This window comes from Halomonas sp. WWR20, assembly GCF_054602495.1.
In genome coordinates, this window is sequence record NZ_JBTRHR010000002.1 from 113,651 (window position 1) to 170,054 (window position 56,404).

Annotated in this window: 54 protein-coding genes (2 of these 54 cut by a window edge); 22 read left to right on the forward strand and 32 right to left on the reverse strand. The window is 62.5% G+C overall.

The window, feature by feature from the left end:
- On the forward strand, positions 1–240 hold the 3' portion of the coding sequence (locus ACW4DH_RS03840) for an extracellular catalytic domain type 2 short-chain-length polyhydroxyalkanoate depolymerase (protein WP_459635041.1). 834 nt of this gene lie to the left of the window's left edge; 240 of the gene's 1,074 nt are visible here — the last part of the coding sequence; the start codon falls outside the window, past its left edge; its stop codon occupies positions 238–240.
- 17 nt (positions 241–257) lie between these two features.
- On the opposite strand, the gene ACW4DH_RS03845 is transcribed toward ACW4DH_RS03840, so the two are convergent.
- Both ACW4DH_RS03845 and ACW4DH_RS03850 read right to left on the reverse strand, forming a co-directional pair.
- Complete coding sequence (locus ACW4DH_RS03845; RefSeq protein WP_459635042.1) at positions 258–854, reverse strand: SCO family protein; 597 nt, start codon at positions 852–854, stop codon at positions 258–260.
- A complete protein-coding gene (locus tag ACW4DH_RS03850; protein WP_459635521.1) occupies positions 851–1,366 on the reverse strand; it encodes a hypothetical protein in 516 nt (171 codons plus the stop codon). The genes ACW4DH_RS03845 and ACW4DH_RS03850 overlap by 4 nt, the downstream gene beginning before the upstream one ends.
- A gap of 167 nt (positions 1,367–1,533) precedes the next feature.
- Between ACW4DH_RS03850 and ACW4DH_RS03855 the strand changes: the two genes are divergently transcribed.
- Positions 1,534–2,448, forward strand: a complete 915-nt coding sequence (locus ACW4DH_RS03855) for an AEC family transporter (RefSeq protein WP_459635043.1) — start codon at positions 1,534–1,536, stop codon at positions 2,446–2,448.
- A gap of 4 nt (positions 2,449–2,452) precedes the next feature.
- On the opposite strand, the gene ACW4DH_RS03860 is transcribed toward ACW4DH_RS03855, so the two are convergent.
- The 3 genes from ACW4DH_RS03860 to ACW4DH_RS03870 all read right to left on the reverse strand — a co-directional run bounded on the left by ACW4DH_RS03860 (position 2,453) and on the right by ACW4DH_RS03870 (position 4,880).
- Complete coding sequence (locus ACW4DH_RS03860; RefSeq protein ID WP_459635044.1) at positions 2,453–3,457, reverse strand: 2-hydroxyacid dehydrogenase; 1,005 nt, start codon at positions 3,455–3,457, stop codon at positions 2,453–2,455.
- 305 nt (positions 3,458–3,762) lie between these two features.
- Positions 3,763–3,975 (reverse strand): hypothetical protein, encoded by a 213-nt coding sequence (locus ACW4DH_RS03865; protein WP_459635045.1) that lies wholly within the window; start codon positions 3,973–3,975, stop codon positions 3,763–3,765.
- On the reverse strand, positions 3,972–4,880 hold the full coding sequence (locus ACW4DH_RS03870; RefSeq protein WP_459635046.1) for a LysR family transcriptional regulator: 909 nt from the start codon (positions 4,878–4,880) through the stop codon (positions 3,972–3,974). The genes ACW4DH_RS03865 and ACW4DH_RS03870 overlap by 4 nt, the downstream gene beginning before the upstream one ends.
- A gap of 91 nt (positions 4,881–4,971) precedes the next feature.
- Here ACW4DH_RS03870 and ACW4DH_RS03875 point away from each other — a divergent pair, with 91 nt between their 5' ends.
- Positions 4,972–5,859: a DMT family transporter gene (locus ACW4DH_RS03875; RefSeq protein WP_459635047.1), complete on the forward strand. Its 888-nt coding sequence runs from the start codon at positions 4,972–4,974 to the stop codon at positions 5,857–5,859.
- A 45-nt stretch (positions 5,860–5,904) separates the two neighbouring features.
- Here the strand turns inward: ACW4DH_RS03875 and trmB are convergent, their stop codons facing one another.
- The 4 genes from trmB to ACW4DH_RS03895 form a co-directional block, all read right to left on the reverse strand.
- Complete coding sequence (gene trmB, locus ACW4DH_RS03880; RefSeq protein WP_459635048.1) at positions 5,905–6,654, reverse strand: tRNA (guanosine(46)-N7)-methyltransferase TrmB; 750 nt, start codon at positions 6,652–6,654, stop codon at positions 5,905–5,907.
- A gap of 29 nt (positions 6,655–6,683) precedes the next feature.
- The gene (locus ACW4DH_RS03885) at positions 6,684–7,484 is read right to left on the reverse strand and encodes a thiazole synthase (protein ID WP_459635049.1); all 801 of its coding nucleotides are present in this window, start codon (positions 7,482–7,484) and stop codon (positions 6,684–6,686) included.
- A 72-nt stretch (positions 7,485–7,556) separates the two neighbouring features.
- The gene (thiS, locus tag ACW4DH_RS03890) at positions 7,557–7,757 is read right to left on the reverse strand and encodes a sulfur carrier protein ThiS (RefSeq protein ID WP_459635050.1); all 201 of its coding nucleotides are present in this window, start codon (positions 7,755–7,757) and stop codon (positions 7,557–7,559) included.
- Positions 7,758–7,813: 56 nt separating this feature from the next.
- Positions 7,814–9,295: an alanine/glycine:cation symporter family protein gene (locus ACW4DH_RS03895; RefSeq protein ID WP_459635051.1), complete on the reverse strand. Its 1,482-nt coding sequence runs from the start codon at positions 9,293–9,295 to the stop codon at positions 7,814–7,816.
- 170 nt (positions 9,296–9,465) lie between these two features.
- Here ACW4DH_RS03895 and ACW4DH_RS03900 point away from each other — a divergent pair, with 170 nt between their 5' ends.
- Entirely contained in the window at positions 9,466–9,843 is a 378-nt protein-coding gene (locus ACW4DH_RS03900; RefSeq protein WP_459635052.1) for a DUF423 domain-containing protein, read from the forward strand.
- 30 nt (positions 9,844–9,873) lie between these two features.
- Here ACW4DH_RS03900 and ACW4DH_RS03905 read toward each other — a convergent pair whose 3' ends face one another.
- A complete protein-coding gene (locus ACW4DH_RS03905) occupies positions 9,874–10,293 on the reverse strand; it encodes a PaaI family thioesterase (protein WP_459635053.1) in 420 nt (139 codons plus the stop codon).
- Positions 10,294–10,553: 260 nt separating this feature from the next.
- The gene (locus ACW4DH_RS03910; RefSeq protein WP_459635054.1) at positions 10,554–12,758 is read right to left on the reverse strand and encodes a malate synthase G; all 2,205 of its coding nucleotides are present in this window, start codon (positions 12,756–12,758) and stop codon (positions 10,554–10,556) included.
- A 332-nt stretch (positions 12,759–13,090) separates the two neighbouring features.
- Here ACW4DH_RS03910 and ACW4DH_RS03915 point away from each other — a divergent pair, with 332 nt between their 5' ends.
- The 3 genes from ACW4DH_RS03915 to ACW4DH_RS03925 all read left to right on the forward strand — a co-directional run bounded on the left by ACW4DH_RS03915 (position 13,091) and on the right by ACW4DH_RS03925 (position 15,777).
- The gene (locus ACW4DH_RS03915; protein ID WP_459635055.1) at positions 13,091–14,062 is read left to right on the forward strand and encodes an alpha/beta hydrolase; all 972 of its coding nucleotides are present in this window, start codon (positions 13,091–13,093) and stop codon (positions 14,060–14,062) included.
- Positions 14,059–14,547, forward strand: coding sequence for a hypothetical protein (locus ACW4DH_RS03920; protein ID WP_459635056.1), 489 nt, complete (start codon positions 14,059–14,061; stop codon positions 14,545–14,547). The genes ACW4DH_RS03915 and ACW4DH_RS03920 overlap by 4 nt, the downstream gene beginning before the upstream one ends.
- 117 nt (positions 14,548–14,664) lie before the next feature.
- On the forward strand, positions 14,665–15,777 hold the full coding sequence (locus ACW4DH_RS03925) for an aminotransferase class I/II-fold pyridoxal phosphate-dependent enzyme (RefSeq protein ID WP_459635057.1): 1,113 nt from the start codon (positions 14,665–14,667) through the stop codon (positions 15,775–15,777).
- A 12-nt stretch (positions 15,778–15,789) separates the two neighbouring features.
- Here the strand turns inward: ACW4DH_RS03925 and ACW4DH_RS03930 are convergent, their stop codons facing one another.
- From ACW4DH_RS03930 to ACW4DH_RS03940, 3 genes are all read right to left on the reverse strand, one after another.
- Positions 15,790–16,836, reverse strand: coding sequence for a sodium:calcium antiporter (locus tag ACW4DH_RS03930; RefSeq protein WP_459635058.1), 1,047 nt, complete (start codon positions 16,834–16,836; stop codon positions 15,790–15,792).
- Between the two features lie 94 nt (positions 16,837–16,930).
- Positions 16,931–18,445 carry a YifB family Mg chelatase-like AAA ATPase gene (locus tag ACW4DH_RS03935; RefSeq protein WP_459635059.1) on the reverse strand — a complete coding sequence of 505 codons (1,515 nt, stop codon included), beginning with the start codon at positions 18,443–18,445 and terminating at the stop codon, positions 16,931–16,933.
- Between the two features lie 183 nt (positions 18,446–18,628).
- Positions 18,629–19,072, reverse strand: coding sequence for an accessory factor UbiK family protein (locus tag ACW4DH_RS03940; RefSeq protein WP_459635060.1), 444 nt, complete (start codon positions 19,070–19,072; stop codon positions 18,629–18,631).
- Positions 19,073–19,326: 254 nt separating this feature from the next.
- Between ACW4DH_RS03940 and ACW4DH_RS03945 the strand changes: the two genes are divergently transcribed.
- The 3 genes from ACW4DH_RS03945 to glnK all read left to right on the forward strand — a co-directional run bounded on the left by ACW4DH_RS03945 (position 19,327) and on the right by glnK (position 21,443).
- Entirely contained in the window at positions 19,327–19,665 is a 339-nt protein-coding gene (locus tag ACW4DH_RS03945; protein WP_459635061.1) for a P-II family nitrogen regulator, read from the forward strand.
- A gap of 27 nt (positions 19,666–19,692) precedes the next feature.
- Positions 19,693–20,952 carry an ammonium transporter gene (locus tag ACW4DH_RS03950; RefSeq protein ID WP_459635062.1) on the forward strand — a complete coding sequence of 420 codons (1,260 nt, stop codon included), beginning with the start codon at positions 19,693–19,695 and terminating at the stop codon, positions 20,950–20,952.
- A 152-nt stretch (positions 20,953–21,104) separates the two neighbouring features.
- Positions 21,105–21,443 (forward strand): P-II family nitrogen regulator, encoded by a 339-nt coding sequence (gene glnK, locus ACW4DH_RS03955; protein WP_459635063.1) that lies wholly within the window; start codon positions 21,105–21,107, stop codon positions 21,441–21,443.
- 103 nt (positions 21,444–21,546) lie between these two features.
- Here glnK and ACW4DH_RS03960 read toward each other — a convergent pair whose 3' ends face one another.
- The gene (locus tag ACW4DH_RS03960; RefSeq protein WP_459635522.1) at positions 21,547–22,314 is read right to left on the reverse strand and encodes a ferredoxin--NADP reductase; all 768 of its coding nucleotides are present in this window, start codon (positions 22,312–22,314) and stop codon (positions 21,547–21,549) included.
- 156 nt (positions 22,315–22,470) lie between these two features.
- Between ACW4DH_RS03960 and ACW4DH_RS03965 the strand changes: the two genes are divergently transcribed.
- Positions 22,471–23,397, forward strand: coding sequence for a LysR family transcriptional regulator (locus ACW4DH_RS03965; RefSeq protein ID WP_459635064.1), 927 nt, complete (start codon positions 22,471–22,473; stop codon positions 23,395–23,397).
- Between the two features lie 107 nt (positions 23,398–23,504).
- Here ACW4DH_RS03965 and ACW4DH_RS03970 read toward each other — a convergent pair whose 3' ends face one another.
- The 8 genes from ACW4DH_RS03970 to ACW4DH_RS04005 form a co-directional block, all read right to left on the reverse strand.
- Positions 23,505–25,361 carry a methyl-accepting chemotaxis protein gene (locus ACW4DH_RS03970; protein WP_459635065.1) on the reverse strand — a complete coding sequence of 619 codons (1,857 nt, stop codon included), beginning with the start codon at positions 25,359–25,361 and terminating at the stop codon, positions 23,505–23,507.
- A 230-nt stretch (positions 25,362–25,591) separates the two neighbouring features.
- On the reverse strand, positions 25,592–26,026 hold the full coding sequence (locus tag ACW4DH_RS03975; RefSeq protein ID WP_459635066.1) for a host attachment protein: 435 nt from the start codon (positions 26,024–26,026) through the stop codon (positions 25,592–25,594).
- A gap of 228 nt (positions 26,027–26,254) precedes the next feature.
- On the reverse strand, positions 26,255–26,737 hold the full coding sequence (locus tag ACW4DH_RS03980; RefSeq protein WP_459635067.1) for a helical membrane plugin domain-containing protein: 483 nt from the start codon (positions 26,735–26,737) through the stop codon (positions 26,255–26,257).
- Positions 26,737–29,715 (reverse strand): formate dehydrogenase subunit alpha, encoded by a 2,979-nt coding sequence (gene fdhF / locus ACW4DH_RS03985; RefSeq protein ID WP_459635068.1) that lies wholly within the window; start codon positions 29,713–29,715, stop codon positions 26,737–26,739. Before fdhF ends, ACW4DH_RS03980 begins: the two co-directional genes overlap by 1 nt.
- 484 nt (positions 29,716–30,199) lie before the next feature.
- Positions 30,200–31,981: a thiol reductant ABC exporter subunit CydC gene (gene cydC, locus ACW4DH_RS03990; protein WP_459635069.1), complete on the reverse strand. Its 1,782-nt coding sequence runs from the start codon at positions 31,979–31,981 to the stop codon at positions 30,200–30,202.
- Entirely contained in the window at positions 31,974–33,743 is a 1,770-nt protein-coding gene (gene cydD, locus ACW4DH_RS03995) for a thiol reductant ABC exporter subunit CydD (RefSeq protein WP_459635070.1), read from the reverse strand. Before cydD ends, cydC begins: the two co-directional genes overlap by 8 nt.
- Positions 33,744–33,819: 76 nt before the next feature.
- Complete coding sequence (gene cydB / locus ACW4DH_RS04000; protein WP_459635071.1) at positions 33,820–34,818, reverse strand: cytochrome d ubiquinol oxidase subunit II; 999 nt, start codon at positions 34,816–34,818, stop codon at positions 33,820–33,822.
- Entirely contained in the window at positions 34,811–36,229 is a 1,419-nt protein-coding gene (locus ACW4DH_RS04005; protein WP_459635072.1) for a cytochrome ubiquinol oxidase subunit I, read from the reverse strand. The genes cydB and ACW4DH_RS04005 overlap by 8 nt, the downstream gene beginning before the upstream one ends.
- Positions 36,230–36,534: 305 nt before the next feature.
- On the opposite strand from ACW4DH_RS04005, the gene ACW4DH_RS04010 reads away from it, so the two are divergent.
- Complete coding sequence (locus tag ACW4DH_RS04010; RefSeq protein WP_459635523.1) at positions 36,535–37,458, forward strand: bestrophin family protein; 924 nt, start codon at positions 36,535–36,537, stop codon at positions 37,456–37,458.
- Between the two features lie 68 nt (positions 37,459–37,526).
- On the opposite strand, the gene ACW4DH_RS04015 is transcribed toward ACW4DH_RS04010, so the two are convergent.
- Genes ACW4DH_RS04015 through hemE form a run of 4 tightly spaced genes read right to left on the reverse strand, consistent with a single transcriptional unit; the run spans position 37,527 to position 39,624 of the window.
- Complete coding sequence (locus tag ACW4DH_RS04015) at positions 37,527–37,688, reverse strand: hypothetical protein (RefSeq protein WP_459635536.1); 162 nt, start codon at positions 37,686–37,688, stop codon at positions 37,527–37,529.
- A gap of 34 nt (positions 37,689–37,722) precedes the next feature.
- Positions 37,723–38,076, reverse strand: coding sequence for a VanZ family protein (locus ACW4DH_RS04020; protein ID WP_459635073.1), 354 nt, complete (start codon positions 38,074–38,076; stop codon positions 37,723–37,725).
- Positions 38,061–38,591 carry a thiol-disulfide oxidoreductase DCC family protein gene (locus ACW4DH_RS04025; RefSeq protein ID WP_459635074.1) on the reverse strand — a complete coding sequence of 177 codons (531 nt, stop codon included), beginning with the start codon at positions 38,589–38,591 and terminating at the stop codon, positions 38,061–38,063. The genes ACW4DH_RS04020 and ACW4DH_RS04025 overlap by 16 nt, the downstream gene beginning before the upstream one ends.
- The gene (gene hemE, locus ACW4DH_RS04030; protein WP_459635075.1) at positions 38,560–39,624 is read right to left on the reverse strand and encodes a uroporphyrinogen decarboxylase; all 1,065 of its coding nucleotides are present in this window, start codon (positions 39,622–39,624) and stop codon (positions 38,560–38,562) included. Before hemE ends, ACW4DH_RS04025 begins: the two co-directional genes overlap by 32 nt.
- A 223-nt stretch (positions 39,625–39,847) precedes the next feature.
- Between hemE and ribA the strand changes: the two genes are divergently transcribed.
- The 4 genes from ribA (at position 39,848) to ACW4DH_RS04050 (ending at position 44,027) form a co-directional block, all read left to right on the forward strand.
- Positions 39,848–40,483, forward strand: coding sequence for a GTP cyclohydrolase II (ribA, locus tag ACW4DH_RS04035; protein WP_459635076.1), 636 nt, complete (start codon positions 39,848–39,850; stop codon positions 40,481–40,483).
- A gap of 107 nt (positions 40,484–40,590) precedes the next feature.
- Entirely contained in the window at positions 40,591–41,274 is a 684-nt protein-coding gene (gene trhA / locus ACW4DH_RS04040) for a PAQR family membrane homeostasis protein TrhA (RefSeq protein WP_459635077.1), read from the forward strand.
- A 571-nt stretch (positions 41,275–41,845) separates the two neighbouring features.
- Positions 41,846–43,111, forward strand: coding sequence for a NupC/NupG family nucleoside CNT transporter (locus tag ACW4DH_RS04045; protein ID WP_459635078.1), 1,266 nt, complete (start codon positions 41,846–41,848; stop codon positions 43,109–43,111).
- Positions 43,112–43,181: 70 nt separating this feature from the next.
- Complete coding sequence (locus tag ACW4DH_RS04050; RefSeq protein ID WP_459635079.1) at positions 43,182–44,027, forward strand: outer membrane protein OmpK; 846 nt, start codon at positions 43,182–43,184, stop codon at positions 44,025–44,027.
- A gap of 154 nt (positions 44,028–44,181) precedes the next feature.
- Here ACW4DH_RS04050 and djlA read toward each other — a convergent pair whose 3' ends face one another.
- The 4 genes from djlA to ACW4DH_RS04070 are packed head-to-tail and all read right to left on the reverse strand — an operon-like array spanning position 44,182 to position 48,186.
- On the reverse strand, positions 44,182–44,949 hold the full coding sequence (gene djlA / locus ACW4DH_RS04055) for a co-chaperone DjlA (RefSeq protein WP_459635080.1): 768 nt from the start codon (positions 44,947–44,949) through the stop codon (positions 44,182–44,184).
- A gap of 27 nt (positions 44,950–44,976) precedes the next feature.
- Complete coding sequence (locus ACW4DH_RS04060; RefSeq protein WP_459635081.1) at positions 44,977–46,977, reverse strand: 1-deoxy-D-xylulose-5-phosphate synthase; 2,001 nt, start codon at positions 46,975–46,977, stop codon at positions 44,977–44,979.
- Between the two features lie 20 nt (positions 46,978–46,997).
- Positions 46,998–47,903, reverse strand: a complete 906-nt coding sequence (ispA, locus tag ACW4DH_RS04065) for a (2E,6E)-farnesyl diphosphate synthase (RefSeq protein WP_459635082.1) — start codon at positions 47,901–47,903, stop codon at positions 46,998–47,000.
- Positions 47,878–48,186: an exodeoxyribonuclease VII small subunit gene (locus ACW4DH_RS04070; protein WP_459635083.1), complete on the reverse strand. Its 309-nt coding sequence runs from the start codon at positions 48,184–48,186 to the stop codon at positions 47,878–47,880. Before ACW4DH_RS04070 ends, ispA begins: the two co-directional genes overlap by 26 nt.
- Before the next feature lie 361 nt (positions 48,187–48,547).
- On the opposite strand from ACW4DH_RS04070, the gene serA reads away from it, so the two are divergent.
- From serA to ACW4DH_RS04100, 6 genes are all read left to right on the forward strand, one after another.
- A complete protein-coding gene (gene serA / locus ACW4DH_RS04075) occupies positions 48,548–49,798 on the forward strand; it encodes a phosphoglycerate dehydrogenase (RefSeq protein ID WP_459635084.1) in 1,251 nt (416 codons plus the stop codon).
- 156 nt (positions 49,799–49,954) lie between these two features.
- The gene (gene ligD / locus ACW4DH_RS04080; protein ID WP_459635085.1) at positions 49,955–52,528 is read left to right on the forward strand and encodes a DNA ligase D; all 2,574 of its coding nucleotides are present in this window, start codon (positions 49,955–49,957) and stop codon (positions 52,526–52,528) included.
- A 34-nt stretch (positions 52,529–52,562) separates the two neighbouring features.
- Entirely contained in the window at positions 52,563–52,775 is a 213-nt protein-coding gene (locus ACW4DH_RS04085; protein ID WP_459635086.1) for a hypothetical protein, read from the forward strand.
- Positions 52,772–53,554 (forward strand): non-homologous end joining protein Ku, encoded by a 783-nt coding sequence (gene ku, locus ACW4DH_RS04090; protein WP_459635087.1) that lies wholly within the window; start codon positions 52,772–52,774, stop codon positions 53,552–53,554. The genes ACW4DH_RS04085 and ku (ACW4DH_RS04090) overlap by 4 nt, the downstream gene beginning before the upstream one ends.
- Positions 53,547–54,713 (forward strand): non-homologous end joining protein Ku, encoded by a 1,167-nt coding sequence (ku, locus tag ACW4DH_RS04095; RefSeq protein ID WP_459635088.1) that lies wholly within the window; start codon positions 53,547–53,549, stop codon positions 54,711–54,713. Before ku (ACW4DH_RS04090) ends, ku (ACW4DH_RS04095) begins: the two co-directional genes overlap by 8 nt.
- A gap of 333 nt (positions 54,714–55,046) precedes the next feature.
- Positions 55,047–55,769 (forward strand): Crp/Fnr family transcriptional regulator, encoded by a 723-nt coding sequence (locus ACW4DH_RS04100; protein WP_459635089.1) that lies wholly within the window; start codon positions 55,047–55,049, stop codon positions 55,767–55,769.
- Between the two features lie 553 nt (positions 55,770–56,322).
- On the opposite strand, the gene ACW4DH_RS04105 is transcribed toward ACW4DH_RS04100, so the two are convergent.
- Positions 56,323–56,404, reverse strand: the end of a protein-coding gene (locus ACW4DH_RS04105) for a phospholipase D-like domain-containing protein (RefSeq protein ID WP_459635090.1). It continues 1,049 nt past the right edge of the window; the window shows 82 of its 1,131 coding nt (coding positions 1,050–1,131); the start codon falls outside the window, past its right edge — the gene reads right to left on this strand; the stop codon is at positions 56,323–56,325.

A 56,404-nucleotide genomic window follows, 5' to 3' on the forward strand; every position in this document is an offset into this window, starting at 1 on the left:
GAGGCGTTCGTACGCCATTCGGGGCTGAATCGCTGGGCGTCCCGCTACCGTCTGGTCGTCCTCTACCCTCAGGCCGACGTCAGCCTGCCTAACCCACAGGGCTGCTGGGACTGGTGGGGATATGATGAAAGTACCTGGCAGTTGAGTCCGTTGCATGACACGCGCGACGGGCGACAGGCCTCGGCACTCAAGGCAATGGTGGAGCACATAAGAGGTGAGTCGCCTGCTGGCGGAGCGTGACCCTCGGTCGCGCCGGCCTACAGCGCCAGGGCCCGCGCCAGCGCTTCCCGCAATGCATACGGCGCCGGCGAAAAGATCACCTGCTCAAGAATGTGTCCTTGCGGGTCGACGATGAATGTCGTCCCGGAGTGGTCCACGCTATAGCTTTCGGCGTCGCCCTGCGCAGGGACCCTGCGCCACACCACGCCGTAACGCTCGCCGATCTCCTCGAGAGCCTGCGGCGCCCCCGTGGCACCGACGAATGTAGGGCCAAAGTGCTCCACGTAGGCCTTGAGGCGCGCCAGGCTGTCGCGCTCGGGGTCCACGGAGATAAATACCGGCACTACCCGCCCGCGCGCCTCGGCGGGCAGTTGCGCCAGCGCCTGACGCATGTTGGCCAAGCTCATCGGACAGACATCGGGACAGGAGGTGTAACCGAAGAAGATGACCGCCACCTGATCCTCCTCAAGCGCCGATAGGCGGAACTCGCCTTGCGTGGACGGCAGCACCACCGGCCCGCCCATCCCTTCGCGGGCTTCGCCGTTCAGCGTACGGTAAACGAAATGCCCCAGGGCCAACCCGCCCAGCATCAGCCCCACAATCGCCAGGATGACCAGCGTACGCCGTGCCGTCATGAATCCTCCTGTGCAAGATCGAAATCGAACCAGCTGCCCTTGCGCCCTTCAGGCGTTTCGATGATGACCTGGGCACGCCAGGGCATGACATACTCCGAACACATGCCCAGTTGTCCTATGCCACGAAACACCCCGTTACCCTGCGGCTCGAGATGAAAACGGTTGAGGCCCATGTTCATGTTGCGGCCGATGAACTCTACAGCGACGGTCTGCGCCTCGATGCCCTCGAGCCGAACGTCAAGCATGAGTGGCTGCATCAGCTGCAATTCGCTGTCGATGGCAAACGTTAGCCGGGCATGTAAGCCCAGATCGGTCGTACAGGCTTGCTTGCCTAACTGACAAGAGGCATTGGGCGGATACCAGGTTACGTCGTCATGCGATCCTCGAATGTAATAATGAGCGAGATACCACAACGCCACCACGATGGTCATCAATGTGACCAGGATCAGCAGGTTGAGCAGCGGAGGGCGTGTCGTGTCATCCTCTTGGCGTTGCATGGCGGAACGTTGCATCACGGGCGGGACTCCGGGTAGATAATGCCAAGCTTACCAGCAAGGTTCGGCCCGGGCACTGTCAGTGCGAGGCTTCGCTACGCTAATATCGAGGTGCAGCGCATCATGAAGCATGCGGGTCGCTTCGAAACCCACACGCCGTCGGATCAGATCGCGATGGAGAGAGGATGCACGAGGTAGAAGACGCCTTGGGACCGCTGTTTCTGCTGATACTGCTGGGCGTGGGTCTCGGCTGGCGGCGCTTCCCCGGCAATGACTTCTGGCCGCTGCTGGAGCGGCTGATCTATAACCTGCTGTTTCCCGCGATGCTGGTTTCCACCCTGGCTCGTGCCGATGTCTCGCAGGTGCCGGTGACCCGCCTGGCTTTGGTGTTGCTCGGCGCCATGGGCCTGTTTGCCTTGATCCTCTGGCAACTGCGCCGCGCCATGGCGCTTGAGGCACCCGCCTTTACCTCGGTATTGCAGGGCGCACTGCGCTTCAATACCTATGTCGGCGTGGCCGGGGCCGCGGCGCTGCACGGGGCGGCCGGCACCACGACAGCGGCCGTCGCCGTGGCGCTGATGGTACCGGTGGTCAACGTCCTTTGTGTCGCGGGTTTCATTGCCGCCGGGACCCTGGGGCCCTCCAGCCTGGGTCGCAGTCTGATGGCACTGGTACGCAATCCGCTGATCCTCGCCTGCCTGGCCGGCATCGCTCTCAACCTCTCGGGTATCGGCCTGCCTGGCTGGAGTGGCAGAGCGGTGGAGCTGGTCGGCCGCGCCGCTCTACCGCTGGGATTGATCGCCGTAGGCGTGGCGCTGCGTCCCGGGACGCTGTTCGGCAGCGGGCGGGCCTTCTGGTATGCGAGTATCGTCAAGCTGGCCGCCATGCCGTTACTGGTGCTGGGGTTGGCGTGGCTAACCGGCCTCGACCCGGTCAGCCGCGACGTGGCGCTACTGTTCGCGGCGCTGCCCACCGCCACCTCCGCCTACATTCTGGCGCGTCAGTTGGGAGGCGATGCGGAGCTCATGGCCGCGCTGGTCACCGGACAGACGCTGCTGGCGATGCTGACGCTGCCCGCCTGGCTGGCCTGGGTCGGCTGAAGGCCTAGACCTGCGGCGGCAGGACCCGGTTGGCGCAGGCCTCACCGCGATCCAGACACGCCAGATTCCCCAGGGTCACCTCGGCGATTTCCGTCAGTGCCTCGCGGGTAAAGAAGCCTTGATGGCCGGTGATCAGTACGTTGGGAAAGGTGACCAGTCGCTGAAAGACATCATCGTCGATAATCTCGCTGGAGTGGTCGCGAAAGAACAGCGAGGTCTCCTGTTCATAGACATCGATCCCCAGCCCACCGAGTTGGCGCGACTTGAGCGCGGCGATCACCGCCTGGGTGTCGACCAACGCACCACGCGAGGTATTGATCAGGATGGCGCCGGTCTTGACACTCTTCAGTGTCTGGTCATTGATGAGATAGCGCGTCTCCTCGGTCAACGGGCAGTGCAGGGTGATGACATCACTCTCGCCCAGCAGGCGTTCCCGCGACACGTACTCTCCACCCAGGGCGGTGAATGCGGGCGCGGCAACGCGATCCTCGCCCAGCAGGCGACAGCCGAGGCCGTGAAAGATCCGCGCCGCGGCCAGACCGATGCGCCCGGTGCCGATGATGCCCACCGTCTTGCCATGCAGTGTCATTCCCAGCAGGCCTTCGAGCATGAAATTGCCTTCTCGCACCCGATTGAAGGCGCGATGGGTGCACCGATTGAGCGTCTGCAGCAGGGCCAAAGTATGCTCGGCCACAGCTTCCGGCGAATAGGCAGGCACGTGCACGACGGTCATGCCCAGTCGATCGGCCACCTGCAGATCCACGTTATTGACGCCGGCGCAACGTAACGCAATCCGGCTGATGCCCAGTTCTTGAAGCGAGGTGAGTACTTCAGCGTCGAGACAGTCATTGACGAAGGCGCACACGCTGTCGGCGCCATGCGCCAACAGCGCACTGTCGCGATTCAGGCCGGTTTCATGGAAAGTGATCTGGAAGCCGTAATGCGCATTGGCATCGCTGAAGAAGCGACGGTCATAGGGCTGGGCGCTGAACATGACGATATGGGACACACGATACCTCCGGGCTTGATGAAAAATATTATCGTTAAGCTTGACGCCTCAAATGAGAATGATTACCTTTACATCAGTGGCACTCGCCAAGTGCCACTGACCTAAGCAGCGAATGTCAGGTTCCTGCCCATGGTTATCTCCTCATCAAGCTAGTCACGGTCTTAGGCCATCCCAAGGGATGGCCTTTTTTATGCGCGCTTTTCGCCATTGGGCCAAGCTCCGTTCGTCGTATCCCGGGGACGGTCGACTATCCCCAACGCGATAAATAAATGATCCCTCCAGCTTGACGACACGAATGATAATTATTATCTTTTCATGGCGGTTGCTTGCCAGGCACCGCATGCCATCGGCAGGAAGTCAGGTTCCCGCCCATGGTTTCTCCTCATCAAGCTAGTCACGGTCTTAACGCCGCCCTCATGGGCGGCTTTTTTGGTGACAAAATTCTCGACGAATTTTTTCTCATCAGAGCGCTCTTGAGTGTCCTGCGGCAGCGTCGCCGTTATTCGCTGGCCGCTCAACGCAATGTTTCCGCTCGCCAGGGTCCGCGCTCGAAGAGCCTCTCGCGCAGCAGTACCGCCAGCGCCTCGACGGCGGGGCGCGATGTTCTTTCGATCTGAGTGGCGAAGTGCAATCGCGCCTCGCAGGGCCGAAGTGCCGGCAGCCCTTGTGCTTCACCCAGCTCACGCATCGACGGTGTCAGACGCTGGCGGTCGATCACACCGATAGCCAATCCCGCCTCGATGGCTTTCTCGACCGCATGGATACTGGTGCTGGTGAACACCGCATGCCAGGGCTTGCCGATGGCGTCCAGCGACTCCACCGCCAGGTCCCGATAAGGGCAATCGATAGGGTGCAACGCCAGCGGCATGCTGAAGCGCTCGGTGAGCTGCCCCAGGCGTGGGCCGGCCCATACCGGCGAGGTCTGCCACAAGGCCTCGCCGCCGGGCAGGCGCCGCGGTCGGTCGAGCAGTACCGCCAGGGCCAGGTTGGATTGGCTCAGCTGTCGGGCCAGTTCGCCACTGGTCGCGGTGACCGCCTCGAGCAGGACGTCAGGATGGCGCGCCATGAAATCGGGAAGTACATCGCCCAGCAATTCACGCGCGTAATCCTCCGGCAAACCGAACCGCACCCTGCCCCCCAGTCCGCGCCCGGTGAAGCGCGCCAACATCCCATCGTGCAGACGCAACAATTCGCGCGATTCGCGCAGCAGCGACTCGCCCGCAGGGGTCGGTGTGACACCGCGCGGGCCGCGCTCGAGCAGCTGAGTCCCCAGCACTTCCTCAAGTCGCTTGAGCTGCATGCTGATCGCACTGACGGTGCGGTGGCGCTGCTCAGCAGCTCCGGCCAACGATCCCAGATGTGCCGCTGCCTGGAAGGTGCGCAACAATTCGAGATCGAGTGTGGCGATAGAGACTTCACTCATATTGAACCCTGACTGCAATATTCTTCGATTTATTGAATCCTAGTCCTGCGCCACGCTCAAGCCCTAAATTCGAATACACTGGGGAAAGTTTATGGCGGCATCGCTAGTGTCTTTGCTGGTCGCGCTGGGCTTCGTGGTGTGCTGGAGCTCGGGATTCATCGGCGGCCGGCTGGCGGTCGAGGCCGCTCTGCCACCGATGGCGCTGTTTGCCTGGCGCTTTGCGTTGGCCACGCTATTGGCCGCGCTATGGTGGCAGGCGTTGGGGACACGCTCGGCATCACGCCGCGGACTACTCGTCGAGGCGGGAATCGGTAGCCTGACCATGGGCGGATACCTGCTCGGCGTGATGCTGGCGATCCAGGCCGGCGTCGGCACCAGTGTCACCGCCTTGATCACGGCACTGCAACCGCTGCTTGCGGCGGGCCTGGCCAGCCTGCTGCTGAGCGAACGTTCGGGAGGGCTGCGTTGGCTGGGCATGGCCATCGCCAGCGCGGGTGTCGTACTGTGCGTCGCCGACGATTTTGACGCCCAGGGCGGCGCCCCGCTGTGGACCTATGGACTGCCGCTACTGTCGGTCGTAGCGGTGACGCTGGGCAGCGTACTCGCCGCGCGCTACCCGACGGCCCTGGCCATGGACGCCACCCTGAGTGCCCAATTGGCGGCGGCGACCGGCGTGTTCGCGGTCGCCGCGCTGATCGAGAGCCACGGCCGGGTGCCGCTGCCGACGCTGGACTTGCCCACCCTGACGGCCATCGCCTGGCTGGTGTTCTTCTCCAGCCTCGGCGGTTACGGCTTCTTCGTCGCCTGCTTGCGCCGCTTCGGGGTCAACCTGACCTCGACACTGGTTTATCTGACCCCGCCGGTGACGATGGCCTGGGCGGCGATGATGTTCGGCGACATGCCGGGAGCGCCGGGGATACTCGGCATGCTGCTGGCCTCGGTCGGTGTCGGTGTGGCGTTGATGAGAACCAACGAGTAAGCATCAATCGCCGTCGCCAGCCGTACCGGCTAAGCCTCGCCCAGTTCAGTCGACGCGAGCGTAAATCAAATCCCATACGCCATGCCCCAGCTTCTCACCGCGCACCTCGAACTTGGTCAGTGGCCGGAAGTCGGGGCGCGGCACGAAGGGCCCGTCGGTTGCCGTGTTGCGATATCCCGGCGCCTCGCTCATGAATTCGGCCATATGCTCGGCATAGGGCTGCCAGTCGGTGGCCAGGTGAAAGGTCCCGCCGATTTTCAGCCGCGTGCGCACCAGCTCGATGAACGCAGGCTGGACGATGCGTCGCTTATGATGTTTTTTCTTCGGCCAGGGGTCGGGGAAAAATAACTGCAGCGTGTCGAGGCTAGCCTCCGGCAGGCAGTGCTGCAGGACTTCCAGAGCATCCTCGCGGTACACGCGCAGATTGGTCAGCCCACGCTTGTCCGCCTCGTCGAGCAGCTTGCCCACACCCGGTGCATGCACTTCGATACCGATAAAGTCGGTTTCCGGATGCCGCTCGGCCTGCTCGAGCAGGGACTTGCCCATCCCGAAGCCGATCTCCACGACACGCGGTGCCTGGCGGCCGAACAACGCCTCCAGCTCCTGCCGACCCTGCGCCAGCGTCAGCCCCAGACGCGGCCAGACTTCTTCCAGACCGCGGTTTTGCGCAGCGGTCATGCGTCCGGCGCGCAGCACATAACTCTTCACGCCGCGATGCGGACGCGCTTGCGGTTCGGCGTCGCGTTCGGCGGAGATGGCATCGGGCTGGGCCGGGGTCAAACGTTCATCATTCATGCGGATCTTCTGGTCCTGTCGGTGGGGCATCAGCCGTTGATACGGCCAGCGAGCGGCGAGGAGGCATTGGCATAAGCCTTGCGCGGCATGCGTTCGGCAAGATAGGCCTCGCGGCCGGCCTCGATGGCCTTGCGCATGGCGCTGGCCATCAGCACCGGTTGACGGGCATGGGCGATCGCCGAATTCATCAGCACGCCATCGCAGCCCATCTCCATCGCCAACGCCGCATCCGAAGCGGTACCGATGCCCGCATCGACGAGTACCGGCACTTCGGCATTCTCGAGAATGATGGCGAGGCTATGCGGGTTCAAGAGCCCATGTCCGGAGCCGATCAGCGAGCCCAGCGGCATGACCGCGCAGCAACCGAGCCGTTCGAGCTCCTTGGCGACGATGGGATCGTCGCTGGTGTAGACCATCACGTCGAAGCCGTCGTTGACCAGCTCCTCGGCGGCCTTGAGCGTCTCCATGACGTTGGGGTACAGCGTCTTGTCGTCGCCCAGCACCTCGAGCTTGACCAGTTTGTGACCGTCGAGCAGCTCGCGGGCCAGCTTGCAGGTACGTACCGCATCCCGCGCGGTATAGCAGCCGGCGGTATTGGGCAAGAAGGTGTAACGCGACGGCGAGACGGCATCCAGCAGGTTGGGTTCGTCGGGATTCTGGCCCATATTGGTGCGCCGCACCGCCACGGTGACGATTTCCGCGCCACTTGCCGCGATGGCCGCCGCGGTCTCGTCGAAATCGCGGTATTTTCCGGTTCCGACCAGCAGGCGTGAAGCAAAGGTGCGTCCGGCGATGGTCAATGGCGTATCGATGCGGGTGTCAGCGTTCATGGAACTCTCCTGAACAAGGTTGAGCTGGGCCGGCCCGAGAGCCGGCCTCGGCAAAGGCAGGTCTCGACGCGATCAGCCGCCGCCGATGGCATGCACGATTTCCACGCGATCGCCTTCTGCCAGATACGTCTCGGCGTGCTGGCTGCGCGGGACCACGTCTTCGTTGACCTCGACGGCCACCCGCCGTCCGCTCAATCCGAGCTGCTCGACCAGTTGCGCGACGCTCAGCGCGTCTTCGAGTTCCGTGGTATCCCCGTTGAGCTGAATCTGCATTGGCGGTCTCTCAGCGGAATGGTTGAGGGGCCGCCAGTTTAACGCCAAAGTCCGCCTCAGACATCCTTGGGCGGCCAGACATCGGCATTGACCTGTTCGGGCCGCTTGAGCACCTTGGGGTCGAAAACCGGCTCCGTTATGCCATTGCGCCGCTGCTGCTCATAGTCCTTGAGGACACGCAGCGCAATCGGCGACATGATCAGGATGGCGAACAGGTTGGTAGTGGCCATCAGACCCATGGCGAGATCGGCGAAATCCCAGACGAAATCGAGATTGGCCACGGCACCGATCATGGCCATGGCGAGGACCGCGAGGCGCAGGACATGCACCGCCCTGCGCGCATGGCGCCGGAACAGGTATTCGATGTTCACCGCCGAGAAGGAGAAGTTGGCCAGGATCGAGGTAAACGCGAACAGGAAGATGGCAATGGCGATGAATATCTCGCCGAACCCACCCAGATGATCGACCATGGCGTCCTGGGTCAGTTGGATGCCTTCGATCGATCCCCCCGGCGAGTCGGACAACAGCCGCTCATACACGCCCGAGAGCAGAATCACCACCGCTGTACAGCTGCAGACCACCAGCGTGTCGATGAAAACGCCGAAGGATTGCACCAATCCCTGCGCTGCCGGATGCTTCACGGTGGCCTGTGCCGCCGCGTTAGGCGTAGAGCCCATGCCGGCCTCGTTGGAAAACAGTCCGCGCTTGATGCCGTTCTCCATCGCCACCTTGATCGAATAGCCCGCAGCACCGCCCACTGCCGGGCCAAAACCGAAGGCGCTCTTGACGATCAATGCGAGCATGTCGGGAACGGCGGAGATATTGACGATCAATATCCATAACGCCACCAACAGATAGGCGATGGCCATGACCGGGACGATCTTCTCGGCGGCACGCGCCACGGATTTCAGGCCACCGTAGATCACCAGCCCGGCCAGGCAGACCACCACGATCCCGGTCACCCAGTTGGGAACACCGAAGGCACCGTTCATCCCCTGGGCGATGGTGTTGGATTGGGCGGCATTGAAAGCCAGGCCATAAGCGATCAGCAGGAATATGGCGAACAGCGACCCTAGCCAGCGCCAACCCAGGCAGCGTTCGATGTAATAGGCCGGCCCGCCACGAAACACGCCGTCTTCGTTGCTGTGTTTGTAGACCTGCGCCAGGGTCGACTCGACGAAGGCCGTGGCAAACCCCACCAGTGCGGTCATCCACATCCAGAAAATCGCCCCCGGTCCACCGATCCAGAGCGCCAGCGCGACCCCGGCCAGGTTGCCGGTGCCCACGCGTGCCGCCATCGAGGTGGCGAACGCCTGGAACCCGCTGACGCCCTCCCCCGCGCCGCGAGAGGTGAAGGTCACTTTCGCCATGTGCCCGAACAGCCGGATCTGCATCCCCCGTGTCAGCACGGTGAACAGCAGGCCGGCCCCCAGCAGCAGATACACCAGGATATAGCTCCAGATGAAGTCGCTGACCGGGGTCATTACCGCATAGATGGCATCGCGCAACGGCACGACAAGCGAGGCAAGGGATTCCATGGCATCATTCTCCTGGGTTCGTCATGCGCCTGCCCGAGACACCGCGCCTGATGTCATCGAGACGGACCGTTCAAGGCCGGCATGATAGCCGTGGCGTACGCTTGATGAAACGTCGGCGCACGTCACGCATCGTTCATTAACGCAGCATAGTCATCCAGGAGTTGCTTAACATGCCCTATCGTCTTGCCTGGGTCGCCACGGCGCTGAGCGGCTTCGTCATGGTCATGGCCGGCGCCTTCGGGGCACATGGCCTGGAAGGGAAGGTATCCGCGAATCTGCTCGAGGCCTTCGAGACGGGGGTGCGCTACCAGGCCTGGCATACGCTGGCGATACTCGCCGTATTGATCTGGCGCCAGCAGGTGCCGCTTCGCGGTCAGGGGTGGGTGCTCGCGCTGTGGGGGGCCGGTATCGTGCTGTTTTCGGGGTCCCTGTATGCCCTGGTCCTGCTCGGCACCCGGGGGCTGGGCCTGATCACGCCGTTCGGTGGACTGTTGCTGATGACCGGCTGGCTGGCGCTGGCGGTGACCACCTGGAAGGCTAACCAGTAACCCCGAGAGACTCCAGCGTACTTGGCAGGTCTAGTCGTCGTCGCGATCGGGCAATGCATAGGTGGCGGTGACGATGGCCACCGGCTCTTCGTCGCTGCCGGAAAACAGCTGCACTTCGCCCACCGCCAGGCGGCGTCCCAGCTTGATGATGTGGGCATTGGCGATCAGGTCGCGATCGCCGCGGGCACGGCGCAGGAAGTGGCAGTTGAGGTCGGTGGTCACCGCCATCGGCTCGGGACCGATCTGGGCCAGGATCGCCACATACAGGCACACGTCGGCCAAGCCCATCATCGTGGGTCCCGACACGCAGGCCCCGGGGCGCAGATGTTCGTCCTCGATCGCCAGGCTCATGGTGGCACGCATGTCGTCGACACCTTCGATAGTGCCCTGACGGTGGGGAAAGACCCCGTCGAGAAAGTCCTCGATGGCGGCGGCAGTCATCACGGGCATGGCAGGGTCTCCCGGCGGTAATGGCAAACGGTGGCAATGACGACGCCCGCAGAGCGCAGTGCGACGCTAAAGCGTTGCGGCAAAGATAGCGCAGCCCGCCCCCCTTTCGCATCTCTCGCGCAGAAAAACACAAACGGCCCCGAGGTTTTCACCTCAGGGCCGGGGTCACGCATCGAGCATTTCAGTGGCGACTCATACTCGTGGCGAGCGAACCTCAGGCGCCACCGATCACCGCGCGCAGCCGGTCATGGCTGGCTCGATCAGCCCTGACGCACCTTGGCCTTGTGTACCGCCCGCCAGTGATGCAGCAACGGCTCGGTGTAACCGGCCGGCTGTTCGCGCCCCTTGAAGATCAAGTCCGAGGCGGCCTGGAAGGCGCTGGAGTCATCGAAGTGCGAAGCCATCGGCGTGTAGTCGGGGTCGCCCGCATTCTGCTCGTCGACCACCTTGGCCATGCGCTCCAGCGTTTCCTTGACCTGCGTCTCGCTGACCACGCCGTGATACAGCCAGTTGGCGATGTGCTGACTGGAGATACGCAGCGTCGCGCGATCCTCCATCAGGCCTACTTCGTGAATATCGGGCACCTTGGAACAGCCCACACTATGCTCGACCCAGCGCACCACGTAACCCAGGATCCCCTGACAGTTGTTGTCGAGTTCCTGCTGGATCTCCTCGCTGGACCAGTTGGGATTGGCAGCGACCGGAACGGTGAGAAGGTCGTCGAGCAGGTCGGGCTCGCCCTGGGCTTCCAGCTCTTGCTGAAGGGCGGCGACGTCGACCTGATGATAATGCAGCGCATGCAGGACTGCGGCGGTGGGCGACGGCACCCAGGCGGTATTGGCGCCGGACTTGGGATGGCCGATCTTCTGCTCGAGCATGGCGGCCATCAGGTCGGGCATGGCCCACATGCCCTTGCCGATCTGGGCGCGCCCGCGCAGGCCGCAGGCCAGGCCGACCTGGACGTTGTTCTTTTCGTAGGCGGCGATCCACTTGGCGCCCTTCATGTCGCCCTTGCGGATCATCGGGCCGGCTTCCATGGCGGTGTGCATCTCATCGCCGGTACGGTCGAGGAATCCGGTGTTGATGAAGACCACGCGTGACGCGGCTTCGTTGATACACGCCTTGAGGTTGACGGTAGTGCGCCGCTCCTCATCCATGATGCCCATCTTGAGCGTGTCGCGGGGCAAGCCCAGCAGGTCCTCGACGCGGCCGAACAGGGTATTGGCGAATGCCACTTCCTTGGGGCCGTGCATCTTGGGCTTGACGATATACACCGAGCCTTGGCGGCTGTTGGTGATCGAGCCCGCATCGCTGCCGGTGCTGCCCTTCTTGTTGAGGTCGTGCATGGCGATCAGGCTGGTCATTACCGCATCGAGCACGCCCTCGGGAATCTCGGCACCGTTCTCGTCGAGAATCGCCGGCGTGGTCATCAGATGGCCGACGTTACGCACGAACATCAGCGAACGTCCCGGCAGGATGCGGGTCTGACCTTCAGCCGTGATGTATTCGCGGTCGGGATTGAGGCGTCGGGTGATAGTCTTGCCGTTCTTGGCCAACTGCTCTTCAAGGTCGCCTTTCATCAGGCCCAGCCAGTTGGCGTAGACCAGCACCTTGTCTTCGGCATCGACGGCGGCGACGGAGTCCTCGCAGTCCATGATGGTGGTGACGGCAGCTTCGACCAGCAGATCCTTGACGTGGGCCGGGTCGGTCTTGCCGATGGGATGCTCGGCATCGACCTGGATCTCGAGATGCAGACCATGGTGAGCGAGCAGGATCGCATGGGGAGCGGATGGCTCGCCCTGATATCCCGCCAACTGCGCCGGGTCCTTGAGTCCGGTCTCGCTGCCGTTCTGCAGGGTGACGACGAGCTTGCCGTCACGCAGCGCATAGCCGGTGGAGTCCTTGTGCGAGCCTTCGGCCAACGGCGCGGCCTGATCGAGCACGCCACGCGCATAGGCGATGACCTTTTCGCCACGCTTGGGATTGTAGCTCGTGCCCTTCTCGGCGCCATCGGCCTCGGAAATGGCGTCGGTGCCGTAGAGGGCATCGTAGAGGCTGCCCCAACGGGCATTGGCGGCGTTCAGCGCGTAGCGGGCGTTGCTCACCGGCACCACCAGCTGCGGACCGGCCTGTACGGCAATCTCGGCATCGACATTCTGGGTGGTGACCTGGACGGAGGCCGGGGCCTCGGTCAGATAGCCGACTTCCTGCAGGAAGGTGCGATAGGCGCTCATGTCGTTCACCGGACCGGGATGCTCACGGTGCCAGGTATCGAGTTCGCGCTGCAGACGGTCGCGCTCGGCGAGCAATTCGCGGTTGGTCGGCGCCAGGTCGTGAATCAGGGCATCGAGGCCGGCCCAGAAGGCGGCGGAATCGACGCCGGTGCCGGGCAGGGCACGGTCCTCGATGAAGCGATGCAGCTCGGTGGCCACCTGCAGGCGGTGAAGAGTGGTGCGGTCGGTCATGGGAAGCCTCCTATGCTCTGTCTGACAAGTGTTTGCACGCGCTGACAGGCCATTGCAAATGCCTCGGCAAGCTCATTTTTCCCTGCCTCCTGCGGCTTTTTCGGCCCTGGGTCAGCGTCGCTCGTCCGCTTTTCAGACGAGACCTAATGGTCTGGACCGCGCTCAGCACCGCCGGTCCAGGCAAATATGGAAAACGCTTCCACATATTAACCCAAGCTTGCCAAAGTGTCTTCCCACCTTTGGCGTAGAGCTGCTTCGGACATGCCGGGTACCCATCGCGGGTAGCTTCGCTGCGATAGGAGAACTAGCATGAAGAGGACTGGAGGGAATCGATGACTGACTTCGTACCGTTACAGGCGCTTGGCCCTCTGGCCCGGATCGAGTCGCCCCTGGCTTCGCCACTCGCCGGCTATCTTGCGCACTATCGCCTTGCCCCGTTGATTAGCGAGGACCTGTGTCTGCACGCCGGCTTCTTCGACGCTGGTGGTTTCCGGCTGTGGGCGCAAGTGTGGACTCCTCCTCAACCGCAAGGCACGGTCTTCGTCGTGCATGGCTATTTCGACCATCTGGGACTGTATTGCCATCTGCTGCGGCTGCTGCTGGCACGTGGCTGGCGGGTCGTGCTGTGGGATCTCCCCGGGCATGGCCTGTCGAGCGGTCCGCGCGCGACCATTGACGATTTCGGCGAATATGCCACCTGCCTGCAGATACTGCAGGAGGAAGTGGCGTCGCGGGGTCTGGCGCCGCGCCCCTGGGTGGGAATCGGCCAAAGCACCGGAGGCGCGATTCTCGCCACCGACGCCCTGAGCCGCGGCCCGCATTCGCCCTGGGCCGGTCTGGCCCTGCTGGCCCCGCTGGTCCGACCGTGGGGCTGGTCGCAGTCGAACTGGCTGCATCGCATCGTCAGTCCGTTCGTGAGTTCGATTCCTCGCAAGTACCGGGCCAACTCCAACGACGCCGATTTCGCCACGTTCCTGCGCAGTCAGGACCCGCTGCAGCCCGACCGGCTGGCACTGACATGGGTGAGCGCGATGCGCAACTGGATGCCGCTGTTGCTGTCACTGCCGTCCAGCGAAGTCCCGGTATTGATCCTGCAGGGGGAGCAGGACATGACCGTCGACTGGCCGTGGAACCTCGCCACGCTGCAGGGAAAATTCCCCAACGCACGCATCCATCGACATCCCCAGGCCCGCCATCATCTGGTCAACGAGGCCCAGACGATACGTGAGGCGCTTTTTCAGGAACTCGATGCGTTTCTCGACACCCTGCCCATGGCGCCAGCGATGAGCGTCGAGACATCATGAGCCAGCGCCTATTCGCCAGTCTTATCGTCATGCTGTGGCTGGTCGGTTGCGCCAGCGTGACAGACCGCCCCCAGACGGTGCGCCAGGCACTGCATGGCCTGAGCCAACGAGCTGCCGATGAGCTGCTCACGCATCCACCCTGGTCGTCGGCCGGTCAGGAGGTGGTACTGCTAGTGGTCGCTCCGGATGTCGACGAGGCGCTGGGCATTTCCACCGAGCGCTTTCGCGAGGCCCTGACACGCGCCCTGCTGGCCGCACCGGAGGGTCCCCAGGTGCTGGATGGGGCACCCGGCAGGGAACAGGGCACCACGCCCGATAATCAGTGGCTGTTGACCAGTCAGCTACACGCGTCAGGACCCGCCCTGGGCCTTTCGGACCGTACCTTGCAACCCTATCAGTTGGAGATGACCCTGCGACGCCTCGGAGAGCACGAACCCGGCTGGCAGCGCAGGCTGACAGGCGCCTTCGATACCAGCGCCTTGTGAGCATCGCATTGTGAGGCCTTCTGCAACGCTTGCGGCGACACATCGCCCGTAGACGGACTTTGTCAGCAGCCCCGGGCGACGTCACAATGTAAGGCCTTTGCCCCTTGAGGACTATCCATGTCGCGCTATGCCCGTCATCTCGACCGTGAAGGCCCCGACAATCCCTTTCCCGGACTGAAGGCGATGGAGCGCCGCCTGGGATATGCAATACCCCATCGCCTCGGCTCCAACGAAGGGCTCGACATGCCGCATGACGCCCTTTCGGCACGCTTTGGCAATGCCATCGCGGACTTGGCCCGAGGTTACGGTGATGCCGAGGCCATGGGCGTGCGTACACGCCTGGCCATACAACTGGGCACGCCGCTCGACGCATTGCTGGTCGATGCCGGGGCCGATAGCCTGATGGCCCTCACCTTGCGCGCTCTGTGCGACCCTGGCAGCCCAGTGGTCGCCAGTGCGGGAACCTATCCGACCTTTCGCTACTTCGCCGAAGGACAGGGCTGCCAGTCGATCGAAGTGCCCTACCGGGAACTTCACGCACGCAATGCCCTGCTGGCGCCCGACCTGCAAGGTCTGGCGGAAGCGGCCGACACGGAGAACGCTCGAGCCGTTTACCTGGCCAACCCCGACAATCCGGCCGGTCACCTGCATGACGACGCCGCCATTGCCGAGCTTCGTGCTCGACTCCCTGAGGAATGCACGTTGATCCTCGACGAGGCCTACCATGACTTTCGCGACGATAGCGAGGCACCGACAGCGGGCAAGGTCATGCCCGGCGTGATTCGCCTGCGGACGTTCTCCAAGGCACACGGTCTGGCCGGACTGCGTATCGGCTATGCCATCGCCGCGCCCGAGATGGTGACGATGATGCAGAAAGTCAGGATTCACTACGCGGTCTCCTCCCTCGCGCTGGCGGCGGCCGAAACGCTGCTCGACCATCCCCAGGAGACCCGCCGCCACATTCAGGAGGTCATCGCACGCCGTGAGCGCCTCGCCGAGCATCTACGCGGACTCGGCGCGGAGGTGCTGCCCAGCGCCACCAACTTCATCGCGGTGCGCATGGCCCACCCCGCGCTGGCTGCCGAAGTGCAACAGGCGCTGCTCGCCGAAGGCAGCCTAGTGCACCGTCCCGCGCATCCGGCACTGGGTCACATCCTGCGCATCAGTGCCGTCGAGGACGCGCTGGTACCGGGGCGCCTGGCCGCGCTGGAAAAGGCCCTGGCACGCTGACTTCGATGCCCACTAGCCTCCGATCTCGTTTCCCGTAAGGACCATGGCCACCCCGGCGAGATAGAGACCGATCAGGGTGACGCTCTCGAAGCCGATATGCCCGAGCCCATGTTTCTCGCGCCGCACCAGTCCCATGAGCAACACCCCGGTCATGAGCAGGGAAAGTGCCACCCACATGAGCACATCCTCGGACACGGCGTGGTAGATCGAACCCTCGCGGTAGGCAATGTCCGAGGCGGCGGCAAAGAGCGTGTCGAAGGCATTGCCGCCGATGATGCCGCCCACCGCCAGGGTCAAGGCGCCACGCCGCACGGCTGCCACCGAGGTCACCAACTCGGGCAGCGAGGTGACGATCGAGGTGAGCAACACCCCGATCGCCGCCTGGCTCAGCCCGGTTTCCTCGCCGATGACCGTCGCCGAACGCTGCAATAGCCACCCGGTAATGCCCAACATCAACGCCATCCCCCCAAAGGCCAACCATAGGGAGACCAGCGAACGCTGCATGGACGCCTCATCCGGCACATCCTCGCGCGTCTCGCGGGTGCGGGCCGGTTTCCACATGGCTTCACTCTGCCCGCGATCCACCACGCGCAAGCCATAGATGTACCCCAGCAGCAGCAAGGGAGTGACCGGGTGAACGCTCCACAGCGTCAATTCGGGAGAGAAGCTGCCCACCAGAATCAGCGACAGCATGCACAACAGCAGCGTGCCCTGCATGAGATTGCCGATGGAGGCCGCGGCATGCTCGAGGTTGACGCGACGCAGGAACAGATCCGCCACTGTGAGAAACAGCGTCTGCACGGCGATGCCGCCCAACGCGTTGCTCATCGCCAGTTCGGGCTGGTTTTCCAAGGCCGCGGTAACCGACAGCACGATGCCTGACAGCGAGGTTGCCATGCCCAGCAGCACTGCCCCCGCGATGGCTTCACCGAGGCCGGTGCGATCGGCAAGTTCGTCCACGATTCGTGTCAATCGCGTCCCCACTACGCCGATCACCACGGCACACGCCGTAAAGAGAATAAGACTTACGGACAGATCCATGTCCTGAAGATTGAGCAAGGCGAACTCCTGTCGGCCATTGTTGGAGAAACTATTCTAGTGTTCTGCCTATTGAGGGTAGTGCAGGTTGTGGCGAGGGGTTACTCGCTCCGGACTATCGGCCGCCACCCGCGCCAGTCAACCGGTCAAGCTGGCGGTAGCCGATCGCCTCCATCAATTGAGCCTGGCCCGGCCGTGTCTCACCGGCGAGGTCGGCCAGCGTCAGGGCGACGCGCAGCACGCGATGGTAGGCGCGGGCCGAGAGGTTGAGCCGATTGAGCACATCGGCCAGCCAGGTACGCTCCTGGTGCCCCAGGGCGCAACACTCCTCCAGGGTCCGCCCCGGCAGATGGGCATTGAGCGCGCCTCGTGCCTGTTGGCATTCACGGGCCGCCAGCACACGCTCTCGCACTGCTCGGGAACTCTCCGCCTGGCGCTGCTCGGTCAGTTGGGCGGCGGGTATCGCCGGGACTTCGACCTGCAGGTCGATACGATCGAGAAGCGGGCCCGACAGGCGCGACTGGTAGCGCTGGATCTGGGCCGGCGTACAGATACACGAGCGCCGGGGATCGCCAAGATGGCCACAAGGACACGGATTCATTGCCGCCACCAATTGAAAGCGTGCCGGAAAGCAGCGTTGATAACTGGCCCTGGCGATACGGATCTGACCCGATTCCAGCGGTTCACGAAGCACCTCCAGCACGTGGCGATCGAATTCGGGCATCTCATCTAAAAACAGCACGCCATGATGCGCCAGCGAGATCTCCCCGGGGCGTGGACGCGATCCTCCTCCCACCAATGCCACGGCACTCGCCGTGTGATGCGGTGCCCGGAAAGGGCGCTGTCCCCAGCGCTCGAGAATCGGCAAGCCGCATACCGAACGCACCGCCGCGACCTCAAGCGCCTCGTCATTCCCCAGCGGTGGCAGAATGCTGGGAAGGCGACTGGCCAGCATGGTCTTGCCGGTACCTGGCGGTCCGGAAAACAGCAGGTTATGTCCACCTGCCGCCGCCACCTCCAGCGCCCGCCGCGCTTGGTGCTGGCCGCGCACATCCTTGAGATCGGTCTCGGACAGTTGCGGCACGGGCGTTTCACCAATCTGGTGCACGGCGATGCGTTGCTGTTTCAGCAGGTGCGCTACCACCTGCAACAGATGGTTGGCCGGATAGACCGCCACGTCACCGGCCAATGCCGCCTCGTCGGCGTTCGCCTCGGGGAGCAGCAAGGCATGTCCGTCGCGCCTCGCCGCCAACGCGGCCGGCAACACCCCGGTCACCGGGCGCAGCCGGCCATCCAGCGCCAGCTCTCCCAGGCATTCCAGCCCCGCCACGGCGGTTTCGGGAATCTGGCCCGAGGCGACCAGAATGCCCAAGGCAATGGGCAGATCGAAACGTCCACCTTCCTTGGGCAGATCCGCCGGGGCCAGGTTGAGTGTGATGCGACGGGCGGGAAACTCGAAGCCGGCATTGATCAGCGCACTACGCACCCGCTCCCGGCTCTCCTTTACCGCGGCTTCCGGCAGCCCGACGATGGCCAACCCCGGCAAGCCATTGGTGAGATGCACCTCGACCAGCACTTCCGGCGCCTCAAGCCCCAGGCTAGCACGCGTGTTGATGATGGCGAGTGCCATGCCTTTCTCCTTGTCGCGCCGTTATTAGCGTAATCTCTGATATACGCTGAAATGCCGGCCAAGCCAACCCGCACGCTTACTTCGTGTTACATGAGTCCGGAAAAGTCCCCCGACTTCGACCAGTGGCCGCGGGCCCTCGATTGTCTGCCCTGGCCCGGCCTCCGTGAAGACGCCAAGGCGCTGTCAGGCCTTGGGCTTTTGGCGGCCGCGGGGAGAAATCGTCTCGCTCGTCTCTGCACCGCCGGCATCCTCCGCGGGCGTGCTCGGCGCGCCATCCACCGCGTCCTTTACGGCAGGCTCATTCGATGCGGCAGGTTTGGCTGGTGTCGCCGGCGCCGATGCGGAAGCTCCCCCAGGTGCGCCAGCAGAAGTGGCTGGCGCCTCTGCCGCCAGTGCCACTTCCAGCGCCTCGACCTGCTTTTCCAGCGCCTCGACCCGCTGGCGGGTGCGTTGCAGTACGTCCATGAGGATATCGAAGTCCTCACGGGAGACGAGTTCCAGGCGGTCGAAGGCGCCACGCATGACGCTCTGTACGTTGCGCTGAATGTCCTCCGGCGCATGCGAGGCATCCTGCAGCCGTTCGCCAATTTGCTGGGCAAGCCGCCCAAGCCTGTCATTGTTCAGCATGGAGCTGTTCCTCTTATCAAGAACGGTAACCTTCATAGCATACGCAAGACATGCCAACTCCGCATGCGCCGCCATGACGCACCAAAATAGATATCACGCACAACAATAGTGCATAGACACACGCTTACCTTCGAAAACTGCCAAGCAGCAAGATAAGGAAAATCGTTAATTAGCTGAAAAAAATGACTTTTTTTCCAGGTGGCATATCTCCTGCCTTTACTCAGTCAGGCGCAAGCCGACAACGGAGAACTGGGATGAAACTCATCACCGCCATTATCAAACCCTTCAAGCTCGACGATGTCCGGGAGGCGCTGGCCGACAATGGCGTCCAGGGGATCACGGTCACCGAGGTGAAGGGATTTGGCCGCCAGAAAGGCCACACGGAACTCTATCGCGGCGCTGAGTACGTCGTGGATTTCCTACCCAAGGTAAAGATCGAGATTGCGGTGGAAGATGCGCGCGTCGAGAGCGTGGTGGACGCCATCTGCAGCGCCGCCAACAGCGGCAAGATTGGTGACGGCAAACTCTTCGTCACGCCACTCGATGATGTCATTCGCATCCGTACGGGTGAACGCGGGGCCGACGCCGTATAAGGCGCTGGACTTAGGAGAAAACACATAATGAATGAACTGACTGGGCAACTGACGGAGCTGTCGTACGCTCTGGATACCTTCTACTTCCTTATCTCCGGCATACTGGTCATGTGGATGGCCGCCGGCTTCGCAATGCTGGAAGCCGGCCTGGTGCGCTCGAAGAACACCGCCGAGATTTTGACCAAGAACATCGTGCTGTTTGCCATCGCTTGCACCATGTATCTGCTGTTCGGCTACTACCTGATGTACTCGAGCGGCGAGGGCGGCATCCTGCCGAGCCTCGGCTTTCTGCTGGGCGGCGAGAACAGCGTGGGGGATGTCATGGCCAGCGGCGGTGACGTTTACTACTCCGCACGTGCCGACTTCTTTTTCCAGGTCGTGTTCGTGGCCACCGCCATGTCCATCGTCTCCGGAGCCGTGGCCGAGCGCATGAAACTCTGGGCCTTCCTGGCCTTCGCCGTGGTCATGACGGGCGTCATCTACCCCATTTCCGGCTACTGGACCTGGGGGGGTGGGTGGCTGTCGGCCATCGGTTACTCCGATTACGCGGGATCGGGTATCGTGCATCTTGCCGGTGCATCCGCCGCGCTGGCCGGCGTGCTGGTGCTCGGCCCACGCAAGGGCAAATACGGTAAGAACGGCGCCATCTTCGCCATTCCCGGCGCCAACATGCCCCTGGCCACACTAGGCACCTTTATCTTGTGGATGGGCTGGTTCGGCTTCAACGGCGGCTCCGAGTTGATGGTGTCCAACGTCGACTCCGCCAACAACATGGCGCAGGTACTGGTCAATACCAATGCCGCTGCCGCCGGCGGGGTGATCGCAGGGCTGATCCTGGCCAAGTTCTGGTTCCGCAAAGCGGATCTGACCATGGCTCTCAACGGTGCCATCGCGGGTCTGGTCGCCATCACCGCCGATCCGCTTTCACCCTCCGCACTGGGCGCCACCCTTATCGGCGCCATCGGCGGCCTGCTGGTTGTCGTCGCCATCGTCACGCTCGACAAGTTGAAGATCGACGATCCGGTCGGTGCCATCTCAGCCCATGGCGTTGCCGGTATCTGGGGCGTGATGGTAGTCCCGGTGAGCAATGCCGATGCGAGCTTCGTCGCTCAGTTGATCGGGGTTGTCGGTATCTTTGCCTGGGTCTTCATCGCCAGCCTGATCGTCTGGCTGATTCTCAAGGCTGTCATGGGCATTCGTGTCAGCGAAGAGGAAGAATACGAGGGTGTCGACCTGGTCGAGTGCGGCCTGGAAGCCTACCCCGAGTTTATCGTCAGCAAGAAATAAGCTGATGCAACGAGTGAGCTGGCGTGCTCCCCTGGCCCCCTTCGGGGGGTCTTTTTTAATCCCGCACCAAGCGGTGTATGCTTGAAACATTACCACTTGGCATATCGAGGGTGGTGCGCGCCACCCGCATACCCAATGCGAGGAGAATGACGATGAAACTGGTGACCGCCATCATCAAGCCGTTCAAGCTGGATGACGTTCGTGAATCACTCTCGGAAATCGGTGTACAGGGGATTACCGTCACCGAAGTCAAAGGCTTCGGTCGGCAAAAAGGCCATACCGAACTCTACCGCGGCGCCGAATACGTGGTCGACTTCCTGCCCAAGGTCAAGCTGGAAGTCGCGGTGGATGATGACATGACCGACAAGGTCATCGACGCCATCACCCAGGTCGCCAACACCGGCAAGATCGGGGACGGCAAGATCTTCGTTTCACCGCTGGAGCAGGTTATCCGTATCCGTACCGGTGAAACGGGCAAGGACGCCGTCTGATACAGCGTCGCACACAACTACGCCCCGCCACACACAGCTACGCCCCGCCAATTGGCGGGGCGTAGCTGTTCATACCTGGCGATTTCGACAACGCGAGGGCGGCTTACTTCTCGACGAAGGCCCGTTCGATCACGTAATCGCCGGGCTCGCCCATGCGCGGCGAGATCGTGAAGCCCAGCTCGTCGAGCAGCGCGCTGGTGTCCTCCAGCATGGACGGGCTACCGCAAATCATCGCCCGGTCCTGCTTGGGGTCCATCGCCGGCAGCCCGGTATCCTCGAAAAGCTTGCCGCTACGGATATGATCGGTCAGGCGGCCCATGGTATGGAACGCCTCGCGAGTCACCGTGGGGTAGTAAACCAGCTTCTCGCGCACGTCGTCGCCCAGGTACTCGTGGGCCGGCAGCTGCTGGCCGATGAAGTCGGCATAGGCCAATTCGCTGACGTTACGCACGCCGTGTATCAACACGACTTTCTCGAAGCGCTCGTAGACTTCCGGATCCTGAATCAAGCTCATGAAGGGTGCGAGACCGGTCCCGGTGGAGAGCATGTACAGGTTACGTCCCGGCAACAGGTCATCCACGACCAGGGTGCCGGTGGGCTTGCGGCTGACCATGATCTGATCGCCGACCTTGAGATGCTGCAAACGTGAGGTCAGCGGACCATCCGGTACCTTGATGCTGAAGAATTCGAGGTGATCCTCGTAATTGGGGCTGGCAATGGAATAGGCCCGCATCAACGGCTTGCCATTGACTTCCAGCCCGATCATCACGAACTGGCCATTCTTGAAGCGCAGGCTGCGTTCACGTGTGGTACGGAACGTAAACAGCGTGTCATTCCAGTGGTGAACACTGAGTACTTCTTCAAGCGCCATCTTACTCACGGGCCGAACTCCTCGCGTTATACCCAAAGCGAATAATCTCGCCGGTAAAATATTCAACTAATTCTAAGCGCTAGCCATCTATCTGTTAAATGGGTTATCTGGATAAGAGTTATCTATAATACAGATAAATAAGCTCGAGCTCTTCCTATGCGCTATACGCTGCGTCAGCTAGAAGTCTTTGTCGCCATTGCCCAGCATGAGAGCGTATCCCATGCCGCACGTGCACTGTCGTTGTCCCAGTCGGCGGCCAGCACGGCCCTGGCGGAACTCGAGCGCCAGTTCGATTGCCAACTGCTGGACCGTGTCGGCAAACGGCTCAAGCTCAATGCATTAGGCTTTCAGCTGCTGCCCAAGGCGGTAGCTCTGCTCGATCGCGCCGAAGAGATCGAGGAGATGTTACGCGGACAGCGCGGCCTCGGCTCGCTGGATGTCGGCGCCACCCTGACCATCGGCAATTACCTGGCAACGCTGCTGATCAGCGACTTCATGCATCGTCATCCCGATAGCCGGGTACGCTTGCATGTGCGCAACACGGCTTCAATTGTCGACCAAGTGGTGCACCACGACCTTGATCTGGGTTTGATTGAAGGCGATTGCCAGCATAACGACATCGTCATGCAGCCCTGGGTGGAAGACGAACTCACCGTATTCTGCGCGCCGGGCCACCCTCTGGCCCAGGCCGGACAGGCCGACTTGGAACTCCTGATGCGCGAAGCGTGGATCATGCGTGAAGAGGGTTCCGGCACCCGCCGCACATTGGAGCAGGCGATGCGCCACCGACGCAGCCGTTTCAATATCCTGCTGGAGCTGGAACATACCGAAGGAATCAAGCGTGCCGTCGAATCGGGCCTGGGCGTCGGCTGCATTTCACGCCTGGCCCTACGTGACGCCTTCCGCCGTGGGAGCTTGGTCGCCATCGAGACACCGGAACTCGATCTGCATCGTCAGTTCACCTTTATCTGGCACCGCCACAAGTATCTGACCACCGCGATGCGTGAGTTTCTGCGGCTATGCCGGGAAATGACCGCCGGTAGCCGGTGCAGCGACGATATAGAATTGCCTTATTTCGCCTAAGCGTTACCGGGCCGTTCGGCATGCACGATCCTCGTCGAGAGACCGCAAGACCCAATGGCAGGATGATGCATACCATTGGATCTTTCCGTTGGGGCAGGAAGGCGCCGCTACTGAAGCTGCAAGGCCGGAGCAGGAGAGCTTGCGTAGGACATACGCGTGCCGCTGTCGCTCAGCTTGAAGGTAGCCACCGTTTCGGCCAACCGCTGGGCCTGCTCGTTGAGCTGTTCGGCGGCGGAAGACGACTCCTCGACCAGCGCCGCATTCTGCTGCGTCATGCGGTCGAGCTCGGAAACCGCTACGTTGACCTGACCGATTCCCGCGCTCTGCTCGCGGCTGGCCGCGCTGATTTCGCCGATGACATCGCTAACCCGAGTGATGCTGTCGACGATCTCGCTGACGGTAGTGCCGGCATTCTTGACCAGCTCGGTCCCCGTGACCGTCTTGCTCACCGACGCGTCGATAAGGCTCTTTATCTCCTGAGCCGCCTGGGTGCTGCGACTGGCGAGGTTGCGGACCTCACCGGCGACCACGGCGAAACCGCGCCCCTGCTCCCCGGCGCGTGCCGCCTCGACCGATGCGTTAAGCGCCAGCAGGTTGGTCTGGAAGGCGATGCTGTCCATCACCGTGATGATCTCGGCAATCTGGCGCGACGAGGTATTGATATCCTCCATGGTGCTGACCACACTCCCCATCACCTCGCCTCCGCGCTTGGCCACCTGCGACGCGGTAACCGCCAGTTCACTGGCCTGACGCGCGGAATCCGCCGAGTGTTCCACCGTGCTGGTGATCTGCTCCATGGAAGCGGAGGTTTCCTGCAAGTTGGAGGCCGCCTGCTCCGTGCGCCCGGACAGGTCATGGCTGCCCAGCGAGATCTCGTGGGCCGCCACCTTGACCGAGTCGGTGGTGTCGCGGATGGTCAGCAGCACGCCTTCCATCTTGCCGACGAAACGATTGAAGGCATCGGCGATCTGCGCCACTTCGTCGTGGCCGGCGACGTGCAGCCGCTGGGTGAGGTCGCCACTGCCGCTGGCAATGTTCTCCAGGGCATCGCGGGCCCGGAGCAAGCCGGTAAAGGCGCGCTTGAGCCACAGGCCAAAGAGCATGGCAGCGATCAGACTGACCACCAGCAGGGTCATCAGCGACGACCGGATAATCGCCCGTAGCCCCGCCGTCGCCTCACGCTCATCGAGCGCCACGCCCAGCTCCCAGTCGGTGCCGGCGATGGGGCTGACGTCGAGGCGCATGTCGCGCTCCCCGATTTCCACTGCGCGCCAAGCCCCACTCTCGCTCAACTCCTTGAGGGTTGCTGGGGTCAGGCTTGCGGCGAGACGGGTCACTGGCGCTCCAGTCATCTCGACGTCAGGTTGCGCCAGCAGCGTCTCGCCCTTGTCGCTCAAGAAGGCAAAGCTGGAAGGGGTGGGTTTGATCGCCGCCACGTCGGCGATGAGCTCCTCGACCACGATGTTGCCCCCGATGACGGCAAACAATTGGCCGTCTCGTGTCACCGGTACCGAAAAGCTTACGACCTTCTGGCCGGTGTTGGCATCCAGAAAAGGGTTGGAGATGGCCACTCCGCCACGCTCGGCGGCAGCGGTATACCAGGGGCGCTCGCGCACGTTGTAACCCGCGGGAGGATCAAAGCCTTCGGACGTCGTCATCGCCCCGGTGGCATAACCGATGAATGCCACGCGAAACCCGCCCGACTGCGCCAACTGATAAAGCGTCGGCAGCGGATCCTGCTCGTTGATCCGATCGCGAGCCGCCTCGAGCATCGTCGCCCGTACACCGGCCCACTCCTCGATGGCTTCTGCGCTGCTCCTGGCCACGCTGGTCAGGTTCTTTTCGATGATGTCCTCATAATGGGACTTGACGGTGAAGTAGCTCACCCCGGCGACCAGCACCATCGCCAGCACGATGATCGCCACGCAGACGAACAGAATACGGTGTTTCAGGGAGGACAGCATATTTCGCTCTCAGTCGGGCCATGTATCGGGACATGCTTAGGCATTACCATTGCGCTACGTCCTGAGGCTATCCAAGGCGAAAGCGCGGATTACGATAGCTATCGACCTGGGTTAAGCAAACTTAAACCAGTAGCGTTGATATAGCGTTTGGCTGAGAGGTTAGTGTGCGCAAGGCGCAGCAGGGGGATATAGCGCTCGGAAAAGCCGCCGCCCGAGGCGGCGGCTCGACATCACATGGGGCGCTTGCCCAACTTCTCGGCGATTTCCGCTTCGGAGTCCTTGGAGAAGTCCTTGTCGAAGGTCTTCTCGATCATACCGCGCGTCGTGGTGTCCAGTTTGTCACGCAGCGCGCCCAGAAACTTGGGGGCCGCCGCCACCACGAAGCTGTCGGCCTTGTGCTCCGTGCGTGCACGGCGCATGTACTCCGCCACTTCCTTGGCAAACATGCCGGCGTGCTTCTCCATGGTGGTCACGGAATTATCGGATTGGCGAATCCCATGACCTACCGAGTCATCGACACCGCCACTGCCCCCGGTCCGCAGATCTCCTGTATGTTCGCGGCTTTCCGGATGCACCAGCGAGTCGATCTCGCGCACTTCGCCGACCTTTTCCTGCAGGAAGATCCGCGCACGGGCAGCATCCGCGGCGATGATATACGTTTTCATAGTGCCTCCTTTCATCTCTTTGCACGCACTCCGGCGTGAACGAATATGCCCGACGGGAAGCCTGGCTTCACCGCATTCGTCGTGGCGCCGGTGAGCGACCGGCGCCTCTTGAGGATGGGCGATGATGGCGCAGGACACAAATTCCTTCTCGCCCGCCCCCGCAACGACTCAACCCACGGTTGTCATGTGTTACGGCCGGCCCCGTTACGCAGCTTTTCTCGGTTCGAATCAGTCCTGGGTCTTTTTGCCGGTGAAATCGGAGATCGGCTTGTCGATGTCGCGGTCGAGGCGCTCGGCAAACACCTTGAGCCCTTCGATCACCGGCGTGATGGCCTGCCACAGCTGCTCGTCATGCAACAACTTGTAGGCCCCGGTAACGCCTGGCGCCTCGTTGTCATGCGCTTGTGGCTGATACTCGGCGACATGCCTGAAGCCGTCTTTCACGGCAAAGGCCACCTTGTAGAACTGATCGGGAGGAATGGTGGACAACATCATGCCCAACGCCGCCAGGTTCTGTACGGCATTGAGGGTCCCCGGCTTGCTGAGGCCGCTGACGAGTACCTTGGCCACCTCATTGTTGCTGGCAACGATGTCATTGGCGAAGCGCAGCACGCCATGCTCATGCAGCGTCTGCAGCAGGCGCTCCAGTTCCTCGTGCGCATCCGGTCCGATCTTGGGCGGCTTGACGGTGTAGTGAATACGTTCAGCCATTACATTTTCTCCGGATGTATCTGATGATGGGGTGGCAGGACATAGTCATCACGCGCCCACTTGACCGGCGCCTCGGGCCCCCTGTTGGGTGTGCGATGTCCACGGCGGAAGTTGTTGCGCGGCAGCGGCGAAGGCCCTTTCTTGCGCTCCAGCACCTTCATATTGACCGCAGTTTCCTTGTAGGCCGGTGTGTCGACGTCGGGATCGTGATGCTCGCCAGTGAGCCCGTTGACCCCCGGCTTGCCCTGGTGGATGGGCAGGAACAACGTGCGCCCGCGGACGCGGTCGGTAACCACCACCGGCACCTCGGTACTGCCACGCCGCGAGGTGATGCATACCCATGAGCCATCTTCGACACCACGCTCGGCGGCCAGCTCGGGACTGACCTCGACGAACCAGCTGGGCAGTTCTTCCTTGATGCGCGGCCCTTGTCCGGTCTGGTTCATCGCCTGGAAGTGCTCGAGCATGCGCCCGTTATCGAGTTCGAGATCGTACTCCTCGTCGGGGGCCTCTGCCGGCTCCTGCCACTCCAGCGGGTAGAGTACGGCCTTGCCGTCGTCGGTATGGAAGGTGCCGTCGGCATAAAGCAGCGGCGAGTCGGTGCCATCCGCTTTCACCGGCCACTGCAGGGACTTCCAGCCTTCAAGGCGCTCGTAGGTGACCCCGGCGAACATCGGCGCGATGCTGGCGCACTCCTCCATGATCTGGCCTGGGTGCGTGTAACCCCAGTCATGGCCCATGCGTGCGGCCAGGTCGGTGAGAATACGCCAGTCGGGACGGCTATCGCCCAGCGGCGGCATGACCTCGTAGAAGCGCTGGATACGCCGCTCGGTGTTGACGTAGGAGCCCTCCTTCTCGACGCTGGGCGCGCCCGGCAGCACCACGTCGGCGAACTCGGCGGTACGGCTCATGAAGATGTCCTGCACCACCAGGAAATCGAGATTGGTGAAGGCATCGTGAACGTTGTTCGAATCGGCATCGGAGAAAGCGGTCTCCTCGCCGACGATCATCATTGCCTTGAGCTTGTCCTGCTCGGCGGCCTGAACCATCAGGAAGTTGCCCTCCCCGACCTTGTCGGAGAGCTGCTCCTTGTCCACGCCCCAGCCCTTGGCCCAGCGCTCGCGCGCCTCGTCCTGGGAGACCTTCTCATAGCCTGGATACATGTTGCGCAGGCAGCCGAAATCACTGGCACCCTGGACGTTGTTGTGGCCGCGCATGGGATAGCCGCCGGTACCCGGCTTGCCATAGTTGCCGGTCACCAGCAGCAGGTTGGACAGCGCGGTGCTGGTATCCGAGCCATGGCTGTGCTGGGTGATGCCCATCGCCCACAGCAGTGAAACGCTCTTGGCCCGGCCGATCATCTCTGCGGCATCGATCAATTGTTGTTTGGGGATACCGGTCTTCTCTTCGGCGTACTCCAGCGTAAACGGCTCCAGCGACTTGCGGTACTCCTCGACCTGGTTGACCTTGTTGTCGAGGAACTCCATGTCGGCCAGGCCGTTGTCGAACATGTAGCGCGACAGGGCCGAGGCCCAGATCAGGTCGGTGCTCGCCTTGGGACGCATGAAGATATCGGCGCGCTCAGCCATCTCATGCTTGCGTGGATCGGCGACGATCAGCTTCTGGCCGTGCAGCTTGTGGGCGGCCTTGATCTTCGAGGCGATGACCGGGTGGTTCTCGGCGGTATTGCTGCCGACAATGACGATGAGCTCGGCCTTCTCGAGATCGCTGATACTGCCGGCATCGCCCCCGTAGCCGACGGTGCGGAACAGCCCTTTGGTGGCCGGGTTCTGGCAGTAGCGCGACGAGTTGTCGACATTGTTGGTGCCGATGATCAGCCGCGCGATCTTCTGCGTCAGGTAAGCTTCCTCGTTGCTGCCCTTGCTGGAACCGATGAAACCGATGCTGTCCGGCCCATAGGTGTCGCGGGTTTCCAGCAGACGTCGGGCGACCAGATCGAGTGCCTCGTCCCAGCTCGCCTCGCGGAAGCGGCCGTTCTCGCGGATCAACGGCGTGGTCAGGCGATTCTCGCTGTTGACGAAATCCCAGGCGAACTTGCCCTTGATGCAGGTCGAGATGCCGTTGGCCGGGGCATCGACTACCGGCTGCACCTTGAGAATATGCCGGTCGCGGGTCCACATCTCGAAGGAGCAGCCCACCCCGCAGTAGGTGCAGACCGTCTTGGTGCGCTTGATCTCCGGTTGGCGCCAGGCCACGTCCATCATCGAGACACCGTTGACCGGTGTCGCCCCGGTGGTGTTCTCCAGCGCCTTGACGAGATCGATCATCGGCCGCTTGAGCGACTCCGACATCGAGGTGAACGGCCCCGCATCCGGCTGCATGGTCTTCTCCAGCAGCGCGTTGCACGGACAGACCGTGACGCAGTGCCCGCAGTGCACGCAGCTCGACTCATCGATCGGGCTCCCGCCATCCCACAATACGCGGGGATTCTCGCTGGTGTAATCGATGGAGAGCGTCTCGTTGACTTCGACGTTCTGACAGGCTTCCACGCAACGCCCGCATAAAATGCACTGATCGGGGTCGTAGGTATAGAACGGGCTGGAGTGGTCCTTCTCGTAGGGCTTGCGCTTGAACTCGTAGCGCTGGATGGGGATATTCATGTCCGCCATCGTGTTGTGCAGGGTGCAGTCGCCGGTGTTGTGCTCGCATACCGTACAGTAGAGTTCGTGCTTGGAGAGCAGCCGATCCATGCCCTCCTCCCGCGCCGCCTCGGCATGCGGATTCTTGCTGGAGACCTCCAGGCCTTCGTCGGTACGGATCGTACAACCGCGCTTGAGTTCACCGTCGATCTCGACCCAGCAGGCATCGCAGGTTTCGATGGGGCCCAGGGCGCGGTGATAACAGACATGCGGCAAGTCGATATCATGCTCCGCTAGAAAATCGATCAACGGTGCGTCCGCCTGGCCCGTCAATCGCTCCCCATCGTAGATGATCGTGCAGTCAGTGGCCTTCGTCATCTGAAAAACCCTTTATCAAGGCCCGGCTGACATACGCGAAACCGCCACGACACCAGTCGGGCTTGTATTGAATATCCTTATTCTGCCGGAGCCGACCGCTATCGCCGGCGCCGGCCTGAGCCATCCGAGACGCTGACACGGTACCCGTCAGGATAGCCGGGGTCGGCTGGGTATCTCCCGCTCGTCAATTCGTCTCTGCTAAAACACTAGTCAACGCAACTACGACTGTCTAAGGCTCGCCACGCAAAAGACATAAACAGACTGCGGCTTATGCAAAAAATCACAAAGGGTTAAACCCCCTGGCGCCATTCGAACTGGTCAAAAGGCAGAACGGCCGGTCAAGGGTCAACGATGCCAAGGTGATCACGTCGGGCAAGCGGCCAGCAATGGTCTCCTTTTCGGCATCGACAAGATCATGATTCCACACTTTCAGCAGATGTCCTGACGTGATCACAATCTCCCTGACGCCGCGCAGCCGGCGTGGTTACAGGACGACCCGACGATTCAGGGCGGCATAACGGCTATCCTGGCACGCGAGCAATGCCTCGGGGGCACCGACTTCCAGCAGTTGGCCGTCATCAAGAATACCGATGCGGTCGAAGCGTTGCAGCCCCTGCAGGCGGTGGGTGATCAACAAGAGCGTACGCCCTTGGCAGCGGTGAGCGATTTCGTCGAGTACGTGCTTTTCGCTGGCCTCGTCCAACCCTTCGGTCGGCTCGTCGAGGAGCACCACCGAGGCCTCGGCGAGCAGGGCGCGGGCGACGCCGAAGCGCCGCAACTGCCCACCGGACAGCGAGCTTCCGCCCTCGTCGGGATAACTGTCGAGCCCTTGGGGTTGGCTCGCCAGCCACTCGCCGAGATCCAGCGCCGTGAGCAGCTCGATCATCTGCGCGTCGCTCGCCTGCGGCGCGCCAATCAGCAGATTCTCGCGATAGCTCGCCACGAACAGATGCACGTCCTGGGGCGCCACGGCAAACGACTGGCGTAGCGTTGGCTCGCTCAGATCCCTGAGCGCCACGCCCCCCAGGCGCAGCGCGCCCCGGTCTGGCTCGATGAAGCGCACCAGCGTATTGAGCAATGTGGTCTTGCCACCCCCGGAGGGCCCGAGCAGCGCAAAATGCTCGCCTGCCGCGAGGCTGAGCGTCACGCCCTTGAGCGCTCGCGTCCCGTCCGCGAAGCCGACATGCACGGCGTCGATATCCAGCCGGGCATCGGTCGGTGTAGCCCGGTCACGCTCGGGATAGGTGATGCTCGGCACCTGATCGCGCAAGTCATTGAGGCGACGCGCGGCCCGCTGAATCCGCCCCAGATTCTGCCATGCCTGCGGCAGCAGCGTGATGGCCTCGAAGGCGGCGAGTACCGTCAGTCCCATCAGTGCGATCAGCGTCGGCGCGAGCCGCCCCGCGCTGGCCAGCCACGCGGCCAGGGCCAGCGTGATGGCCATGGTCAGGCCCAGCAGCGTATGCGAGATCAGTTGCGAGACGCCCCACAGCCGGGCCAGTCGTCGCTCCTCATCGTCACGCTGACGCTGCGCCGTAGCCAATGTGTCGATCTCGTGTTGCCAACGGCCATAAAGAAGCAGTTCGGGCAACGCGGCAAGGCGCTCGATCAGGCGGGTGCGCAGAGCGCCGTTGAGATGATGCCAACGCGCCGAGTGTGCATGGCCCAGGCGCCAGGCCAGCCAGGGGCCGACGATCCCCGAGAGCAGCAGGGCGGTGGCGGCGAACACGCCGACCCACGGCGCGAACACGCCGATCACCACGCCACAGCCGACAATCACGCCCAACGCCACCAGCGATGGTGTCAACACGCGCAGGTACAGGTTGTCCAGAGCATCGATGTCGGCGGTCAGGCGCGTCATCAGATCACCGCTGCCATAGCGCATAAGCGCCGTGGGCGACAGCGGCTCGATCGTCGCGTAGACACGTTTTCTCAGCAGCGACAATAGTTTGAACGTGCCCTCGTGAGAGGTGACCCGCTCGCCATAACGCCCTGCCGTACGCGCCACGACGAAGAAGCGGATCCCCGCCGAGGGGAGAAAGAAATTGAACGTCGCGGCGGTGGCGGCGGTCATCCCGGCCAGCGCCGCAGCGCTCAGGAACCATCCCGACAGGGCGATCAACCCCACGCTCGACACCAGTGCCAGCAGGTTCAACAGCGTACCGAGGCCCAGCAAAGCCATGAACGGCCGCATCTGCGCCAGGTAGGGTTTGAGGTCGCCCAGTGTCGAGGTTTCGGGCGTCGCCTTGCGAGGTGCTTCATTCATGGGGAAGCTCCACTGACGTGACGGATTCGGCAAGCGGACCGCCCGGTGCGCACAGAGCCTCGAGTGTATCCAGTGCCTGTACGTGGCCGTTCCTGAGTATCAGTACGCGGTCGGCGAACTGCAGTAGTTCGAGGCGATGGGTTAGCATGACCAGGGTTCGTCCCGGTTTGAGCCGCTCGAGGGCGCGCATCACCCGCGTTTCGCTGTCGCGGTCCAGGCTGGCGGTGGGTTCGTCGAGCAGGATCAGCGGTGCTTCGCGCAGGAATACGCGTGCCAGGGCAATGCGCCGTTTCTGCCCGCCGGAAACGGGCTGGCCTCCCTCCCCCAGACGCGTGGCCAGCCCCTCGGGCAACTGCCGGGCCCATTCGCCGAGATCGGCCTGCTCCAGGGCGTACCACAGCGCAGCCTCGCCGGCCTCGGGAGCCGCCAGACGCAGGTTGTCGGCCAGCGTGCCCGACAGTAGGGTCGGTTGCTGACCGACCCAGCCAAGCGCACGTTGCCAGCATTCGGGGGCCAGCGTATCGAGGCGTGTGCCGTCATCGGTCTCCAGCGTGCCGGATTCGGGAGGCAGGAATCCCATTAGCAGGTTCAGTAGCGTAGTCTTGCCGGCGCCGCTCGGGCCGATCACAGCCAGCGTCTCGCCCGCGCGGATATCCAGGCTGAGACGCTCGAGCGCGGCCACCTGCCGATCGGCGTAGCGGCAGGTCACGCTGTGCAGCTTGAGGCCGAGCCGCTCGGGCACCTGCCAGTCCCGGCGGCCTGGGCGGTCGGACGCATCGCGCTCGAGGACCGCGATCAAGTCCTCGGCGGCGGCCTCCGCCTCGGCCTTGGCATGATAATGCGTGCCGAGATCGCGCAGTGGCTGATAGAAATCGGGGGCGAGGATCAATACGAACAGACCGATGAACAGGTCCAGGCCGTGCCCCCAGGTGCCGAAATCGTAATAGCCCAGATAGACGAAGCCGATATAGATGGCGAGTACCGCGATGGCCACCGAACTGAAGAACTCGAGCACCGTCGATGACAGGAAGGCCAGGCGCAACACACGCATGGTGCTGATGCGAAAATTCTCCGACACTTCATGGATGACCTCGGCCTGAGCGCGGCTGACGCCGAACAGCTTGAGCGTCGGCAGGCCGCGCAGCGTGTCGAGAAAATGCCGGCTCATGCGACTCATCTCACGAAACTGCGCTTCCTGACGCTGCTTGGCTCCCATGCCGACCATGGCCATGTTCAGCGGAATGATCGGCGCGGTCACCAGCAGAATGATCGCCACCGCCCAGTTCAGCGGTAGCACCGCGAGCCATATCAACAGCGGAATGCTGACGCACAGCAGCATTTGAGGACGATAGTCGGCGTAGTAGCCCTGCAGGGCGTCAACCTGATCCCAGACCCGATTGCCGAGCGTCGCGCTGTGCTGGCGTCGCGCCCATAGCGGACCGAGCTCGCCGAGACGGATAAGCAGATCGCGGCGGATCGACTGGCGGATCAGAATGGCGCTGCGGGTCCCGGCTTCGGTCTTCAGCCAGGCGAGCGCGCCGCGCCCGATGAAGGCCAGCGGCAATACCGCCAGCGGAACGATCACGCTGGAAAAGGCCGCGTCGTCGATCACCATGCGCTGGGCCACGGTGGCGATCGACCAAGCTTGAACGAACAGCAGCAAGGTCGAGGCAGTACCGGCAATCACGGCGACGCGCGCCCAGACGCCGCCACGCTTGGCATTGGCAGACAGCCACTGACGTGGCGTAGGAGGGGAACTCATTCATGCTCCATGCAGCGAGGTCGTTGACAGCGAACGCCCGGCGGGCGAGTAAAACAGGGTATCACGCACCGCACGCTTACCCTTCGCTCTCCCGCACCTTGCCGCGAAATACCCGGTAACTGTAGGCGGTGTAGCCCAGAATGATAGGCACCAGAATAGCGTAGCCCACCAGCAAAAACGTTTGGCTGGCGCGATGCGAGGCCGCGTTCCAGATCGTGATGTCCGGCGGGATCATTACCGGAAACAGGCTGACCACCAGGCCCAGCAGTCCCAGGACGAAAAGCCCCGCCACCTGAAGGAAAAGCAGCGTCTCACGCCGCCGCGCCGCACTGCGAATGACGCTCAATGCCAGCAACAGTATCAACGCCACCACGCCGCCCAGCCACACGCTGTTAGGGAAACTGAACCAGCGTTCGGCGATGCGCGAATTCGCCAGTGGCGTCCAGATAGCGACAATCGCCATCCCCAGCAGGAACAACAGCGTCAACGGCCGCAGCATGCGATAAAAGCGACGCTGCAAACGCCCTTCGGTTTTTACCACCAGCCAGGCGGCACCCAGCAATGCGTAGCCGACGATCAGGGCTAACCCGGCACATACGCCGAACCAGGAGAACCAGCCCATCGGCCCCTCGGCATACTGATTGCCCTCTCCTCTGAGCCCGCTGATGACGCTACCCGCGACCATGCCCTGAATGAAGGCGGTCAGTACCGTGGCCACGACGAAGCCCCGATCGAAGTTCTTGCGCGAGTGAGCCTCGAAGCGGAACTCGAAGGCCATGCCACGAAAGAACAGGCACATCAACATCAGCACCAAGGGCAGATACATGGCCGGCAACAGCGTGGCGTATACCAGCGGAAACGCGCCATACAGCCCCGCCGCGCTGAGCACCAGCCACGTCTGGTTGCCATCCCAGAAGGGAGTGACCGTGGTCATCATGATGCCGCGCTGCTCTTCCTCGCCGACGAAAGGAAACAGGATGCCGATGCCCAGCGTGTAACCATCCAGGATGACGTAGGTGATCAGGGCGAAGCCAATGAGGCCGAACCAGATCACCGGAAGCATTTCTTCACTCATCATCTTGCTCCCTGCGCTGACGGGACGATCGCCTGGGTGGGTGGCGGTTTTCCGCCGTGCCTGTCTCCTCCTGCGTGCCGGATGGCAGCGCCTCCTCAGGCGGCTTTCTGACCAGCTTGAAGAAGAAATACGCGCCGATGAGAAAGATTAACGTGTAAATCGCCCACAGCCCCGCCAAGCTGGTCAGCAGCGTGGCGACGCTGAAGGGCGAAACGCCATCGGCGGTGCGCATCAGACCATAGATGATCCAAGGCTGGCGTCCCGCTTCCGTGGTTACCCAGCCGGCCTCTATCGCCACCATGCCGGCCGGCGTCGCCAGCATCATCAGCATCAAAAACCAGCGCGCCTCGTAAAGCCGCTGACGCTTGCGCAGCAACAGCGACAGCGCGACCAGGCCCAGCATCGCGAAGCCCAGATACACCATGATGCGAAAGGCAAAGAAGACCAGCGGCACATAGGGCAATTCATCCTTGGACCACTGCTTCAATCCCTGGATCTCGCCGGTCAGCGAGTGGGTCAGGTACAAGCTGCTGAGCCGCGGAATTTCCAGGGTGAAGAGGTTTTTCTCTTCCTCCATGCTCGGCCAGGCGAACACCACCATGGGCATGCCGGTGCTATCCGGCTCCGGCCCCCAGTAGGCCTCCATGGCCGCGACCTTGGCCGGCTGATATTCCAGCGAATTGAGCCCATGCAGATCACCGGCCACGATCTGCAGCGGCACGGCGAACGTCAACATCCACAACGCCATCGAGAACATCTTGCGTGCGACCACATCCCGGCTATTGCGCCAGAGATGCCAGGCGGCGATGCCCGCCACGGCAAATGCAGTGGCAATCATCGCCGCCAGCGACATGTGTACGAAACGGTATGGCTGGGAGGGGTTGAAGATGACCTGCCACCAGTCGGCGGGAATGAACTGGCCGTTCTCGATGACATGGCCCGTCGGAGTCTGCATCCAGCTGTTGGAAGACAGAATCCAGAACGTCGAGATGTAAGCGCCCAACGCCACCATGCAGGTAGCGAATAAATGTACCTTGGGACTGACGCGCCCTTGGCCGAACATCATGATGCCGAAAAAGCCCGCCTCCAGGAAAAACGCGGTGATGACCTCGTAGGTCAGCAGCACACCGCTGATGCCGCCCGCCTTGGCCGAAAAACCGCTCCAGTTGGTGCCGAACTCGAAGGCCATGATCACGCCGGAGACCACCCCGGCGCCATAGTTCACCGCGAAGTGTGGCTTCCAGTAATTGAAGATGCCGAGATAGATCTGGTTGCCGGTCTTCAACCACATCGCCTGTACGAAGGCCAGGTAAGTGGACAACCCGATGCTCAACGCCAGGAAGATGATGTGATACATCACGGTGGTCGCAAATTGCAGGCGGGCCAGGTCAACGCTTTCTAACCCCAGCATGCACGGACTCCTTCCATGTCGGCTCTTTCCATCCTTGTCGCGGTAATAGCGGGACTTGTCGCGGCAGTAACGGGACTTGTCGCGAGAATAGCGGTAATGCGGCTCCTGGCGAGGCCGGCTAGCCTTAGAACAGTAGCCAACGTGACGATGCTTGTCTAAACCAGTACGGCGAAGAATGCGCGTAAGTGGTTATCAATGACCCACAAAACCGCTACTGTCTGGAACCTGCCACGGTCGATAGGGTGCGATGATGCCCGCATCACCCCGACCGGCCTTCTCCGCTCTGCCTGGATAGACTCTTGCCTATGGTCGTTCGTGAAAATCCCGGTTTCCTGAAGCTGTTTTTCGTGATGCGCGGCTCGACGCTGCCCATGGTTCTGCCGCAGGTGCTGGTGATCATGGTCATCGGAATGCTGGTGGCCGAGCTGCACAGCGACTTTCCTCGCCTGTTTCCGAGCTACACGACGGCCCCGTTCACGCTGTTGGGCATCTCGCTGTCGCTGTTTCTCGGCTTTCGCAACAACGCCTGCTATGACCGCTGGTGGGAGGCACGCCGACACTGGGGCCAGTTGGTGAACGACAGTCGCTCCCTGATGCGCCAGGCCAACGCCTTTCTCGATCCCGACACGCCGCGTGGACAGGAGCTACGCCGCCACTTCGGCCATCTCACCATCGCCTTTGCGCATGCCCTGCGCCACAGTCTGCGCGACACCGACGCCTGGCCCGAACTCACCTCCCATCTCACGACCGAAGACCGCCGCGTGCTTGAGGGCTATTCCAATCTGCCGGCGGGACTCTTGCAGTTGCTCGGGCAGTTACTGGGCGAATGCCGAAAGGAGGCGATGCTATCGGACATTCTGATCAGTGAACTGGATCGCACCTTGAGCTCGATGTCACGGATACTGGGCTCCTGCGAGCGCATTCACCGTACGCCCTTGCCGTTCACCTATATGCTGTTGCTGCATCGCACGGCCTACCTCTACTGCTTTCTCTTGCCGTGGGGGCTGGTGGGGATGCTCGGGCTGGCCACGCCGGTCATCTGCGGCATCATCGCCTATACGTTCTTCGGCCTGGACAAGCTCTCCGAGGAGTTGGGCACACCGTTCAGTACGGACGCCAACAGCCTGCCGCTCGCGGCGTTGACACGCACGATCGAGATCGATGCCCTGGAAGCCCTGGGCGAGCCTGCGCCCCCGCCGTTGCTGCCGCAGGGTCATGTGCTGCTTTAAGAAGTCCGCTCACCCAGGCGGGACGAGGATAAAAATACTTCGAGGGTCCAGCCACGGCGCGAGATACATCAGGGGTCGCTACAAGCATGGCCCAACGTTGGCCGGGCCACGTGGCAGCGCTTGAGGAAATCGATTTTGAACCGACCTTCGGCGGGGCCGACCGGGTCGGTGGAATCGAGGATCACGACGCGCTTGGGATTGGTATGGGTGAACAAGGCCGGGTGCGACATCATCTCGTGACAAAGGCATCCGACAACAGACGGGCTAGCCGCTGCGACGTCGCCAGAGCGCGATGACGATCAGCGCGCTCGCGGCGCCCAGCGAGTTGGCCAGAATATCCTCCCAGTCGCCGCCGCTGCGCCCCGCCACGCCCATCTGGGCCATTTCGATGGCCACACCGTAGCCGGCTGCCACGAGAAAGCTCACCCCACCGCGCAGCCCCGACAGCCGCACCCAGAACGCCAGCCCGGCATAACCGATGAAGTGATTGAACTTGTCCCAAGGCAGATTGCGGGGCATCTCGTCACCCGGCGTCAGACTGCCCCAGGCGATGATCAGGGCACAGGCCACGGCCAGGACAGCGCGCAGCCAGTAGGCATTTCTCAGGTAGGCGACCATGGTAACCCCGAGGTTGCCGGTGCCGATAATGCAGTGCCGTCGTCCATCGCCAAGTAGGAAGGCAGGCCCAACTGCCGGCAGTGCTCCTCGGTCAGGGTGGTGATAAAACGCCCCCGGGCGGCGCTGTTCAGAGCGATGTCCGGTGCCAGACGGTGGCGATGGTTTCCTACCGCACGATAGGCGATATCGCGCAGTGGCCGGGGCAACTGACGCAACTCGGCCCCGAGAGTCCATGGCCAACGCAACCCTTGCGCCAGACGCCACAGCGCCTCGCTATCGCGGAACAGCTCGCCGTCGCGGATACACCATACGCTGTCGAGACGGCGAGGATCGGCGCCAAAGTGACGCCCGAGCCGCTCGCCGACGGACGAGCTGAGCCCCGCCAGCAAGAAGCGGGGACCGCTCTCATGACGCAGCAGGAAATGCGCCGAACGCCGACACAAGGGGCAATCGGCGTCCAGCACCACCAGAGTGCGCCAGTGCTCAGTCGCGATGATAGGCCGGGCTGAGTTCATGCAAAGCATCCATGAAGGCGGTCACATGGTCGGGGTCGGTGAACTGGCTGATGCCGTGTCCCAGGTTGAACACATGCCCCGGCCCGGCACCGTAGCTGTCGAGCACACGCGCCACTTCGGCGCGAATCGCCGTGGGTGGGGCGAACAGCACGTTGGGGTCGAGGTTGCCCTGTAGCGCGACGCGGTTACCGACCCGCTCGCGGGCGTCGGAGAGCTCGGTGCTCCAATCCAGGCCCAGCGCGTCGGCACCGGTGGTGGCCATGTGTTCCAGCCACTGGCCGCCATTCTTGGTGAACAGGATCACCGGCACGCGCCGGCCATCGTGCTCGCGGATCAGCCCGGCGACGATCTGCTCCATATAGCGCAGCGAAAATTCCAGATAGGCCGGTGTCGATAGCGCTCCGCCCCAGGTATCGAAGATCTGCACCACCTGAGCGCCGGCGCGAATCTGCGCATTGAGATAATCGGTCACCGCGTGCGCCAATACGTCGAGCAATTGATGCATGGTATCGGGACTGGAGTAGAGCATCGACTTCACATGGCGGAAATCCTTGCTCGAACTGCCTTCGACCATGTAGGTCGCCAACGTCCACGGACTGCCGGAAAAACCGATCAGCGGCACGCGGTCGTTGAGCTCGCGGCGAATCATCGACACGGCATCCATCACGTACCCCAGGTCACGCTCCGCATCCGGCACCGTCAGCGCCGCCACGTCCTCGGCGGTACGCACCGGCTTGCGAAACTTGGGGCCTTCGCCGGTCTCGAAGTACAGCCCGAGTCCCATGGCGTCGGGAATGGTCAGGATATCCGAAAACAGGATGGCGGCATCCAGCGGATAGCGCTCCAGCGGCTGCAGCGTCACCTCGCAGGCCAGCTCGGTATTGCGGCACAAGTCCATGAAGTTGCCGGCCCGGGCCCGAGTCTCGCGATACTCCGGCAGGTAGCGTCCTGCCTGGCGCATCATCCAAACGGGGGTCCGGTCTACCGGCTGGCGCGCCAGTGCACGCAGGAAACGATCATTCTTGAGTGGCATAGGGTTCGATCTGACAGGAAATTCGTATCCAGTGTAACGGATAGCGAGCATCACGGCGCCATGGATATACGACTCTGCGCGGCGAAGTTCAACCCGGGACACCGGCCCGGCGCAAGCGCGACGTGGATTAAGCCGTGAGCCAGCGTCCAACGCCTGTTATAATGTTGCGCTCTTTTCAGGACTGTGCGCCCATACCACCCTTAGCGCGCTACCGAGGTTCAATGTGACGATTCGATTCATCGCCGCCTCCCAATTGCCCATGCCCTGGGCAACATTCACCATGCATGGTTTCGAGGACGAAGCCACCGGCAAGGACCACATCGCGCTGACACTGGGCGACGTGTCGACCGACGAGCCGGTACTGGCTCGCGTGCACTCCGAGTGCCTGACCGGTGATGCGCTGTTCTCGCTGCGCTGCGACTGCGGCTACCAGCTTCAGGAAGCGCTCAAGCGCATCGCCGCCGAGGGGCGCGGCGTGCTGCTCTACATGCGCCAGGAAGGGCGCGGTATCGGCCTGCTCAACAAGATTCGCGCCTACCACCTGCAGGATCAGGGTGCGGATACCGTCGAGGCTAACGAGCGTCTGGGTTTCGGCGCCGACCTGCGTCGTTACGATCTCTGCGTTCCCATGCTCGAGCATCTGGGAATCCCGTCGCTCAAGCTGATGACCAATAATCCGCGCAAGGTCGAGGCGCTGACCCGGGACGGCGTGCGCATCGTCGAGCGTCAGCCCATCACCACCGGACGCAACCCGCATAACGAGCATTATCTGGCCACCAAGGCCGGCAAGCTCGGTCACATGATGTTGCTGGAGGATTTTACCGCCGCAGAGGATGTGGACGTCGAGCGCAACCGCTGACGCCAGGCGCGGCGGGAATCGACATGCAGGCACCGGCCCACGAACTAAACTGGTTCACTAACGTCAACTATATTGTTGCCGTTTCTGCCCGTTGTGGAGTCCACCCCATGCCCGAGTCATCCCGCCCCGTATCGCCCGTCGATTCCGAGGAGTACGCTCCGCTGGAAGAGTGGCTGCACAGCGTCAGCCACGGCATCGGTGCCCTGCTCAGCCTGGTAGGCATGGCGGTACTGATCGTCCTCGCCAGTCTGGTCACGCATGTCGATCCCTGGAAGATCGTCAGTCTCAGCCTCTACGGCGCCAGCCTGATCCTGCTGTATACCGCGTCCACGCTCTATCACGGCTGTCGTCATCCGCGACTCAAGCGTGTCTTCCAGCTACTCGACCACTGCGCCATCTATCTGCTGATTGCCGGTACCTATACGCCGTTCCTGCTGGTCAATATGCGCGGGCCGGTGGGCTGGACCCTGTTCGCCATCGTCTGGGGGCTGGCGCTGGGCGGCATTCTCCTCAAGCTGCGCTGGCCGAATCGTTTCGGGACACTGCGGGTGGCCATCTATCTATTCATGGGCTGGTTGATCGTGTTCGCCTCCGGCGAGATGGCACAGAGCCTGCCGGATATCGGCATCGCACTGCTCGTTGCCGGCGGCGTCACCTACACGGTAGGCGTGATCTTCTATGCCGTGCGCGCCATTCCCTTCAATCACGCAATCTGGCACCTGTTCGTCATCGGCGGCAGCGTCTGCCATTACTTCGCCGTGTATACCGCCGTACTGCCCTTCGAGGCTTAAGTTCTGTCTGAAAAATCGGCGAGCGATGCTCAGGCAAGGCAAAAATCAGCGATGAAGCGGAGTTTACGTGGTGTAAATGAGCATTTTGAGCTGATTTTTAACGCAGCGTGAGTGAGCGCAGGCATTTTGCAGACAGAGCGTAGGCTCACGCCTATTGCCTCGGCGTATCGCGTCCCAGCCATTCGATGCCGGCAGGTCGGTCCTGCCTGTGCTATCCCCAGCACGGGTGCGTTCACCGGCTAAGGTCAGCGGATAGCGCCCCCATCACGGCAATATCCCGGGCATGTTCGTCATGTATCCCGTTGCCCCCAGCGTTGCTGCGTCTAGCTCTACGTCAAGCCAAGCCAAGCCAAGTGCCGAGGCCAACCGCCAGGCAACAGGTGGGCTTGCGCCCGGCGTGGAATTCAGGTTCTGCAGGTTTAGGCGGCACTGTAAAAAAGTTGACACCGCCTACTCGATGTTATTTTATTAGCAAAATATTGTGACTTTAATAACAAAATTATCAGTCTATCGCAGGCGCATGCCGTTCTCTGCATAACAAACCCAATCGAACGTCGTCAGGATACTGAATATGACCCCCATCATGAGCCTGGTAGGGATGGCAACGCTTATCCTTATCGCCGTGCTTTTTTCTTATGATCGCAAGTCCATTCGCTTTCGCACCGTGGGCGGCGCCTTCGCCATCCAGGCCGGTATCGGCGCCTTTGTCCTCTACGTGCCCTTCGGCCAAGCCATGCTCGGGTCGATATCCAGCGGTGTCAGCCAAGTCATCAGCTATGCCAACGATGGTATCGGTTTCCTGTTCGGCAACCTCACCGATCCCGCTAACGTGGGCTTCGTCTTTGCCGTTAAGGTACTGCCCATCATCATCTTCTTCTCGTCGCTGATCGCCGTCCTCTATTACCTGGGCATCATGCAGTGGATCATCCGCCTGTTGGGCGGGGCGCTGCATAAGGTGTTGGGCACTTCGCGCACCGAGTCGATGTCGGCTACCGCCAATATCTTCGTCGGCCAGACCGAAGCGCCGCTGGTGGTGCGCCCGTTCATCGCCTCGATGACCTCTTCGGAACTCTTTGCGGTAATGTGCGGCGGCCTGGCCTCGGTGGCCGGTTCGGTGCTCGCGGGTTATGCGGGTCTGGGCATCCCCATGGAATATCTGATCGCCGCATCGTTCATGGCCGCTCCCGGTGGCTTGCTGTTCGCCAAGTTGCTGATGCCGGAAACCGAACAGCCCAAGGACAGCGTGTCGCGGGTCGCAGCCAAGGCCGAAGAAGAGGAAGAGCGTCCGGCCAACGTGCTCGACGCCGCCGCTGGCGGGGCGACCTCGGGGCTGATGCTGGCCGCCAACGTCGGCGCCATGTTGCTGGCCTTCATCGGGCTGATCGCCCTGATCAACGGTATGCTGGGCGGCATCGGCGGCTGGATCGGCATGGATTCGCTGAGCCTGGAGATGATTCTCGGCTGGATATTCTCGCCGCTGGCCTTCTTGCTGGGGATTCCATGGGACGAGGCCACTCTGGCCGGCTCCTTCATCGGCCAGAAGCTGGTGGTCAACGAGTTCGTCGCCTACATCAACCTGGCCCCTTACATCTCGGGTGACAGCGTCGTCGCGGCCACCGGCGAGGCCATGTCGGCCCATACCGCCGCGGTGCTCTCCTTTGCGTTGTGCGGCTTCGCCAACCTCTCGTCGATCGCCATCCTGCTCGGCGGGCTCGGCAGCATGGCGCCCATGCGCCGCCCCGAGATTGCCCGTTACGGCCTCAAGGCGGTGCTGGCCGGCACACTTTCCAACCTGATGTCCGCCACCATCGCCGGCTTCTTCATCAGCCTGACATAACACTCCGACAAACCGAGTGTAACGCGCATTTTTCGACTGGCAACGTAACTGCGACAAGACGGGAACCCTCATGACCAAGAACAACTGGATTGGCACATCACTGCTAGCGACGCTGATATCCAGCAGTCCTGCCCTGGCGGCCGACTATAGCGCCGGTATCCATGAGAACGACTACAAGTGGATGACCTTCAACCTGATGCGCAGCGAAGACAACAAACTGCCGTTCCGCAACTCCGAAGACACTTATGTCGAAATGGAGTTCGGCGGCCGTTCGGGCATCGTCGACCTCTACGGCTACGTCGACTTCTTTGACGTACTCAGTGACAGCAGCGACGACCAGTCCGAAGGCGACAACATGTTCGCCAAGATAGCGCCTCGCTTTTCCCTGGACGCCATCACCGGGCACGACCTGTCCGTCGGGCCGGTCAAGGAGTGGTATATCGCCACGGTCACCAACATCGGTGACTCCGGTCCTGGCGGCGGTCTCTGGGAGCACTACGTCGGTCTCGGCTCCGATATCGAGGTGCCCTGGTTCGGCACCATGGGGCTCAACCTGACGGCTCGTTACGTACGCGAAAACTACGGCGGTCCGGATGAAAGCTCATGGGACGGCTACATGGCCTCGACCAACTGGTTCAAGCCTTTCTATACCTTCGGCAACGGCAGCTACTTCGCCTACCAGGGGTATCTCGACTACAAGTTCGGTGCCGATACCGTCGGTGAGCAGGCCGGACGCAGCAGCAACAGCCTGGAGTGGTTCAACGGCCTGTACTATCACACCGAGCGCTTTGCGATCGGCTATGGTCTGAAGATTTACAACAATATGGCTTTCTATGAGGACGATACCGATGTGACCGGCGTCAATCAGGATACTTCCGGGCCGGGCCATTATTTCAGTATCAACTACAAGTTCTAGACCATCACCCACTCGACCCGCGGCGCTTGCCGCGGGCCAGAAAAAAGCGCCTGCCGGATTCCGGCAGGCGCTTTTTGCAGTTTACGGGCTGAGCCAGGCGCACAGAATTCAGCCGTCGCCTGCCTGCATGGGCCGATAGGCATTCCGCTCAGGTTCAGGTGCTGCTCGCACGCGCCTTCCTGATCTGTTCATAGGCATTGCCGATTTCACGGGTACGCTGCTCGGCCATTTCCCGCATGCTTTCGGGCAAGCCCTTGCCAGCCATCTTGTCGGGATGGTTCTGGCTCATCAACCGGCGGTAGGCCTTCTTGATCTCGGCATCGCTGGCCTCGGCATCCATTCCCAGCACCCGGTAGGCATCCTCCAGCGTTTGGCCGGAGGGGCCCCCCGTGGCATTGGCGCCGCCTCGCAGCATGGCTTCGATCTGGGCGATTTCCGCTTCGGAGCAACCCAAGCCACGGGCCACGCGCAGCAGCATGTCACGCTCGGCGGGATGCACCTGACCATCGGCGGCGATTGCCGAGAGCTGTACCTGCAGAAACACCTGCAGCAATGCCCGGTGACTGCCGGTGATACGGCGGACGGTGGCCAGCTCGGCATCCAGATCGAAATCCGCCGCCTTGCCACGGTTGAAGGCCGCCCTGGCCTGAGCCCGCTGCTCCTCGTTGAGGCGCAGACGCTCCCACAGCCGTCGGGAGATATCGAGCTCGTCCTGGGTCACCTGTCCATCCGCCTTGCACAGGCACCCCATGACGGCGAAGGTGGAATCCAGAAATTGACTCTGGCCCTGGGCCAGTTTGCTTATCAGGGTTGCACGCAGGCGCCGGACCAGCCAGTAAGCCAGGGCCGCTCCGATCAGCATACCGGGCAGGCGGCCGATCATGTAACCCAGCACGCCCCCGATGACTATCGCTATCAGCATGTTTTCCTCATTGTGGCCATCTCGCGATTATCCGCGGCGGTTGGGAGTCTGGGGGGCACGCACCGAATCGAGACGCACACGAATGGCGGCTTCGATACCGTCTGCGTCGAGACCGCATTCATGCAGCAATTCGGCGGGCTTGCCGTGTTCGATGAAACTGTCGGGAATCCCCAGGTTGAGCACTTGCGCCGTGATACCCTCGGCCATCAGCAGCTCGTTGACGGCGCTGCCGGCGCCCCCGGCAACGACGTTCTCTTCCAGGGTGACCAGCAACGTATGCCGCCGCGCCGCCGCCAACACCGCGTCGCGATCCAACGGCTTGACCGAGCGCATGTTGAGATGGGTGGCATCGAGCCTTTCGGCCACCTCGGCGGCGGGGATGTTGAGGCTGCCGAAAGCCAGCAGCGCCACGTCCCGACCCTCCCGCCGCAGCTCGGCGATGCCGATGGGCAGCGTTTCGAGCGTTTCGGGAATCATCACGCCGGGACCGCTGCCGCGCGGATAGCGCACCGCCGCCGGCCCCGGATGTCGATAGGCCGCGGTCAGCATGGCGCGACATTCAGCCTCGTCGGCCGGTGCCAGAATCACCATCCCGGGCACACAGCGCAGGTAAGAGAGATCCAGCGCGCCGTGGTGGGTGGGGCCGTCCTCACCCACCAGCCCGGCGCGGTCGATGGCGAAGGTCACATCGAGGTGCTGCACCGCCACGTCATGGATCAGCTGATCATAGCCGCGCTGCAAGAAGGTGGAATAAATCGCCACCACCGGTTTCATGCCTTCGCAGGCCAATCCCGCCGCCAGCGTTACCGCGTGCTGTTCGGCAATCGCCACGTCGAAGTAGCGCTGCGGATACTCCTGCGAAAAGCGGATCAGATCCGAGCCTTCGCGCATTGCCGGGGTGATGCCCATTAATCGCTCATCGGCCGCCGCCATATCGCACAGCCATTCACCGAAGACGTTGGCATACTTGCGCGGTTTCGTCCGCGGCTGAGGCTCCGCCGAACCGGCATGCGATGGCGTGTCCCCCGGCGTTTCGGACGGCACCTCGTCGGCCTTGGGCATCAGCGGCGCCGGCGTTGGCTCTCTAGCCACTTTCTCCAGCTTGGTGATGGCGTGATAGCCGATAGGGTCGGCTTCCGCCGGGCGAAAGCCCTTGCCTTTGCGGGTGCGCACGTGCAGAAATTGCGGCCCGTCGAGATCGCGCATGTTGTGCAGCGTCTGCACCAGCGCGCCCAGGTCGTGGCCGTCGATGGGACCGATATAGTTGAAGCCGAATTCCTCGAACAGCGTCGCCGGGCTAACCATGCCCTTGACGTGCTCCTCGGTGCGCCGTGCCAGTTCCAATGCGCCCGGCAGCCGCGAAAGCATCTTCTTGCTGTTTTCACGTACCACGGTATAGGGCTTGCTGGTCAGAATCCGCGCCAGGTAACTGGCAATGCCGCCGACGTTCTCGGAGATCGACATCTCGTTATCGTTGAGAACCACCAGCAGGTTGGCGTCCACGTGTCCGGCATGGGCCAGGGCCTCGAAGGCCATGCCCGCGGTCAGGGCGCCGTCACCGATCACCGCGGCCACGCGACGCTTTTCATCCTTGGCCCGTGCGCCCAGCGCCATGCCCAGCGCCGCGGAGAGCGAGGTGCTGGAATGCCCCACGCCGAAGGTGTCGTACTCCGACTCCTCACGCTTGGGAAACGCCGCCAGGCCGCCGTATTGGCGAATGGTATGCATGGTGTCGCGACGCCCGGTGAGAATCTTGTGCGGGTAGGCCTGATGGCCGACGTCCCACACCAGGCGGTCATAAGGGGTGTCCAGAATATAGTGCAGCGCCACGGTCAGCTCGATGACCCCCAACCCGGCACCGAAATGGCCACCGGTACAGCCTACACTGTAAAGCAGATAGGCACGCAGCTCGTCGGCAAGCTGGCGCAACTGAGTTCCGTTCAGCTCGCGCAGCGCCGCCGGGCTTTCAAGGGTGTCGAGCAGTGGCGTCAGCGGGCGCTCGGCAGGGATTTCGTCGAACAGCTTCATAGGCTCTCGTCAGCAAGCGGTCAATGATCGCGTTCGATCATATAGCGGGCCAGTTCGGCAAGCGGCGCGGCATCCTTCCCCAGCGGGGCGATGGCTTCCAGGGCCTCTTGCAACAGGGACTGCGCCTTGTCATGGGCCTGGGGCAGGCCGAGCAGCGCCGGATAAGTGGGCTTGTCACGCAACGCATCGGCGCCCGAAGTCTTGCCGAGCGTTGCGGTATCGCCGGTGACATCGAGGATGTCGTCCTGAATCTGAAAAGCCAGGCCGATCGCGGCGGCGTAAGTATCCAACGCACTCACACGCGGGTCGTCCTCGGGCACTGCGCTCAACGCCCCCAGACGTACGGCAGCACGAATCAGCGCACCGGTTTTATAACGGTGAATGGTGGCCAACGCCTCCACGTCCGGGCGCACGCCGACCGCGGACATGTCCAGCGCCTGGCCGGCGGCCATGCCGTCGCGTCCCGAAGCCTGGGCCAGCGTACGAATCAACGCGCCCAGGCGGGGATGGTCGCGTGCGGCCAACACTTCGAAGGCCAGCGTCTGCAGCGCGTCACCGGCCAGGATCGCCGTGGCTTCGCTGAATGCACGATGCACGGTAGGCCGCCCACGGCGCAGATCGTCGTCGTCCATGGCCGGCAGGTCATCGTGAACCAGCGAATAGGCATGGATCAGTTCCACCGCAGCGGCGGGAGCATCCAGAGTATCCTCGGCAGCGCCCAGCGCGCGCCCTGCGGCATACACGAGCACCGGTCGCAGGCGCTTACCGCTGCCCATCACGCTGTAACGCATCGCTGACTGCAGCTCCTCGGTTACTGGCGCCGGGTCCGCAAACAACGCCTCCAGAACCCGTTCGATACGTGCCCGCGCAGTGTCGATCACATCGTCACGGCTCAAAGTCTCAACGCTCACTGGCGTCCTCCGCATCAAACGGCGCGGGGCCGTCCACGGGCGTGTCGAAAGCCCCGGCTCGCAGCGAGCCATCCGGCTGTTCGATCAGGGTCCGCACCTTGAGTTCGGCTTCGTCCAGCCGCCGCTGGGCGTCACGCGTCAGACGCACGCCCTGTTCAAAGGCGGTTAACGAATCCTCCAGCGACAGCTCGCCGGATTCCAGCTGATTCACCAGCGTTTCGAGCCGACTCAGCGTGGCGGCGAAATCCTGGGGCGAATCTTCGGCGGCGCCCTGCTTGGCCGCGTCCTTTTCTGCCATGGCGCTTCTCGCTCATCCGTGCAACCGTCTGCCGGCCGCACCTGTCAGGTTTGACCGTCTAGTATACACCTTAGCCCCCGGGGTGCGTCTTCCCCACCATTGTCGTCTCGCCGCCTCTTCAGGCTACTGCGGCGGGTATGGCCGAGCCCGCCTCGCGGGGCTGCAATGCGCCGGGGACGCTTGCAGTGCATTCATGCAGGCTCTGCACCATTTTCATCATGAAACTCAGCAGCTGTGCTACGATATGGCCCCTGTTGACGCGCGGTCCCTCGTCTCCCCTCCGGATCGTCCCTCCAACAGATCACAACCCATCATCATCCGACAGACAACGTCGTGAGCCGACGAAAGGATTGATCCGACAATGGCCAAAACGTCCCTGGACAAGAGCAAAATCAAGATCCTTCTGCTCGAAGGTATCCATCAGTCAGCCGTGGATAACTTCCTGAACGCGGGTTACACCAATATTGAAACGCTTCAGACCTCCCTGTCCGAGGACGAGCTGATCGAGAAGATCCGCGACGTACACTTCATCGGTATCCGCTCGCGGACCCAGCTCACCGAGCGGGTATTCGCGGCGGCCGAGAGGCTCACCGCCGTGGGATGTTTCTGCATCGGCACCAACCAGGTCAACCTCCCTGCGGCGCTCGAGCGGGGCATTCCGGTATTCAATGCGCCCTACTCCAACACTCGTTCGGTCGCCGAACTGGTGCTGGCCGAGGCGATCATGATGCTGCGCGGCATTCCCGAGAAGAACGCTCGCGCTCATCAGGGCGGCTGGCTGAAGTCGGCCAAGCACTCCCACGAGGCGCGTGGCAAGACGCTGGGTATCGTCGGCTACGGCAGCATCGGCGCCCAGCTCTCCGTGCTCGCCGAGTCGCTGGGCTTCGAGGTCATCTTCTACGACGTGGTGACCAAGCTGGGCATGGGCAACGCCCGCCAGATGGGCAGCCTGGCCGAATTGTTGGGTCGCGCCGACGTGGTCAGCCTGCACGTGCCGGATCTGCCCTCCACCCGCTGGATGATCGCCAAGGAGCAGATCGCGCTGATGAAGCCGAACAGCTACCTGATCAACGCCTCGCGCGGCAGCGTGGTGGTGATCGAGGACTTGGCCGAGGCACTCACCGCCGGCAAGCTGCTGGGTGCCGCCATCGATGTCTTCCCGGTCGAGCCCAAGGGCAGCAACGAAGAGTTCGTCTCGCCGCTGCGTGGCATGGACAACGTGATTCTCACACCGCATATCGGCGGCTCGACCCTGGAAGCCCAGCAGAACATCGGCATCGAGGTCTCCGAGAAGCTGATCACCTACTCCGACAACGGCACCACCATCACCTCGGTCAACTTCCCCGAGGTCGCGCTGCCCTCGCACCCCGACAAGCACCGCCTGCTGCACATCCACGAGAACGTGCCCGGCGTGCTCTCCGAGATCAACCGCGTACTTTCCGAGAACGGCATCAATATCGCCGGCCAGTTCCTGCAGACCAACGAAAAGGTCGGCTACGTGGTCATCGACGTCGACAAGGACTACGGTCCGCAGGCGCTGCAAGCGCTCAAGCAGGTCAATCACACCCTGCGCCTGCGCACGCTCTACTCCGAGGTCAACTTCCAGGACTGATTCTCGACGGGTCGATGTTGCTTCCCGCCCCCGGCCTCGTGCCGGGGGTTTTGCTTTCCAGGCCTCACGCCTCTCATGGCCCGCATTTGGCGCCTTCCGTGCGCTTGACTAGGCTGAATCCAGACCTATCGCTGATGCTGGAGTGCGCAATCAGGTATGGAGAGGCTCGAGGAGTATCGTCGCAAGCGCGATTTCGCCAAGACACCGGAGCCGGCCGGCGACGCCGCTAGCGAGGCGGCGCCGGGTAGTCTGTACGTCATGCACAAGCATGCCGCCAGTCATGATCACTACGACCTGCGCCTCGAGCAGGACGGCGTGCTCAGGAGCTGGGCACTGCCCAAGGGGCCGAGCCTCGAGCCCGGCGAGAAGCGCCTGGCCGTGGAAGTCGAGGATCACCCGGTGGAATACGGCGATTTCGAAGGCGTGATTCCGCAGAAGACCTACGGCGGCGGCACCTCCATGTTGTGGGATCGCGGCCGCTGGCGCGCCACGGGCAAGGCGCGCGAGGATCGCCTCGATTTCGAGATCGAGGGCGAAAAGCTTCATGGCAGTTGGACACTGACGCGCATGACCGGGCGCAACGAAAACGGCAGAAACTGGCTGTTGATCAAGCGCCGCGACGGCCAGGGCAGCGGGCGCCGCGAAGGGATTTCCGACGACGTCAGCGTGGCCACCGGGCGCAGCATGGCCGAGATCGCCCGCGATCGCGACAATGTCTGGACGGCCCAGGGTGCAACGCAGCGGCGCGCAGAGCCACCCGACCCGAGCCTACTGGCGGGTGCCGAATCACTGCCACTCTCCGATGAGATTCGCCCGCAGTTGGCCACGTTGACCCGTGAAGCCCCGGCGGGAGAGGCTTGGCTGCATGAGATCAAGTTCGACGGTTACCGGATCATGGTGCGGCTGGAGGCCGGCCAGGTGCGCCTGATCACCCGTAACGGCAACGACTGGACCGAGCGCTTCCCGGATCTCGCCGCCGTGCTCAGCCGGATGCCGGTGGACAGCGCTCTGCTCGACGGCGAGGTGGTCGTGCTGGCGCATGACGGCACCAGCAGCTTCCGGCGCATTCAGGAGGCGTTGAGCAGCAACCGCACCGCCGGCCTCGTCTATCAGGGCTTCGACCTGCTCTATCTCAACGGTTACGATCTGACCCGGGTGAGGCTCGTCGAGCGCAAGCGGGCCCTGGCGCAACTGCTCGAGTCCGCCGGTTTCACGGGCAGCAGTCGGGTGCGCTACTCCGATCACATCGAGGCACAGGGGCCGGCCTTCTTCGAGCAGGCCTGCCGCCTGGGCCTCGAGGGCATCATCGCCAAGCGCGCCGGAAGCACTCATGAAAGCGGCCGCAGCAAACAGTGGCTGAAGGTAAAGTGCGCCTTCCACGAGGAGTTCGTGGTGGGAGGCTACACCCGCCCCGGCGGCGCACGTAGCGGCTTCGGCGCCTTGTTGCTGGGTGCCTTCGACGCGGACGGTAAGCTGCGCTACACCAGCCGCGTCGGCACCGGTTTCAGCGTCCGCCAGCTCGAGTCCCTGCATGCCGCCCTGCGCGAGCTCGAGGTGGCGGAATCGCCCTTCAGCGACGCGGTACCGGACGCGAAGACGGCACACTGGGTCGCCCCGGAGATGGTCGTCGAGGTGGAATTCACCGAGCGCACCCGCGACGGCCGGCTGCGCCACCCCACCTTTCGCGGCGTCCGCGAGGATCGCGACCCGGACGAGATCCGCACCTCGAGCGCATCGCCGGTGATGAACACGGGGGATACCCTGACGGAAGGCGCTCCCGGCGCACAGCACACACCGGTCGGCGCGTCGAAGGCACGCTCTTCCAAGGCCGGCGAGGCCAGGGTCGCGGGCATGCGCCTGACCCATCCGCAGCGCGTCCTGTTTCCCGAGCAGGGCATCACCAAGCTCGACCTGGCGCACTACTACGAAGAGATCCAGGAGTGGATCCTGCCCACGCTGATCAACCGGCCACTGTCGCTGCTGCGCTGTCCCGAGGGCTGGCGCGAGGAGTGCTTCTTCCAGAAGCATCCCCGGGTGGCCATCGCCTCCAGCGTGCCCCGCGTGTCGATTACCGAAAAGGCCGGCAAGCGCGATTACGTCTACGTACAGCAGGTCTCGGATCTGATCGGGCTGGTGCAGGCCGGGGCGCTGGAAATCCATCCCTGGGGCAGCCGTATCCATGACGTGGAGCACCCCGACCTGATGGTATTCGACCTCGATCCCGCCCCCGAGGTGGGCTGGAAGGAGATCCTGCGCGTGGCGGCCGAGCTGCGTGAGCGGCTGACCGCGCTGGGACTGGATAGTTTCGTGCGCACCACCGGCGGCAAGGGCTTGCATCTCGTCGTGCCGCTCGAACCTCGCGCCGACTGGGACGAAGTCAAGGCGTTCGCCAAGGCCGTCGCCCAGCAGCATGCCCAGGACGACCCGCGGCGCATCACCGCCAGCATGTCCAAGACCAAGCGTCAGGGACGCACCTTCATCGACTACCTGCGCAATGGTCGTGGCGCCACCGCCATCGCCTCCTACTCGGTACGCGCCCGCGAAGGCGCCCCGATCGCGGTGCCGGTACGCTGGGACGAGTTGAACGCCGCGCTGCGTGCCGACCGTTACACCCTAGAGAATCTGCGCCGACGGCTCTCGGCGCTGCGTGAGGATCCATGGGCGAATTTCGACACCGCCCGTCGGCCCATCACGGCCGAGATGCGCCGCCGCGTGGGCATGCAGAAGTGAGCCGAGCGCAGATCTGAACTAAGGAAAAGACGCCATGACCGTGAACGACGACGAATCCTCTTCCTCCGAGGCGCCTTGGTGGCTGGAGCCCGGCAGCGAGTACTGCGAGTTCTGCGAGCATACCTTCCACTACGAGGCGGGATATTTCTGCGCGCTCTGCGACCGGCCGCTATGTCCGGCCTGCGGGATCAAGCGTCATGATGACGGCACGCTGGTGTGCCCCGAGTGTCACGCAGGAGGTGAATGATGGCGGCGCGAGCGATGTGGAAAGGCGTGATCCGCCTGGGTGAGCTGAGCGTACCGGTCAAGCTGTTCTCCGCCATCCAGGATCGCAGCGTGCATTTTCGCCTGCTGCACCGCAAGGACCAGTCCCCGGTCAGGCAGGCCATGGTCAATCCCGAATCGGACGAGGTGGTGCCCTACGCCCAGACCCAGCGCGCCTATGTCAGCGACGAGGGCGCGCGGGTGGTGCTGGGCAATGACGAGCTCGCGGCGCTGGAACCGGAGCCCTCGCGGGACATCGAGGTGCTGCACTTCCTTCCCACCGAGGCGATCGATCACCGCTGGTACAGCCGCCCCTACTATCTGGGACCCGACGGCGACACGCAGGACGACTATTTCGCGCTGGCGCAGGCGCTGGCCAGTACCGGCAAGGAGGGCCTGGTGCGCTGGGTAATGCGCAAGAAAGCCTACGTCGGCGCACTACGCCTGCATCAGGGCTATCCCATGCTGATGTCGCTGCGCCACGATCAGGAGGTGGTTTCCGCGCAGGCGCTCGAAGCACCGCGCGGCAGTCAACTCGACGACAAGGAGCTGGCCATGGCTGCGCAGCTCATCTCGATGCTCGAGGCCCCCTTCGCCCCCGAGGAGTATCACGACGAGTACCGCGAGCGGGTGATGGAACTGATCGAACGCAAGCGGCGCGGCGAAGAAGTGAAAGTCACCCCGATTCGTCGGCCCAAGCCCTCGGAGGATCTCACCCAGGCCCTCGAGGCGAGTCTGAACAAGGAGCGCAAACGTGCCTGAGCGCAGAGATCACAAGGGCCGGGAAGAGGCCCGGGTCAGCGGCCCGCGGCCGTTCTGGTCGGGCACCATCGCCTTCGGCCTGGTCAGCCTGCCGGTGGGGCTGTTTCCCGCCAATCGCTCGAAACCGGTGTCGCTGCGCATGATCGACAGCGACGGCACGCCGCTGGCCCGGCGCTACTTCTGCGAGAAGGAGGAGCGCGTCCTCGACAACCGCGAGCTGGTGCGCGGCTACGAGGTCGACAAGAACGAGTTCGTGCTGGTCGAGGACAAGGAGCTCGAATCGCTGGCGCCCGAGAAGTCCCAGGAGATCGACTTACGCCGTTTCGTGCCGCTCGACGAGATCGACCCCATGTACTTCGAGCGTGCCTACTTCCTGACCCCCGACAAGGGCGCGACCAAGGCCTACCGGCTGCTGGCGCGCAGCATGGAGCAGTCCCGTCGCGCGGGCATCGCCACCTTCGTCATGCGCGGCAAGGAGTATCTGGTGGCGATCATCGCCGAAAACGGACTGCTGCGCGCCGAGACGCTGCGCTTCTTTGATGAGCTGCGCTCGCCCGCCGACGCCGGCCTGCCCGAGGCTCCGGCCAAGCCCAGGGCCGCCCAGGTCAAGCGCTTCGAAAAGGCCATCAACACCATGAGCGAATCCTCGCTGGATCGCGCCGAACTCAACGACCAGCACAGCGAACAGATCATCGAGCGGGCCCGGAAGAAACTCGAGAGTGGCGAGGACGTCATCGAGGCCCCCGAGGCGGAGGCCGACCCCGACGAGGGCGGCGAAGTGGTGGACTTGATGGCCGTACTCAAGCAGAGCCTGGCGCAGGGCGAAATCGACACTCATCCGCCTGCCCGAAACGCTGCAGGCAATACTCCCTCCTCCCGAAAGCGCCAGGCGGCTCAGGGCCGCGGGAGTCAATCCACCCCCGGCACCGCCAAGCCAGGGGATACTCAGGAAGGCAGTTCCCACAAGGCAAGTGCCAAGAAAGCAAATGCCAAGAAAGGAAGTGCCAAGAGAGAGAACACCAAGAAAGCCAAGCCAGCGCGCGATCTCGCCTCGCTCTCCAAGAGCGAGCTTTACGAGCAGGCCCAAGCCCTCGATATCGGCGGCCGCAGCCAGATGAGCAAGGAGCAGCTCATCGACGCCATTGGCGACGTCGGATAACGTCCTTTCCCACCTAAAGGAGTGATCCTGTTGTCTGCCCACCGCGACCGCGGCCCTATCGGCTTCGCCGAACGCATCATGGTGGTACATGGGCTGTTGACCGCGAGCCTGGTTGCGTAACCGCTCCGGTCCGCCTGTAGCGGCGCTAGCCGTCGGCTACATAATATTACCCTCCCCTCGTTAAATTGTTGTTACGTTGAAGGCGCAACGCAACGTTACCGCCTGTTATTACAGACTTTATGACTAACCACACCCGTCGCAATCATATTCAGTCGCCATAAGGATTAGGACGTCCAGCGACGCAGAAGCGCTTCACGCCGACTCGGAGAGACCATGACCATCGAGCCTTTGATTCAAAAACTATGCAGCTACACAGATCTTTCCGAGCATGAGAAACAAGCGTTGCGAGATGCCGTCATAAGGGTCGATACGATTAACAAGCGTCAGGACATCATCAGCGAGGGTCAGCGTCCCGAACACGTACATCTGGTGCTTGAGGGATGGGCCTGCCGTTATAAACTGCTCGAGACCGGCAAGCACCATATCATGGCCTATCTGCTGCCCGGTGACCTGTGCGACATGTACGTCACCCTGCTCGACGAGATGGACCACTCGATCCGCACGCTTACGCCTGCCAAGGTGGCGAGCATTTCGCAGGATAAGCTCAATTACATCGTGGACCATTGCCCCCGGCTCGCGCGGGCACTTTTCTGGTCGACGCTGGTGGATGAAGCCATATTGCGCGAGTGGCTGGTCAATGCCGGCGGCCGTGCCGCGGATGTGCGCCTTGCGCATATCTTTTGCGAGCTGCTGCTGCGTTCGCGTTCTGCCGGGCTCACCCAAGACAACAGCTTCGACCTTCCCCTGACCCAGGAGGAACTGGGCGAGACGATGGGACTGACGGTGGTACATACCAACCGGATCGTGCAGCGGCTGCGCAAGGAGGGGCTGATCACCCTGAACAGCAAGCGCATGGTGATCGAGGACTGGGAGCGCTTGAAGGCATTCGGCCAGTTCAATCCCAATTATCTCCATCACCGAAATGTCAAGAAATGATGAAGCCACGCCATAGACTAGCGACTATCGAAAAGTAAAATACTGACTCTATCGAAGAACGGCCTTAAATATAACTTAATTCGCTTTATATTTAACCCTAAAACCCTTATATAATGTAATCCATCCTACATTACAGCCGGCAGAGATTGATCCTTTGTCGGCTTAACACGTCGTAGTCTGAATTACCTTCACCTTAAAGGTGATATATCAACTAGCAGGGGCCCGAACATAACGATACACTCGAAAACAATGGTTTTTCTTCGAGCCTACTTCTTTCTATTGCTTGCCCACTTTATCAACATAGGATCAAGGGGGCGCGGTAACCGGGGCTATATTGAGCTCCCTTCCTTATAGAACCAAGAAGCCATGCATCCCTGCAACCCCCGGCTCCGCAATGTGAAGATACAACCAGCCTTCATTCAACCCATCCAACCAGGTTAAAATTATAAGCTTGATCGATCATTCAACGGTTAGTCGGTTTTAGATTACTCCTAAAACAAACGCACAAACTTAATATATTATAAAATATTGTTTTTTATATACAAAAAGAAAGTTACCGCAACCGAGAAAACCCAGTGTTAATCGTACCCAGCAACCGCTCACGCACACGTTGAGAATAGGGACGCCTTGCCCAT

Bases quoted from the DNA above. Each gene is read 5' to 3' on its own strand.
- ACW4DH_RS03845 (WP_459635042.1), bottom strand. From the start codon at position 854: ATGACGGCACGGCGTACGCTGGTCATCCTGGCGATTGTGGGGCTGATG.
- ACW4DH_RS03850 (WP_459635521.1), bottom strand. From the start codon at position 1,366: ATGCAACGTTCCGCCATGCAACGCCAAGAGGATGACACGACACGCCCT.
- ACW4DH_RS03855 (WP_459635043.1), top strand. From the start codon at position 1,534: ATGCACGAGGTAGAAGACGCCTTGGGACCGCTGTTTCTGCTGATACTG.
- ACW4DH_RS03870 (WP_459635046.1), bottom strand. From the start codon at position 4,880: ATGAGTGAAGTCTCTATCGCCACACTCGATCTCGAATTGTTGCGCACC.
- ACW4DH_RS03875 (WP_459635047.1), top strand. From the start codon at position 4,972: ATGGCGGCATCGCTAGTGTCTTTGCTGGTCGCGCTGGGCTTCGTGGTG.
- trmB (WP_459635048.1), bottom strand. From the start codon at position 6,654: ATGAATGATGAACGTTTGACCCCGGCCCAGCCCGATGCCATCTCCGCC.
- ACW4DH_RS03885 (WP_459635049.1), bottom strand. From the start codon at position 7,484: ATGAACGCTGACACCCGCATCGATACGCCATTGACCATCGCCGGACGC.
- thiS (WP_459635050.1), bottom strand. From the start codon at position 7,757: ATGCAGATTCAGCTCAACGGGGATACCACGGAACTCGAAGACGCGCTG.
- ACW4DH_RS03895 (WP_459635051.1), bottom strand. From the start codon at position 9,295: ATGGAATCCCTTGCCTCGCTTGTCGTGCCGTTGCGCGATGCCATCTAT.
- ACW4DH_RS03900 (WP_459635052.1), top strand. From the start codon at position 9,466: ATGCCCTATCGTCTTGCCTGGGTCGCCACGGCGCTGAGCGGCTTCGTC.
- ACW4DH_RS03905 (WP_459635053.1), bottom strand. From the start codon at position 10,293: ATGCCCGTGATGACTGCCGCCGCCATCGAGGACTTTCTCGACGGGGTC.
- ACW4DH_RS03910 (WP_459635054.1), bottom strand. From the start codon at position 12,758: ATGACCGACCGCACCACTCTTCACCGCCTGCAGGTGGCCACCGAGCTG.
- ACW4DH_RS03915 (WP_459635055.1), top strand. From the start codon at position 13,091: ATGACTGACTTCGTACCGTTACAGGCGCTTGGCCCTCTGGCCCGGATC.
- ACW4DH_RS03920 (WP_459635056.1), top strand. From the start codon at position 14,059: ATGAGCCAGCGCCTATTCGCCAGTCTTATCGTCATGCTGTGGCTGGTC.
- ACW4DH_RS03925 (WP_459635057.1), top strand. From the start codon at position 14,665: ATGTCGCGCTATGCCCGTCATCTCGACCGTGAAGGCCCCGACAATCCC.
- ACW4DH_RS03935 (WP_459635059.1), bottom strand. From the start codon at position 18,445: ATGGCACTCGCCATCATCAACACGCGTGCTAGCCTGGGGCTTGAGGCG.
- ACW4DH_RS03940 (WP_459635060.1), bottom strand. From the start codon at position 19,072: ATGCTGAACAATGACAGGCTTGGGCGGCTTGCCCAGCAAATTGGCGAA.
- ACW4DH_RS03945 (WP_459635061.1), top strand. From the start codon at position 19,327: ATGAAACTCATCACCGCCATTATCAAACCCTTCAAGCTCGACGATGTC.
- ACW4DH_RS03950 (WP_459635062.1), top strand. From the start codon at position 19,693: ATGAATGAACTGACTGGGCAACTGACGGAGCTGTCGTACGCTCTGGAT.
- glnK (WP_459635063.1), top strand. From the start codon at position 21,105: ATGAAACTGGTGACCGCCATCATCAAGCCGTTCAAGCTGGATGACGTT.
- ACW4DH_RS03960 (WP_459635522.1), bottom strand. From the start codon at position 22,314: ATGGCGCTTGAAGAAGTACTCAGTGTTCACCACTGGAATGACACGCTG.
- ACW4DH_RS03965 (WP_459635064.1), top strand. From the start codon at position 22,471: ATGCGCTATACGCTGCGTCAGCTAGAAGTCTTTGTCGCCATTGCCCAG.
- ACW4DH_RS03970 (WP_459635065.1), bottom strand. From the start codon at position 25,361: ATGCTGTCCTCCCTGAAACACCGTATTCTGTTCGTCTGCGTGGCGATC.
- ACW4DH_RS03975 (WP_459635066.1), bottom strand. From the start codon at position 26,026: ATGAAAACGTATATCATCGCCGCGGATGCTGCCCGTGCGCGGATCTTC.
- ACW4DH_RS03980 (WP_459635067.1), bottom strand. From the start codon at position 26,737: ATGGCTGAACGTATTCACTACACCGTCAAGCCGCCCAAGATCGGACCG.
- fdhF (WP_459635068.1), bottom strand. From the start codon at position 29,715: ATGACGAAGGCCACTGACTGCACGATCATCTACGATGGGGAGCGATTG.
- cydC (WP_459635069.1), bottom strand. From the start codon at position 31,981: ATGAATGAAGCACCTCGCAAGGCGACGCCCGAAACCTCGACACTGGGC.
- cydD (WP_459635070.1), bottom strand. From the start codon at position 33,743: ATGAGTTCCCCTCCTACGCCACGTCAGTGGCTGTCTGCCAATGCCAAG.
- cydB (WP_459635071.1), bottom strand. From the start codon at position 34,818: ATGAGTGAAGAAATGCTTCCGGTGATCTGGTTCGGCCTCATTGGCTTC.
- ACW4DH_RS04005 (WP_459635072.1), bottom strand. From the start codon at position 36,229: ATGCTGGGGTTAGAAAGCGTTGACCTGGCCCGCCTGCAATTTGCGACC.
- ACW4DH_RS04010 (WP_459635523.1), top strand. From the start codon at position 36,535: ATGGTCGTTCGTGAAAATCCCGGTTTCCTGAAGCTGTTTTTCGTGATG.
- ACW4DH_RS04015 (WP_459635536.1), bottom strand. From the start codon at position 37,688: ATGTCGCACCCGGCCTTGTTCACCCATACCAATCCCAAGCGCGTCGTG.
- ACW4DH_RS04020 (WP_459635073.1), bottom strand. From the start codon at position 38,076: ATGGTCGCCTACCTGAGAAATGCCTACTGGCTGCGCGCTGTCCTGGCC.
- ACW4DH_RS04025 (WP_459635074.1), bottom strand. From the start codon at position 38,591: ATGAACTCAGCCCGGCCTATCATCGCGACTGAGCACTGGCGCACTCTG.
- hemE (WP_459635075.1), bottom strand. From the start codon at position 39,624: ATGCCACTCAAGAATGATCGTTTCCTGCGTGCACTGGCGCGCCAGCCG.
- trhA (WP_459635077.1), top strand. From the start codon at position 40,591: ATGCCCGAGTCATCCCGCCCCGTATCGCCCGTCGATTCCGAGGAGTAC.
- ACW4DH_RS04045 (WP_459635078.1), top strand. From the start codon at position 41,846: ATGACCCCCATCATGAGCCTGGTAGGGATGGCAACGCTTATCCTTATC.
- ACW4DH_RS04050 (WP_459635079.1), top strand. From the start codon at position 43,182: ATGACCAAGAACAACTGGATTGGCACATCACTGCTAGCGACGCTGATA.
- djlA (WP_459635080.1), bottom strand. From the start codon at position 44,949: ATGCTGATAGCGATAGTCATCGGGGGCGTGCTGGGTTACATGATCGGC.
- ACW4DH_RS04060 (WP_459635081.1), bottom strand. From the start codon at position 46,977: ATGAAGCTGTTCGACGAAATCCCTGCCGAGCGCCCGCTGACGCCACTG.
- ispA (WP_459635082.1), bottom strand. From the start codon at position 47,903: ATGCGGAGGACGCCAGTGAGCGTTGAGACTTTGAGCCGTGACGATGTG.
- ACW4DH_RS04070 (WP_459635083.1), bottom strand. From the start codon at position 48,186: ATGGCAGAAAAGGACGCGGCCAAGCAGGGCGCCGCCGAAGATTCGCCC.
- serA (WP_459635084.1), top strand. From the start codon at position 48,548: ATGGCCAAAACGTCCCTGGACAAGAGCAAAATCAAGATCCTTCTGCTC.
- ligD (WP_459635085.1), top strand. From the start codon at position 49,955: ATGGAGAGGCTCGAGGAGTATCGTCGCAAGCGCGATTTCGCCAAGACA.
- ACW4DH_RS04085 (WP_459635086.1), top strand. From the start codon at position 52,563: ATGACCGTGAACGACGACGAATCCTCTTCCTCCGAGGCGCCTTGGTGG.
- ku (WP_459635087.1), top strand. From the start codon at position 52,772: ATGATGGCGGCGCGAGCGATGTGGAAAGGCGTGATCCGCCTGGGTGAG.
- ACW4DH_RS04100 (WP_459635089.1), top strand. From the start codon at position 55,047: ATGACCATCGAGCCTTTGATTCAAAAACTATGCAGCTACACAGATCTT.